The following is a 57,671-nucleotide window of genomic DNA, read 5'->3' as shown; positions in this document are numbered from 1 at the left end:
CGATGTGTCTGACGGCACTTGCCCTCGGGCAGCCCCGCAGGCCATCAGTGAGAGCGTGAAAAACAGCATGTATCTGGCAGCGTAAGCGGACATGGCAGCACCCTACCTGAGTCTGGAAAAGACTGATCGGAGAGACAGCCGACACTCTCGCACCCCACTCTAGAATGGGGTCCGAAAGGCGTCTACTGTCAGACTTGACAGGGTGTCTTGCTATCCGGCACGTCAGTGTTTCTGGAAATAATGACGTCTGTGGGAGCGAGCAAGCTCGCTCCCACAGGTCTGCGCACGGTTTCCGAAATCAGCTCAGGCTCTCATCGATCACCAACACCAGCTTCCCGGACACCTGGTTGGTCGCCAGTTCCGCGAACGCTGCTTCGGCGTCCTTGATGGCGAAGGTCTTGGCCAGTTGCGGGCTCAGGCGTTTGTCGGCAAACAGCGGCCACACCTGTTGACCCAGTTCGCTGATCAGGTCGGCCTTGAACTGCTCGTCACGGCTGCGCAAGGTCGAGCCAAGCAATTGGATGCGCTTGCCCAGCACCTGCGCCAGATCGAGCTCGGTCGAGCGCCCGCCCATCAGCCCGATCAACACCCAGCGGCCGTCAACTGACAAAAGTTTCACGTTGAGTTTGGCGTAGCTGCCGCCCACCGGATCGAGGATCACGTCGAACGGACCGAGATCGTTCAAACTCTCCAGGCCATCGGTGCGTACCACGCCGCCCTGGGCGCCCAGTGCCTCGCAATAGGCCAGCCGCTCGGTCGAGCCGACACTGACCCAACATGGGTTGCCGAACGCCTTGCACAGCTGGATCGCGGCCGAGCCGACGCCACTGGCCCCGGCGTGCAACAGTACTTTTTCACCCGGCTTGAGCGCCGCCAGCTGGAACAGATTCAGCCACGCGGTGCTGTAGACCTCCGGCAGCGCGGCCGCTTCAGCCAATGACAAGCCCTCCGGCACTGGCAATACATGCCGGCCATCAACCACCACCTCCTCAGCCATCCCGCCGCCGGCCAGCAACGCGCAAACCCGGTCGCCCACCTGCCAGGACGAGCCCGGCCCGACCTCGCTGATGACTCCGGCGCACTCCAGCCCCAACACCTGGCTGGCGCCGGGTGGCGGCGGGTAAAGTCCGGCTTTTTGCAGCAAATCGGCCCGATTCAGGCCCGCGGCTGCCACACGAATACGAACTTGCCCGACATCACACGCCGGGCTCGGCTCATCTGCCCATACCACTTGGCCTTCAACGCCTTGCAATGCTTTCACGGTGCCTCCATAGTGAGTCTCGACTGGGCCCGCTGCTTCAACGCCGGGCTTTCTTGCATTATGCGCCCGGGCCACATGGAACCGGCGACTTCAAAGACGGCCTAATATGCGTTATCAATTGTCCCTGCGTCGAATCAGCATGAAGCATCTGTTCCCCAGTACCGCCCTCGCGCTAGTCATTGGCCTCGGCCTGTTACCGTTGTCGAACGATACGTTCGCAGCCAACAGCTGGGACAAGCTTCAGCCCGATCGTGACGAGGTGATTGCCAGCCTTAACGTCGTCGAGTTGCTCAAGCGCCATCACTACAGCAAGCCGCCACTCGATGATGCGCGCTCGGTCATCATCTACGACAGCTACCTGAAGCTGCTAGATCCGTCGCGCAGTTATTTCCTGGCCAGCGATATCGCTGAATTCGACAAGTGGAAAACCCAGTTCGACGACTTCCTCAAGAGCGGCGACCTGAACGCCGGGTTCACCATCTACAAGCGCTACCTGGACCGCGTGAAGGCGCGTCTGGACTACGCCATTGCCGAGCTGAACAAAGGCGTCGACAAAATCGATTTCAATACCAAGGAAACCTTGCTGGTCGACCGCAAGGACGCCCCTTGGCTCAAAAGCACAGCCGAACTCGACGACCTGTGGCGCAAGCGCGTCAAGGACGAAGTGCTGCGCATGAAGATCGCTGGCAAGGATCCCAAGCAGATCCAGGAAACCCTGACCAAGCGCTACAAGAACCAATTGGTCCGCCTGGACCAGACCCGCGCCGAGGACATTTTCCAGGCGTACATCAACACCTTCGCCATGTCCTACGACCCGCACACCAATTATCTGTCGCCGGATAACGCGGAAAACTTCGACATCAACATGAGCCTGTCCCTGGAAGGCATCGGTGCGGTGCTGCAGAGCGACAACGACCAAGTGAAAATCGTGCGCCTCGTCCCGGCGGGCCCTGCGGACAAGACCAAGCAGGTCAGCCCGGCGGACAAGATCATCGGCGTGGCCCAAGGCAACAAGGAAATGGTCGACGTGGTCGGCTGGCGCCTGGACGAAGTGGTCAAGCTGATCCGTGGTCCGAAAGGCTCGGTGGTGCGCCTGGAAGTCATCCCGGCCAGCAATGCGCCGAACGACCAGACCAGCAAGATCGTGTCCATCACCCGTGAAGCGGTGAAGCTGGAAGAACAGGCAGCGAAGAAATCGATCCTCAACCTCAAGCAGGACGGCCAGGACTACAAGCTCGGCATCATTGAGATCCCGGCCTTCTACCTGGACTTCAAGGCCTTCCGCGCTGGGGACCCGGACTACAAGAGCACTACGCGTGACGTCAAGAAGCTGCTGACCGAGCTGCAGAAGGAAAAGGTCGACGGCGTTGTCATCGACTTGCGCAACAACGGCGGCGGCTCCCTGCAGGAAGCCACCGAGCTGACCAGCCTGTTCATCGACAAGGGCCCGACCGTACTCGTGCGTAACGCCGATGGTCGAGTGGATGTGCTGGAAGACGAAAACCCCGGTGCGTTCTACAAGGGGCCAATGGCCTTGCTGGTCAATCGCCTGTCCGCGTCGGCCTCGGAGATCTTCGCCGGCGCCATGCAGGACTATCACCGTGCGCTGATCATCGGCGGCCAGACCTTCGGCAAAGGCACCGTGCAGACCATCCAGCCGCTCAACCATGGCGAACTGAAACTGACCCTGGCCAAGTTCTACCGGGTTTCCGGCCAGAGCACCCAGCACCAGGGCGTGTTGCCTGACATCGATTACCCGTCGATCATCGACACCAAGGAAATCGGTGAAAGCGCCCTGCCCGAAGCCATGCCGTGGGACACCATCCGGCCTGCGATCAAACCGGCCGTGGACCCGTTCAAGCCGTTCCTGGCCCAGCTCAAGTCCGAGCATGACACCCGCACGGCCCAGGATGCAGAGTTTGTCTTCATCCGCGACAAGCTGGCCCTGGCGCAGAAGTTGATGATGGAAAAAACCGTCACCCTCAACGAAGCCGATCGTCGCGCGCAGCATGCCGACATCGAGGCCAAGCAACTGACCATGGAAAACCTGCGTCGCAAGGCCAAGGGCGAAGAGCCGCTCAAAGAGCTGAAGAAAGAGGACGAAGACCTGATCACCGAGCCGGAGAAAACCAAGCCGGAAGACGATGCCTACCTGAGCGAGACCGGGCGGATCCTGCTGGATTACCTGAAACTCAACACGGCGATCGCCAAGCACTAAGATGATGGCCATTTAATGGTGATGCTCGTCGGAGTGTCATCAAACTGACATCAGTCTGTCGTGAAATACAGGACTGGGTGCCGCGCACCTGGTCCTTTTTTTATCGCCAGAGATTGCCATGACCACGACAGAACAGCTGAGTGCCTTGAGTTCGATCCTGGCTCAAAGCGGTTTGCACAGCCTGTTCCAACCGATCATCTGCCTTTCCGAACGGCGCATCGTGGGTTATGAAGCCTTGACCCGCGGCCCCTCCAACAGCCCGTTGCACTCCCCCATCGCGCTGCTTTCCGTGGCACGCCAGGCCGGCCGCCTCAGCGAACTGGAGTTGGCCTGCCGCCGCAGCGCCTGCCAGCGCTTCAATGAGCAAAAGCTGCCGGGCAAGCTGTTTCTCAACGTCTCGCCTGAGTCGCTGCTGGAATCCGCACACCAGACAGGGCGCACACTGCAGCTGCTGCAGGACTTCGGCATTGCCCCCAGCCAGGTCGTGATAGAACTGACTGAACAAACACCCATCGATGACTTCCAGCTCCTGCAAACCGCGCTGCATCATTATCGCGCGATGGGTTTCTCGATTGCCCTGGACGACCTTGGCGCCGGTTATTCGAGCCTGCGGCTGTGGTCTGAACTGCGGCCCGATTATGTGAAGATCGACCGGCATTTCATCGACGGCATCCACCAGGACGCCCTCAAGCGCGAGTTCGTGGGCTCGATCCTGAAAATCGCCCGGGCCTCCCGCGCCCAAGTGATTGCCGAGGGCATCGAACTGCCGGAAGAACTGGCGGTGCTGATCGAAATGGGCGTCGACCTGGTCCAGGGCTATCTGCTGGCCCGGCCTCAGGAACAACCGTCACGCGACGCCAGGGCGCTGATGCCCAAGCAGGACAGCGGCGTGGCGGCGTTGAGCGATGAGGTCAACGACCTCAGTGCGCTGCTCAACGAACAACCGGCAGTGGCCCACAACACACCGACAGCCACCGTGCTGGAAGCGTTTCGTCGCCAGGCCAACCTCAACTCCCTGGCAGTGCTGGATGATCAAGGCCAGCCCTGCGGCATCGTTCACCGCCATTCGCTCTCGGACGCCTTGCTCAAACCTTTCGCCACCGACCTGTTCGCCCGCAAACCCATCAGTCGCCTGATGAGCGACGACTTTCTCGCGGTAGAGTTGAACCAGTCACTGCAACAAGTCAGCCGCCTGATCACCAGCCGCGCCCGACAACGCATCGAAGAAGACTTCATCATTACCCTCAACGGCGGCTACCTGGGCCTGGGCCGGGTGATCGATGTGCTCAAGCTCATCACCGAACTGAAAATCCAACAGGCCCGCTACGCCAACCCCCTGACCCTGCTGCCGGGCAACGTCCCGATCCAGCAATGTCTCACGCGCTTGCTGCAACAACGGCAGGAATCGGTGATCTGCTACGTGGACATCGACAGTTTCAAACCCTTCAACGACATCTACGGCTACGGTCGCGGCGACGAAGTCCTGCTGTGCCTGGCCCAATGCCTGAACGAACGCATCGACCCCAGCCGCGACTTCGTCGGCCACATCGGCGGCGACGACTTCCTGCTGGTCCTCGGCCCGGAAGAGTGGCGCAGACGCCTGGACCAGCTCCTCAGCGACTTCCAGACCCACTGCCGCCGCTTCTACCGCCCCGAACACCTGGAGGCGGGATGTTTTACGGCGTTGAATCGACAGGGCGTTCGGCAGGAGTTCGCGTTGTTGTCGCTATCGATTGGGGTGGTGCATCTGCGTACCGAGGCCTGCGAAGAGATGGATGCCAGTCAGTTGGCTGAGCTGGCTTCGCAGGCCAAGCATCATGCCAAGGAGATTCTGGGGGGGAGTGTGTATTTGGTGGATGGTTTGGCGGAGCGGGAGCCTGTGGTGGCGTTGGGGTTGTCGGTGTGAAGCATCTGGCGCGGCCCCGTGGCGAGGGGGCTTTGTAGGAGCTGGCGAAGCCTGCGATCTTTTGATCGATCGTTCCCACGCTCCAGCGTGGGAATGTCGCCAGGGACGCTCCGCGTTCTGCTTCTGAATGTGACGGATAGCGTTACGGGATGCATTCCCACGCAGCAGGTAACGATTAAATATTCTTTCTAATTAAGTTATGAGTTTTCGGCCACCTCTGACTGATAGCGTTTGAGGCAGCTCAGCAAAACTCTCATAAAGTGACGCTGATCCTTAACATCATCATCGAAATATGTGGTTATCCTCGAAAATATCTCATCAAAATTCGCCCCCTCTTCCAGATAGAAGAAAATTCTTTCAATAAACCATTCGCGCTCATGAGATTGAAATATTAAAAAATCGGATTTAAGTAAGGAATCAAACAACTCCACCAATTCGGAGTCGGCGTTGATATCCTTCGAGACAATAACCTCCTCCCTTGCCTCATCTATCGTATTCTCTATATCAAATACAAATAAGAGACTTCTTAGCACAACCATATCAGACGACTTCGTCATCACTCAAATTCCGTATAGCTGGTTATCGGAAGGCCTTTATCATTCAGTATCACCACAGCCTTTGTTTGCTCGCCATATTCCAACCCTTCCTTTTTATATCCTTCTCCGACTTTTCTTCCAAACTCAATAGGCTCACGAGATTGTTGCAGACCACTCTCTTTGAAAACGAGCCGCGCTCTATTTATCGCATAAAGTTGATCTCGATGACTTATGAAGTGTGTTGCCGCAGTAGGAATTTTAGGTTCTCCCTTTTTTTTACCTTTGGTATAACGTTCAATTTCACCCGTTGTAGGGTTTTTACCAGATTGCAGCCGTTCCATTTGCGATTGCAAGGTGGTCTGCGCACCGTGTTTTTCCAGAAAGTGAGCGCCATCAATAGAACCTTCCATTTCCCTTAACTCCTCATAAGCTTTTGCCTCCGCTAGTTCATGCTCCTGTGCCCGCTGCTCCGCCGTCATCGGCAGCCGCGGCTCCCCCTCATCCACCCCAACCTTAGCCGCCGGATCCTGCTCCCCAACCGCCGGCCTACACCCACCCTTCCCCGGACAATCCACCAACCCCAACGGATCCACCCACCCCGTCGGGTTCAGGGTGTACCGGTACCCATTGAGCCCTCCCGCCAGTTTGCTCGGGTCAGGCGTCAGATAGCGGCCAGTCTCAGGATTGTAGTAGCGGTGACGGTTGTAGTGCAGGCCGCTTTCCGGGTCGAAGTATTGGCCCTGGAAGCGCAAAGGTTGCTCAAGCTGTTCGCCGCCGCCGTGCTGGAGTTCAGTGAGTTGGCCGTAGCCGTTGTAGCGCGCCGACCAGACGATCTGGCCGCTAAAGCTGGTCAGTTCCTGGGGCGTGCCCAGGTGGTCGAGGTGGTAGTAGAACGGGCAGGCCTTGAGGCCTTCGCCGTCGAGCATCGCCAGCGGGCGGTAGGTGCCGGGTTCGTAGACGTAGCTGCGGTGGTGGCGCGGGCTGTTTTCGGCGACGACCTGGTCGCCCTGCCAGAAAAACTCCGTGGTCAGCCCGTCCACCGTTTTGCTGATGCGTCGGCCAAAGGCGTCGTAGCGGTAGGACGTTTCGCGCCCGTCCGCCGTGGTGACGCCGATCAGGCGGTGCTGGCTGTCGTAGCGGTAGGCGCTGACCAGGGCCTGGCCGCGGCGTTCGCGGAGCAGGTTGCCGAAGGCGTCGTAGTCGTAGTGGCGGTCGCCCTCCTTCAGCAGGCGGTTGCCCTTGAGGGTGGTCGGGCCGGGGCGGTCCTGCATCAGCAGGTTGCCGGCCGGGTCGTGGCAGAAGTGTTCCGGCGGCTCGCTGTGGGAAAAGTCGACGCGGGTCAGGCGATCCAGCGGGTCGTACTGGTAGCTGCGGCGGTTTCGGTTGTCGGAAAGGGTTTGCAGGTTGCCCTTGGCGCTGTAGGCATAATCGCGCCAGAACAGTTGCTGCTGTCGACTCTGCCACACGGTCTGGGCCTTGAGACGGCCCTGTTCATCGTAGTCGTAGTCACTGAGCAGCCGGCCTTGCTGGCGTTGCCGTTCGCGCCCGCCGTCAAAGCGGTGTTCGGTCAGGCGCGAGCCGTTGAGGTCGATGGCGGTCAGTGCGCCACCCGGGGCATGGTGGTAGTCGAGCTGGCTGTCGTCCGGCAGGCGCAGGTGATTGAGGCGCCCGCAAGCGTCGTAGCGATAACGCAGGGTGCCCCAGCCCTGGTGCTCGCAGACCAAGCGGTCCTGGGCGTCGTATTCGAAGGCCAACGGATGATCGCTGCCGTCGTCGACGTGGACCAATCGGCCCAGCTCGTCGTAGCGGTATTCGATGGCCTGGCCGTCGGGCAAGGTCTTGACCCGCAGCCGCCCGGCCGCGTCGCGCTGGTACTGGGTGAGCCGTTGTGAACCGTCCTCGCCGTGCTCGGTTTTTTCCAGCAGGTGGCCGTTGAGGCCGTAGGCGTAGGCAGTGCGTTGGCCGTCGAAGCCGACTTGCTGTCGGATCAAGCCGTTGGGCGTGTAGTCCAGCTGATATTTTTCGCCGGATTCGTTTTCGATTTCGGTCAGCAACAGCCGCGCCGAGTCGTAGCGGTACTTCAGCTCGCTGCCGTCGGGGTTCAGGCGGCGGCTGACCAGGTGCAGGTCGTCGGCGTATTCGTAGCGGGTGACCCGCCCTTGTTCATCGCACTCGGCGGTGACCTTGCCGTAGGCGTTGTAGCGCCAGGTCCGGGTGGCACCGTTGGGCAAGGTCACCTGTAGCAGTCGGCCGACGGCGTCCCATTGGTAGTGCGTGAGCGCGCCGTGTTCGTCCTGGCGGCTGAGTAAACGCCCCAGGGCGTCGTAGGAAAAACACCGGCGACCGCCGTCGGGCAGGATCTCTTCGGTCAGTTGGCCCAGGCGACTCCAGGTGAAGCGATGTTCGCCACCGTCCGGGGCATACGTCGCCAGCAGTTGCCCATGGGCGTCGTAGGCATATTCCGTGCGCCGGCCATCCGGGTCGATGAGGACGATCACGTCGCCGCGGGCATTGCGCCGGTAGGTCCACACGGCCTTGCCGCGTGAACGGGCGTGCAGGAAACCGTTGCGGTATTCGTAGGACGTCGGCGCCTCATCCGGGGGAAGCAGCGCCACCAGCCGTCCGACCTCGTCGTAGCGGTATTCGCTGACCGCCCCCAACGGGTCCTGCTCAGCAATCAGCCGGCCCTGTTCGTCGTAGGCCTTGAGGTGCTCGCCGCCGTCGGGCTCGACCTTGCGCACCAGCCGCGCCCGCTCGTCGTGGACATACACCTCCTGGCTGCCATCCAGGTGCTGGACCGTGACGCTGCCGTCTTCGCCCCAGGTGTAGCGGCTGTCCATCTGCGCAAACGAAGCCCAATGCCGTACGCAGCGGGACGCCGGCCCGACGCCTTGCCACTCCCAGTAGAAACTTGCCCCACCGGCCAGTTGTCGCTGGAGGATGACGTGCCGGTCGTCGTAGTCGTAGCGCTCGCTTTCACCGGCAGCATTGGTCGCTTCGATCAGTCGGAAACGTCCGTCGTAGCGGTAGGACACCAGCGTCTGCTCGGTCCGCCAGGCTTCGTCGAGGGTGATGGCGGGATGGAAGCTCTGGTAGTCGACGGCAATCAGGTGGCGCTGTTCGTAACGCAGGCGCAAGGCGCGCCCGGCGCCGTTGTCCAGGCGGCTGATGTCGCCATGGATGTTGCGCAGGATGGTCAGGCGGTTGTCGTAGCGGTCGCTGAGGGCGCTCAGGTGGCCGTCGCGAAAGTGCAGGAATGGAGCGTTTTCGCCGGGTTGGGCGACGATCAGTTCGTCCGGCTCGGAGCCCAGGTAGATCGCTGCGCGGGCCAGGCTGTTGTGGATCGCCGGACGCTGGGCGCTGGGCAGCGGAAAGGTCGTGCGGCGGTTTTCCTGGTCGACCCAGGTGACCTGCTCACCGTCGAGTTCCAAGCGATGGGCCAGGGCATGGCTCCAACCGCGCCCGAGGCCGACGTCCAGGTCGGCGGCGCTGGTGCGGTACAAACGGGTGAAGACGAACGGCAAGCGACCATCGAGGGTGCCGTCGTCGAGGGTCAGCAGTTCTTCGCCGGTGACCATCGACACCGGGCAGCCGCTGGTCTGGGTCTGGGCCGCAGTGTCGGCGCTGTCGCCGTTGGGGTTTTTCGACTGGGCCGGGGCGTCGTCGTGATGTTCGTGTTTTTTCAGCGTGGTGTTGCGCTGCGCATCCCAGCGCAGTTGCATCCGGCCCTTTTTCACCCCGGCCGCGATACCGCGCGCCGCCACGGATTTGTAGCGGTCCACGTAGGTCATGAAGCCATTGACCACCGCGAAGATCGCCCCGATGAAACGCTGCATGGCACCCAGCAGGCGCACGCCCACATTCCCCAGGCGCATCGACAGATAAGCGATACCGGCACCCGCACCGGTGAAGGTCAGGACGACACCAATCAACAGGTCGATCAACAACTGCACTGTCACCCTCGACAGGGCTTCGGCCGTTTCCCCGGCAACCTCACTGGGCGGCAACATCTCCAACCAGAGACTGGCGGTGCGCACCAACAGGCACAGCGCCGCTTCGTCGCTGGCCAGCAGTTGCAGCTTGGCCATCACCAGCGGTGTTTTTTCCGCCAGGTCCTCCAGTTGCTTGGCGCTTTCGCCCAACCGATCAACAAACTGACCAGGGTCCTTAAGAATGTCCGAGAGCAAGCTGATGCTGTCCCAAACACTTTCAATCGCCGCCCAACTACCGGCGAGCAGCCCGTTCCCCACCGCCGCCGCCGAAGTCGACAGCGATTGTTGTGCCCATCGCGGCTTGAAACCCTGCCACTCACCGCGCAACCAGTCCGTCAGATCGGTGGTCAGGCCATCGTAGGAAGAAAACAGATTCGCGATTTGCTTGGCGGACACCTCGCCCTGGACATGAACCCGATAGGACTTGCCTGCCTCACCCAGGAAGGTCCCCAGGCCCTGGGCATCCAGGGCGACCGGCGTGACCTCGCCGCTGGCCACGTCCACCACATCCACCGCGATGTCGCCCAGCGGGATGTCGTACACCGACTCGAACTTGCTCTCGATCGTCATCGGCCCGCCCTTGGGGCACTGGACGACCGTGGAGAGGAAGTCATCGTCACCGATGCTGACAGCGGTGGTGCTGTCGCCAAAGCGGATCAGCCGCTCCATGCCCATCAGCGACGGCAGGTCAGCGACATGACTGGCCCGGTCCGCTGCTCGGCTGTACCAGCGCTCGAGCTGCTCGCGGTAGGCCGAAAGGGTGCCTTTGAAGCTGTCGAGTTCCTGCTCGATTCGGCTCACCTGATCCATCAGGACAGGGCTCGCTCAAGGGCCGGCAGGAAAAAACGGTCGAACATGGGCAGACGTCTCGCAGTACTCAGGGAGCGCGAGACTTTGCCGGGGATGACAGGGGAATTAAGTCAGGGGAAGGAGACAGAGTACGTAGGGCGATTCGCTAAATTCGTCTGACCTGCACAACGAATCGCCTGTGGATAACCCTAGATATCGCGAGCTTCAAGTGATTTGAGCTTGATTTCGGCCAGCGGATGCCCGGCTTTCGCCGCCAAGGTCCACCAACGCGCCGCTTCAACCGGGTCCGGCGCCTTGCTGGCTGTGCCGGCCAGGCTGATCACGCCAACTTGGTAGGCGGCCTTGCCATCACCGGCCAATGCCGCCAGCCGCAGCAGGCGAATGCCTTCTTCACGGGCACCCAGCCCTTGGCCGCGAAACGTGAGGATGTGCCCATAGAAGCTCTGCGCACCGACGTCGCCCAAGTTCGCCATGCGGGAGAACTGCCCCTCGAGCCAGGCCCAGCCACGCGGCTGGCGGACGAACCAGGACCAATGAAACAACCGACGCGCCAGCCAGTAACCGGCCCGCGCCTTGAGTCGCCAGAGCACTCAGGCCTCCGCCGACTCGGGGTACTCGTATTCAAATACCCGAACCACTTCTGAAGCGTGCCAGGAAGCAGCGGCCACGCCATCGGATGGCCCGGAAAAGCGGCCCAGGCGTTCTACGCACTCGAAGAAACCCGTGCGCGGCAACCGACTGGCGCCCTGGCTGATCACCAATGAACTGCGCAGCGGCTGCTCCGCCCGGGCGTCCAGCGCCGCCAGGTGCTCAAGGGCCGCAGTCAAGGTCTGCATGGCCGGGCTGGGCAGTTGCAGACGCTCCAACAAGGCGCGGTAAGTCAATAAATGGCGCTGGCGGCGCGCCTGGTCCAACTCACCCAACAACCCATCCCAATGCTGCCGACTGATGCGTACGCTCACGATTCTTCCCTCCAACCCGGAACCGTCAACTCCCAGGCCAGACTGCGCCGAATCGCGGCATCGGGCTGACGCTCGCCGCTCTCGATCAAGGCCAGATAAGACGGGCTGATACCTACCGTGCGGGCCAGCGCCTCGATGGCGATGCCCTTCCCTTCGCGTAAACTGCGTAATTGATCCAGTCCAGGGAGAACCTGGCCCGGTGCCGCCGTGTGACGGACTGTCGCTTCGCGCGGCGGAGCTTGATCGATGCCTGCTGCCTTCAACAACGACTGGTACTGATCCCACGGCAAAACCGCGTATTCGGGCTCTCCGTCACGTGTGATTATTTGAATATCCATGTCTACCCCGTAGGACAACAACACTTAGCGAGTCAGCCTTTTTTCTTGGAAGTGTAATCCTAAATGCTGGCTAAGGTCGCGGGGTGATGAATTCTCAGGGGGTCAGGGCTTTTTCTGGCCTTGGAGTTGAAGTTGTTCCGGGGTATCGGGAAGCCTTTCGACCCGGGCAAGCTTCTCGGGCGATTGCCGATAACGCCAGGCACGGAAAGCCTCGAGTTCAACGTCGAGGGTTTTCATGACCCAGGCCAGCACGGCGATATCGTCGATCATGCCAAACATTGGCAAGATATCTGGAATCGCATCCAGGGGGCTGAGGAAATACATGAGCCCTGCCACCACCGACAGCATCGACTTGGCGCTGACAGCGCGGTATTCGCCCCGCCAGTAGGCCAGGCACAAGGCCTGCAACAACCGCAGGTCCTCCTTGAGCTTGCCCAGCCGTCCGCCCTCCCGGGCACCTTTGCTGGCGACGGCGAACAGCAACGTCGGCAATCGACCGCGGGCCAGCAGGCGGCCTGCCAAGGGCAGAAATCGCGCAAAATTCCACGGGGCCTTCATTTTTTCTCCCACTGAAATGTTATCCACACAAATTGTGGATAACCTTGTGAACAGAGCTGCATTTCACCGCTGAAGCCCCCGTTTCATAAGGGCCCGGCTTAGATCGGGCGTTTTTTACTCACATTAAAAACCCAATATTTCATTGACTTGACCGGCTGACTGCGTCTAGCACAGCGCCTGTATTGCCTATGACTATACCCTGCATCGCGCGTTCGTTTTTTTTTGCCATTTTGCCGCGGCCCAGATGCGACAACGCCCCGCATAAGCGAGGCGTTGTCGTTATAGCAGACGCGATTACTTGGCTGCGTCTTCTTTTGCCGGATCCTTGATCGCCAGCAGTTCCAGGTCGAACACCAGGACCGAGTTGGCCGGGATGGCCGGGCTCGGGCTCTGGGCGCCATAGGCCAGGTCGCTCGGGATGTACAGCTTGTACTTCTCGCCGACGTGCATCAGTTGCAGGCCTTCGACCCAACCCGGGATCACGCCGCTGACCGGCAGGTCGATCGGGCTGCCACGTTCAACGGAGCTGTCGAACACGGTGCCGTTGGTCAGCTTGCCGGTGTAGTGAACAGTCACTACGTCGGTCGGCTTAGGCTGTGGACCGTCGGCTTTCTTGACCACTTCGTACTGCAGGCCGGAAGCAGTGGTGGTGACGCCGGCTTTCTTGCCGTTTTCTTCGAGGAACTTCTTGCCGGCGGCTGCCGACTCTTCGCTCATCTTGGCCATGCGCTCTTCTGCACGCTTTTGCAGCGCGGCAAAGGCTTCGACCAGTTCTTCGTCTTTCAGCTTCTGTTCTTTCTTGCCGACGGCATCTTCGATGCCCTGGGCGACCGCTTTGGAGTCCAGGTCATCCATGCCTTCCTGAGCCAGGCTCTTGCCCATGTTCAGGCCAATACCGTAGGAAGCTTTCTGCGCCGGGGTCTTCAGCTCTACGCTGGTCTGCGAGTCGCAACCCGCGAGTACCAGGCCTACCAGGGCCACCGCCGCTGCCAACCGATGCTGTTTCATGCTATTTCCTTGTTCATGCGCCTAAAGGGCAATCGAATAAAGCCGCGAGCTTATCAGGCGGCCACGACCAATGGCTACCGGCATGTGAGCCACAAAGTAATGATAAGTTCAGGTCCGCAAACGCTTTTTAAGCCTGTACGAATGAAGCATCTGTCATCTGTTACGTACAGGGACAAATTGCCGCTCCCCTACAGGCCAGGGGTAATGGCCACTTGCCCGCCGCGCAGCACTGAGGCATAAGGGCTTATCAAAAAAACAAGGACGTTACCGTGCGCCTTCTCTCTCGCATCTTCTTGCTGCTCCTCGCGCTGCTGATTATTGTCGTGGCCGTGGTGGTTTATTACGTCGCCAATCCTCGCCTGCCGTTCTACACGCCCGTCGAACAGGTGAATTACCTCGACCAATGGACTGCCGCCGAGCGCCAGACGTATTACTTCACGCCCCAGGGCACCCAGGTCAAAGGCCTGCGCTACGACTGGTTCACTGCCCTCGAATTACCGTTTTCGCAACAACGCTTCGCTTCGCCTGAGTACCTGGCGCGCTTTGGGTTCCTGGTCGATCCGGCGCAGAAAGCCTCGTCGGCCAATCCCGGCAACTTGCCGGTGGGCTTCGCCCGGCACCAGAACCCGGGCAGCACCGAACAGTTCCTGGATATCACCTGCGCTGCCTGCCATACCGGCGAATTGCGCTTCAAGGGCCAGGCGATACGGATCGACGGCGGCTCGGCTCAACACGTGCTGCCTTCCAGTGTTCCTACATTACGCGGTGGCAGTTTCGGACAAGCATTGGTCGCCAGTCTGGCGTCTACCTACTACAACCCTTGGAAGTTCGAGCGCTTCGCCCGCCAAGTGCTGGGCAAGGACTACGACGCCCGCCACGAGGAATTGCGCAAGGCCTTCAAAATCTCCCTGGACACGTTCCTGCGGGTGGCCTGGAACGACACCCATCGCGGCCTCTACCCCACCGAAGAAGGGCCTGGCCGTACCGACGCCTTCGGTCGCATCGCCAATGCCAGCTTCGGCGACGCCATTTCGCCGCAAAACTACCGGGTGGCCAACGCCCCCGTGGACTACCCGCAGTTGTGGGATATATGGACGTTCGACTGGGTGCAGTGGAACGGATCGGCCCAGCAACCGATGGCCCGCAACGTCGGTGAAGCACTGGGGGTCGGCGCCACGCTGAATTTCTTCGACACCCAAGGCAAACCGCTGCAGGGCGATGCGCGTTACCCCTCCAGCGTGCGTGTGCGCGACTTGAACAAGATCGAAGAGACCCTGCAACTGCTCAAGCCGCCTGTGTGGCCCGAAGCGCTGCTCGGTTCAATCGACAAACCGCTGGCGGCCAAGGGCCGGGCCCTGTTCACTGAAAACTGCGCCGGCTGCCATGTACCCAAGGTAGTCCAAGGGCCCGACAGGCCGGTCCAGCAATTGCACATGCTGCCCGTGCAAGTGATCGGCACCGACCCGGGCACCGCCAACAACATCGCCGATCACCGCTACGACCTGACCAGCCTGCAGTGGGATCCGGCCGAGTTGGCGAAGCTGGAAGTGCAACTGCACCCGACCCCGACGGAACCGCTGGACCTGAGCCAACTCTCGGTCGCCAAAGGCCTGGCCTACGTCACGGCGTTCGTCGAAAACCGCGCTTACCGCGACGCCGGTGTCACCCCCGCCGAGCGCCCTGCCCTGGACGGTTTTGGCCTGCCCATCGGCGTACGTGAACTGCGCGCCTACAAAGCCCGGCCGCTGGCGGGCGTCTGGGCCACGCCACCGTTCCTGCACAACGGCTCGGTGCCGACGATCTATCAATTGCTGTCCCCCCAGGACGAGCGCGCGACCACGTTCTATAAAGGCAACTTCGAATACGACCCGCGCCACCTGGGCTATCGCACCGAAGCCTTTACCAACGGTTTTCTCTTCGATACCCGCATTACCGGCAACCACAACAGCGGCCATGAATTCCGCGCGGGCGAGCGAGGTAATGGCGTCATTGGCCGCTTGCTGCAACCGCAGGAACGCTGGGCCTTGCTGGAGTATTTAAAGGTGCTGGGCGGGCCACTGGAGTCGCAACTGTAATGATGAACCCCACAGGTAAAAGGAAGTTTGAATGTTGATCACGCTCTGGCTGCGCCTCGGTGCCTTTTTGGGCAAGACGCTCCTGTGGCTGCTGGGCATCGGGTTGCTCGGCTGGGCACTGTCCACAGCCTGGTTTGCCTGGCAACACAAGGGACCGGTCCCGGACAAGGAACAGGTGGCGCCCGGCGAAGCGGCCATGACCCAGGACATCATCCAGACCGCTATTCGCATCGTCGATCAGCACCGCGAAAGTACGCGTTACCTGCGCGATGCCCATGCCAAGGCCCACGGCTGTGTCATGGCCGAAGTCCAGGTGCCGAGCGACCTGCCGGCACCGTTGCGCCAAGGTGTATTCGCCGAGCCGGGGAAGGTCTGGCAGGCGACGATTCGCCTGTCCAACGGCAACGCCTATCCGCAGTTCGACAGCCTGCGCGATGCCCGCGGGATGGCGATCAAGCTGATGAACGTACCGGGCAAGCAACTGCTCGCTGACCGGCAATCACAGGGTGAGCAGGATTTCGTGATGTTCAACCATCCGAACTTCTTCGTCAGCGATGTCGCTGAATATCGTCAGAATGTGGCCGCCCAGGCTGACGGGAAGAAGGCGATGGCTTTCTTTCCAAGCCTAGACCCGCGCAGCTGGCAGATCCGGCATTTATTCACCGCCCTGGCGACCCTCTCACCGCCCCCGGCCAGCCCGACCCAGACCACGTATTTCTCGGTATCGCCTTACAAATTCGGCGAAGCCAACGCCAAGTTTCGCGTCGCACCGGACCCGGACAGTTGCCCGAGCTATACCCTGCCTCCCCAGAATCAGGACCTGCCGAACTTCTTGCGTAGCGCATTGAATCAGCAGTTATCCACGGACCGGGTGCCGGCGTGTTTTGTCTTGCAGATCCAGCGTCAGGATCCGAGCAAGTACATGCCCATTGAAGACACCAGTATTGAGTGGCAGGAAAGTGATGCGCCGTTCGAGACCGTGGCGCGGATCAAGGTTCCGGCTCAGGATTTTGATACGCCCAAGTTGAATCTGGCTTGTGATAATCAGTCGTTCAATCCTTGGTTCGGCATTGAGGCGCATCGGCCTATTGGTGGGATCAATCGCTTGCGTAAGGCGGTGTATGAGGCGGTCAGCGATTATCGTCATCGGCGGAATGCTGAGCTGTAGACGATGGGTTGGTGTGTATATCCGTTATTTCGGTAACGGCTGCTGACGGTTCCGCTCTGACTGGGCCGGCTCCCGGGCTCTTCAAAAGTGACCCGCCGTAATTAGATGGACTCGCCCACGCCGAGGCGTCAATGCGCCGCGGTGGCAGTCTAAGAAGCCAACGACAGCGAGGGCGAGTCCATGAAAAAGAATACGACGCTTAAACAGTCCCTGTCTTCAACCGATCTGTCGACCTGTACGACAGTGGCAGTCGATCTAGCCAAGCAGGTATTTCAGGTCGTAGGCGAAGATGCTCTTGGCCAGGTGCTTTATGAAGAACGCATCAAGTCGCGTGAGTCCTTCCACGCATTCTTGCGCAAGCTGCCGGCAAACATCGTTGTACTGATGGAAACCGGCCCCGGCGCTCAAGCATGGGCACGACAGCTGCAGGCGCAGGGTAATCTGGCGCGAGTTCTTCCGGCGCAGCTGGTGGCCGACCACCGCAGTGGCGCAAAAAATGATCGCAACGATGCGCTGGCCATTTTACGGGCGGGACGGGACACCAAAATCACAGCGGTGCCCATCAAAAGTGCTGCAGCACTGGCCATGCAGGCATTACACCGTGCCCGGCAGGGTTATGTGCGTCGGCGTACAGCTACGAGTAACCAGATGCGCGGGCTATTGATGGAACACGGTGTTGCCTTGGCACAAGGTGATGTTGCTATCAGTCAAACCCTACCTCGGATACTGGAGGATGCCACCCAACCATTGCCAGACATATTGCGCGAACTCATCGACGAGCTGCTGGGCGAATGGCGCCAGTTAGGCGAGCGGATCAACGTATTGACCGGTCGCCTGGAGATCGCTGCGAACCAGGATCAAACCGCCAGACGGTTAATGACGGTACGCGGTGTCGGTCCGATCATCGCCACAGCGATGCTAGCCAAGCAGACCGAACCCGAACGTTTTGCCGATGCACGCCAGTTCGCCGCCTACTTTGGCATGGTGCCCGATCAGAACAGCAGTGGGCAGAAGGTTCGCCTGGGCAAGATGAGCAAACGAGGCGATGGTTACATACGTAGCCTGATGGTTCAGGGTGCTCACGCCGTATTGAGGCACCTACGTCCTGATTCTGAGCAGCCCGACGATCGTCGCTTGCAACGTTGGCTGAGTCGGCTAGGACGTAAGGAAGCGGCGGTACGACTAGCGAATCGCAACCTACGAATCATCTGGGTGCTGCTACAGAATGACCAGACTTATCACAGCCAACCGGCCTAAGGCCGGCCGGCTGCGACAAGTTACAGATCACCAGAGTTCTGCCACCGGGGCGTAAAGCGCTCCAGCCCCTGCTAGAAAACATTGACCCCAGGTCAGACCGTCGCGGAACGATGCCTGCGCCCTTACCGGCCTTCGAGGCCTGAACGTAATCGGCATACCGCGAGCTCAACCAATGTTGGCCAGAAGCCAAAGATGGGCTTCCTCGAATAGGCCTTATACATAGATGCAGCCGGGTAGCAGTGTTGAAAAGCGGGTAGACAGTGGAGGCGAGTCCATACATAAGGGCGGAACCATGTAGCCGTAACCGCAGCGACGGATATACACACAAAAAAGAGAGCCAAAAAAAAACGACGCTTTTCCCTCGTAAAGGAAAAGCGTCGTTTCTAGTAGCCACCTGGCGTTCAGCATTCCAGATAACCAAATATGGCGCAGCGGACGGGACTCGAACCCGCGACCCCCGGCGTGACAGGCCGGTATTCTAACCGACTGAACTACCGCTGCGCGTAACACTGAAAGTTTGGTGGGTGATGACGGGATCGAACCGCCGACATTCTGCTTGTAAGGCAGACGCTCTCCCAGCTGAGCTAATCACCCTTCACTTTCGATGCGGGGCGCATTCTCTCACAGTTTTTTATAACGTGCTGATTTAATTAGCAAATTCAGCAAAAAAAACATGAGCAACGCACACCACAGGAACTGCAAACAGCAAAAAGCCCGCGTTAGCGGGCTTTCCGTGGTGACCTGGCGTTCAGTGTTCCAGGTAACCGAATATGGCGCAGCGGACGGGACTCGAACCCGCGACCCCCGGCGTGACAGGCCGGTATTCTAACCGACTGAACTACCGCTGCGCGTAACACGTTGAACGAATGGTGGGTGATGACGGGATCGAACCGCCGACATTCTGCTTGTAAGGCAGACGCTCTCCCAGCTGAGCTAATCACCCTTCGCTTTCGGTGTGGCGCGCATTCTACGGAGCACTCTTTAAGCTGGCAAGCACTTTTTAAATTAATTTTTTCAGGCCTTCCAAAGGCTTAGCGAAGGGTTGGCCTATGGCGCTGCGAAGAGAATAATGCCCCCCTTTGTATAAAGGAGAGACTCACCCCATGTGGTTCAAAAACCTGCTTATCTATCGCCTGACCCAAGATCTGCCTTTTGATGCCGAGGCGTTGGAAACTGCACTGGCCAGCAAACTGGCGCGTCCATGTGCAAGCCAGGAGTTGACCACTTACGGTTTCGTCGCACCGTTTGGCAAAGGCGAAGACGCACCGCTGGTGCACGTCAGCCAGGACTTCCTGCTGATCGCCGCGCGCAAGGAAGAACGCATCTTGCCGGGTAGCGTCGTACGCGATGCCCTGAAGGAAAAGGTCGAAGAGATCGAAGCCGAGCAAATGCGCAAGGTCTATAAAAAGGAACGGGACCAGCTCAAGGATGAAATCATCCAGGCGTTCCTGCCGCGTGCGTTCATCCGTCGTTCGTCCACTTTTGCCGCCATCGCGCCGAAACAGGGCCTGATCCTGGTGAACTCGGCCAGCCCGAAACGCGCTGAAGACCTGCTGTCTACCCTGCGCGAAGTCATCGGCTCGCTGCCGGTACGTCCACTGACGGTAAAAATGGCCCCGACCGCTACCATGACTGACTGGGTCAAGACCCAGAAAGCCGCGGACGATTTCTTCGTGCTCGATGAATGCGAACTGCGCGACACCCACGAAGACGGCGGCATCGTGCGCTGCAAGCGCCAGGACCTGACCAGCGACGAAATCCAGCTGCACCTGAACACCGGCAAGGTCGTCACGCAACTGTCCCTGGCCTGGCAGGACAAGCTGTCCTTCATGCTCGACGACAAGATGGTGGTCAAGCGCCTGAAGTTCGAAGACCTGCTGCAGGACCAGGCAGAGCAGGACGGTGGCGACGAAGCCCTCGGCCAACTGGACGCCAGCTTCACGCTGATGATGTTGACGTTCGGCGAGTTCCTGCCGGCGCTGGTTGAAGCGTTGGGTGGGGAAGAGATTCCGCAGGGGATCTAAACCCCGCCCCCCTGTGGGAGCGAGCTTGCTCGCGATAGCGGCATGACGGCCACCGAGATGCTGACTGACACTCCGCTTTCGCGAGCAAGCCCGCTCCCACATTGGGTTTTGTGGTGTTCTTAATAATAAGGATCAGGTCATGCGCGCATTGGCTGCATTGAGTCGCTTTGTCGGCAATACCTTCGCTTACTGGGTACTGATTTTCGCGGTGGTGGCGTTTCTGCAGCCAGCTTGGTTCATCGGTCTAAAAATCGCCATCGTGCCGCTGCTGGGCCTGGTGATGTTCGGCATGGGCCTGGCACTCAAGCTGGAAGACTTCGCCGAAGTGGCCCGTCATCCAGGGCGCGTCGCCTTGGGGGTGGTTGCCCAATTCGTGATCATGCCCGGTACGGCGTGGCTGCTTTGCCAAGTGTTCAGTCTGCCGCCGGAGATCGCCGTCGGCGTGATCCTGGTGGGCTGCTGCCCGAGCGGCACATCGTCCAATGTCATGACCTGGCTGGCTCGCGGTGACCTGGCCCTGGCCGTGGCGATTTCCGCCCTCACGACCCTGCTTGCCCCTCTGCTGACCCCGGCGCTGATCTGGCTGCTGGCCTCGGCCTGGTTGCCGGTGTCGTTCTCGGCGCTGTTCTGGTCGATCCTGCAAATCGTCCTGTTGCCGATCGCACTGGGCATCATTGCCCAACGCCTGCTGGGTGCCCGGGTTCGTCATGCGGTAGAAGTGCTGCCACTGATATCGGTGGTGAGCATCGTGATCATCGTCGCGGCGGTGGTTGCAGCCAGTCAGGCGAAAATCGCCGAATCCGGCCTGCTGATCATGGCCATCGTGATGCTGCACAACAGCTTCGGTTATCTGCTGGGGTACTTCACCGGGCGTTTGTTCGGCTTGCCGTTGGCCCAGCGCAAAACCCTGTCATTGGAAGTCGGCATGCAGAACTCCGGCCTGGGTGCAGCGCTGGCGAGTGCACACTTTTCGCCACTGGCGGCGGTACCCAGCGCGCTGTTCAGCGTCTGGCACAACATTTCCGGCGCCCTGCTCTCGACGTACTTCCGGCGCATGAGCGAAAAACAGGACCGTGAACTGCAGGCCCGTCAAGCGACGGACTGAAGGCGAATCTTGACCGAATCGTCAGCATTGGGCATTCTTGCGCCCAATGCGGGGACGACCCCGCAACGCCATAGCAACCGTTATCCGGGGACGACCCCATCCATCGATGAGGTGTGTGATGTCCTGGATCATTCTGTTTTTTGCCGGCCTGTTCGAAGTCGGCTGGGCTGTCGGCCTGAAATACACCGACGGCTTCAGCCGCCCTCTCCCCACTGCACTGACAATCGCCGCCATGGCGATCAGCCTTGGCCTGCTCGGCCTTGCAATGAAGGAACTGCCGCTGGGTACAGCCTATGCGATCTGGACCGGGGTCGGTGCCGCGGGCACGGTGATCGCCGGGATCATTTTGTTTGGTGAGTCGATGGCGCTGGTTCGTCTGGCCAGCGTGGCGTTGATCGTTGCAGGGTTGATCGGGCTCAAGGTCAGCGCTTAAGCCCTCCTGTAGGAGCAAGACCTTCTAGGAGCTGTGGAACTTGTGGAGTAAAACCTGTGGGGAGCAGGGTCTGTGGGAGCAAGGCTTGCCCGCGATAGCGATCGCAAGGACGCCATCGTGAGCAAGCTTTGCTCCCACAGGTTTTAATCCCACAGGTCTTCTCCTTCAGTTTTTCGTTCTAGCGGACGGTCCCACGCAACTCCCCTACCAACGCCTGCAACTTCGCCGGCTCAGCCACTTCCACCGCGACCGCCGACCCCGCCACCAGCGTCACCCGCGACCAGAATCGACGAAACAGCCCTTTGGCCGGGTCGCGACTGAAAAAACTGCCCCACAACCCCTGCAACGCCAGGGGAATCACCGGCACCGGGGTCTCCTGGAGGATGCGTGTCAGTCCGCTCTTGAACTCATTGATCTCACCGTCACCGGTCAGCTTTCCTTCAGGGAAGATGCAGACCAACTCACCGTCCTTCAGGTATTGGGCGATTCGCTTGAAGGCTTTTTCGTAGATGTGAATGTCTTCCTGGCGCCCGGCAATCGGGATCGTCCCAGCGGTACGGAAGATGAAATTCAACACCGGCAGGTTGTAGATCTTGTAGTACATCACGAAGCGAATCGGCCGACGCACCGCGCCGCCAATCAGCAAGGCATCGACGAAGGAGACGTGGTTGCAGACCAACAGCGCAGCCCCTTCATCCGGGATCGCCTCCAAATTGCGGTGCTCCACGCGGTACATGGAATGGCTCAGCAGCCAGATCATGAAACGCATGCTGAACTCGGGAACGATCTTGAAGATGTAGGCGTTGACGCCAATGTTGAGCAACGACACCACCAGGAACAGTTGCGGAATCGACAGTTTGGCCAGGCTCAGCAGCACGATGGAGACGATGGCCGAGACCACCATGAACAACGCGTTGAGAATGTTGTTGGCAGCAATCACCCGCGCCCGCTCGTTCTCCACCGTGCGCGACTGGATCAACGCGTACAGCGGCACGATATAGAAACCGCCAAAGACACCCAGGCCCAGGATGTCGATCAGCACCAGCCAGGCGTGACCGAAACCGAGCACTTCAAGCCAACCGTGCCCCTCGACGCTGTCGGGGATTCCACCGGAATGCCACCACAACAGCAGGCCGAACACCGTCAGCCCGAACGAGCCGAACGGCACCAGGCCGATCTCGACTTTGCGCCCGGAAAGCTTTTCGCAGAGCATCGAACCCAAGGCGATCCCCACCGAGAACACCGTCAGGATCAAGGTCACCACGGTTTCGTCACCGTGCATCCACTCCTTGGCATAGGCCGGGATCTGCGTCAGGTAGATCGCCCCGACGAACCAGAACCAGGAGTTGCCGACAATCGAACGGGACACCGCCGGGGTTTGCCCCAACCCCAGTTTCAGGGTGGCCCAGGATTGGCTGAAGATGTTCCAGTTCAGGCGCATCTGCGGCGAGGCCGCCGCTGCGCGCGGAATGCTGCGGCTGGCCAGGTAACCGAGCACGGCAACACCGATGATCGCAGTGGACACCACGGGTGCGTAATGCGCCGAGGACATCATGATCCCGGCGCCGATGGTGCCGGCCAGGATCGCCAGGAAGGTACCCATCTCCACCAGGCCGTTGCCGCCGACCAACTCTTCCTCACGCAAGGCCTGGGGCAGGATCGAGTACTTCACCGGGCCGAACAACGCCGAATGCGTGCCCATGGCGAACAGCGCCACCAGCATCAGCGATAAGTGATCGAACAGAAACCCTACTGCGCCGACCGCCATGATGGCGATTTCGCCGAGCTTGATCAGACGAATCAGCGCGTCCTTGGCGAATTTTTCGCCGAACTGCCCTGCCAGAGCCGAGAACAGAAAAAACGGCAGGATAAACAGCAGCGCGCAGAGGTTGACCCAGATCGAGCGGTCGCCCTCGATGGTCAATTTGTAGAGGATGGCGAGGATCAGCGACTGCTTGAAAATGTTGTCGTTGAACGCGCCCAAGGACTGCGTGATGAAGAACGGCAGGAAACGCCGCGTGCGAAGCAAGGTGAACTGCGAAGGGTGACTCATCTTCCATGTTCCTGAGTGACGTGGACGCTTATTGGAATGACGCTTTTTGATCCAGGCCACACATTACCTGTCTTTAGCGATTATTTCGCCAGCCCTGCAATACAGGGCGACACAAACAACTCACCGTGCCAGGCACCGAGGACCGTACGCCGCCCGACGATCAGCCACATCACCACCAGCATCGCCACCAGCACAGCCCCGAACACGCTGAAAAAAACCAGGCCCAGCAGGTCCGCAAGCTTCAGCGTGGTCAACGCGTACACGCCCAGGGGAAAGGTAAAGCCCCACCAGCCGAGGTTGAAGGGAATGCCTGCGCGCAGGTAGCGCGCGGTGATCAGAAGCGCCATCAACATCCACCACAACCCCAGCCCCCACAGCGTGATACCGGCCACCAGACCCAACCCGACGGCGATTTCACCCACGCCGGACAGGCCATTGGCGGCAAAAATCAGCGGGGCATCGTTGCCCAATAGCAACATGCCCAGGGCGCCGGTGCCGATCGGGCCGAGGGCCAGCCAGCTCGAGGCGGCCATGTTCTCGTGAGGCAGTTTGTGCAGCGCCATGCGCAACAGCAAAATCGTCAGGATGCTGAACGCCACCGGCAGGGAAAAGGCCCAGAGCACGTAGCTGGTCACCAGCATGACCAGTTGCCCATGAGCGTCGGCCAGATGCGGCGCCAACAGCCCGCCACTGGCCGCCGCGACTTCGGCGGCCACCACCGGCAAGAGCCACACGGCGGTCATCTGGTCGATGCGGTGTTCCTGGCGGGTGAACATCAAGAATGGGATCAGCACACCACAGGCCAACGACATGGCCACGTCGATCCACCATAACGCCTCAGCCACCGCCACCACACCGCTCCCCCAGCGCGGCAGCCCAAATGCCAAAAAGCCGTTGATGATGGTCGCCAGCCCCATGGGAATGGTGCCGAAAAACATCGAGACCGTTGAATGACCGAAAATCCGTCGTGCTTCGTCGAAGAACAGTACCCAACGGGCCGTGTACATGAGGGCGAATACCACGAACAACAGCGTGTTGAACAACCACAAGCCTTCACCCAAAAGGCGCAGGCCCGGCACATTCCCAGGCCATTGCGCCAAGGCCAGCGCCAACACTCCGGTGCCCATGACCACGGCAAACCAGTTAGGCGTGAATTGGCGAATGGCCTCCTGCGGCCTGGGCAAATGGCTCAATGGACGCAAGCGGTTTTTTGCAGCGCAGCATGTCATGGCGAACTCCTGTCCTCGGATAAGGTGGAGCCATGCTAGAGCCGAATCGAATATCTATATAACGGGTAATCTCTCTATATGTTATCGGTTTAGCAGATAACCATCAGACGCTGCCTTCGGTCTCGATCACCAGGATTCTCGCTTCGCCCAAGGGCCTGGCCACATGTTCGGTGCCCACCGAGGCGTAGAAAATGTCCCCGGCCTCCAGCAAGGTTTCCTTTTCGACACCCTCTTCCCGATAGCACATCCGCACTTGCCCATCGAGCACCACGAAGACTTCCTCGCCGTCATTGACGTGCCATTTGTACGGCTGATCGGTCCAGTGCAGGCGCGTGGTGATGCCATTCATGTTGGCGATATCCAGCGCCGCCCAGGCGCGGTCCCCGGTGAAGGACTTGCTGCGAATGATTTTCAAGGGATCGTCCGGAAAAAAGACTGAGGCGCCAAGACTAACCTACTGCCAGCGACGCCTGCACCCTTGGTTTCAAGGCCGCGCGCCATCGCTGACCGGTCTCATGGATTGACGTAACCCCAACAACGCAACGACACACAGCACAATCAACACCGCGCCATAGCCATCGGTGGTCGGGATCAATCCGAACACCCGCGTCAGGTTCCCCGCCAGCAGCGACGGCAGGCTGAAGGCCAGGTAACTGAGGACATAGAACGCCGACATCAAACCGGCCCGTTCGTGGGGCAACGCCAGCGGCATGATGCTGCGCAGCGCCCCCAGGAATCCCGCGCCAAAACCGCTGCCGGTGACCAGCGTGCCAATGAAGAACAATGGCAAGCTGGCGCCATGCACCGCCGCCAGCACCAATGCAAGACCGACCACCAGCAAGCTCGCGGAGAGGCGCAACATCTTGTCGGCCTCCTGGTTGCGCAGCAGGTAGATGGATAACGCGCCGCTGAGGGTCAACACCGCCACCAGCGCGCCACCGATCAGGTTGGAGGTCGATCCGGTTGCCGCTCGCACCAGGGACGGTGCCAGTGACAAGTAGAAACCGCCCACGGCCCAGGCCGCCAGGTCCAGTGGCAGGACCCGCCACAAGGCTTGCCGCGCCTGGGACGGCACATGCAGGGTTGACCGCAGGGACTGCCAGGCACCGGGTTGCGGGCTGACGCTTTCCGCCAGGCGCCAGAGGTAAACGGCCTGGGCCAGGAACAAGCCCAACAGAAGCCAGTACGTCAGTTGCAAGGGCAACGGCGCGAATTCAGCCAGCAGGCCACAGCCCAGCGCCCCGCATGCCATGCCCAACAGCGGCGCGACACTGGTGATCAGCGGGCCCTGGCGACGGTCGAAATCCAGCAAGGCAGCCCCCAGCACACTGGTGGCCATGCCGGTGGCAAATCCCTGGATCAAGCGGGCACTGATCAACCAGGCAACGCTTTCGGCGCTGATAAACAGCAGCATCGCCAGCATGTTGAGCAACAGCGCCACGAAGATCACCGGTTTACGGCCCAAGTAATCCGACAACGACCCCACCGTCAGCAAGGCCGCCAGCAGACTGAAGGCGTACACACCGAAAATCAGCGTCAGGACGGCCGGGGAAAATTGCAATTGTTCCTGGTAGAGATGATACAACGGCGTCGGCGCGCTGGACGCGGCGAGAAAACCGAGCAAGGTGAGCGCCAGGAATATCAGGCTGGCGCGGGTCGAAGCTGGACGGGACATGGGCACGCTCCACAGGAGTATTCGCAAAAGCTAATTTTTTGCTTTTGTGGAGTGTGCTACCAGCATGCGCTTAAAGCAAATTCTTTGTGTTAAGGTCTGACGCATGGCGATTAAAGAAGGTTTACGCCCCGGCGGTCGAAGCGCCCGGGTCCAAGAGTCGATTCATTCGGCGGTCCGCGACCTGCTGCAAGAGCAGGACCGCGCGACCCTGACCGTGCCGCAAATCGCTGCGCGCGCCGGGGTGACGCCGTCCACCATCTACCGACGCTGGGGTGATCTGCCGGCGCTGCTGGCCGATGTCGCCATCGCCCGCTTGCGCCCCGACAGCGAACCCGCCAACACCGGCAGCCTGCGCGGCGACCTGCTCGCCTGGGCCGAACAGTACCTGGACGAAATGAGTTCCGAGCCCGGTCGCAACATGATGCGCGACATCCAGGCCTGCGCCACCCCGGGGTATTGCGTGGGGATCATCAGCCGTCAGTTGCAGATCATCCTGGACCGCTATCCCGATGAGCCCAATCCAGGCGTCGAACGGCTGATCAATGTGGTGGTGGCGCCGACGGTGTTTCGTATCCTCTTTGCTACCGCGCCGTTAGCGGTTGAGGAGTTGTATCGGCTGGTGGATATTGCGTTGGCTCAGTAAGGCCGCCATCGCGAGCAAGCTCGCTCCCACATTTGATCTGCTGTGAATACAAAATTTATGCTCGCCCAAGACTCGGTGTGCGAGCTTGCTCGCGATGAGGCCAGCAAAAACCCTGCATAACCCAAGAATTCCCCCTACCTGCGACACCCCACCGCGCCTCGACCTTGGTCGACACTGACGAACCCGAGCGGGCATGCGAGACTGTCCTGCCGGGCTCAAGTCCCGGTGTCTTTGTCCGGGAGTTTCCATGTCGCTGTCCAGCGGGCTGATTGCCGTTGTCGCCCTGGCCTATATGGCCATCATGTTCGCCATCGCCTTCTACGGCGACCGGCGCAGCACTCCGCTGCCGCCACGGGTGCGGGCTTGGGTCTACAGTCTGTCGCTGGCGGTGTACTGCACCAGTTGGACGTTCTTTGGCGCCGTAGGCCAGGCCGCCGAACAGCTCTGGGCATTCCTGCCGATCTATCTCGGGCCGATCCTGCTGCTGGTGCTGGCGCCGTGGGTCCTGCAGAAAATGGTGATGATCAGCAAACAGGAGAACATCACCTCCATCGCCGACTTCATCGCCGCCCGCTATGGCAAGTCCCAATCCCTGGCGGTAGTGGTCGCGCTGATCTGCCTGGTCGGCGTGCTGCCGTACATCGCCTTGCAGCTCAAGGGCATCGTGCTCGGGGTGAACCTGTTGATCGGTGCCGGCGCCGATGCCATGGGCACCCGCGCCCAGGACACCGCGCTGATCGTCTCGCTGATCCTGGCGCTGTTCACCATCGTGTTCGGTACCCGCAACCTGGACGCCACCGAACACCACCGTGGCATGGTGCTGGCGATTGCCTTCGAATCCCTGGTCAAGCTGTTCGCCTTCCTGGCGGTCGGAGCGTTCGTGACGTACGGCCTGTACGACGGCTTCGACGACCTGTTCAACCAGGCCATGCTCGCCCCACGGCTGGAGCAGTACTGGAAAGAAACCATCAACTGGCCATCCATGGTGGTGCAGACCGGGGTGGCGATGATGGCGATCATCTGCTTGCCGCGGCAGTTCCACGTGACCGTGGTGGAGAACATCGAACCCCAGGACCTGCGCCTGGCCAAGTGGGTATTCCCCGCCTACCTGGCCCTGGCCGCACTGTTCGTGGTGCCCATCGCCCTCGCCGGGCAAATGATGCTGCCCAGCTCCGTATTGCCGGACTCCTTCGTCATCAGCCTGCCGCTGGCCCAGGCCCATCCGGCCCTGGCATTGCTGGCGTTCATTGGTGGCGCCTCGGCGGCTACCGGCATGGTGATCGTGGCCAGCGTGGCGCTGTCCACCATGGTCTCCAACGACATGCTGTTGCCGTGGCTGCTGCGCCGCAACAACGCCGAGCGGCCCTTCGAAGTGTTCCGCCAGTGGATGCTGTCGGTGCGTCGGGTGAGCATCGTCGTGATCCTGTTGCTGGCCTACGTCAGCTACCGCCTGCTGGGTTCGACGGCGAGCCTGGCGACCATCGGCCAGATCGCCTTCGCCGCCGTGACCCAACTGGCCCCGGCCATGCTCGGCGCGCTGTACTGGAAACAGGCCAACCGCCGCGGTGTGTTCGCTGGCCTCGCCATGGGGATTTTCCTGTGGTTCTACACCCTGGTGTTGCCGATCGCCGCGCACAGCCTGGGCTGGTCGCTCAGTAGCTTCCCGGGCCTGGCCTGGCTGCACGGCAATCCATTGAACCTGCCGATTACTCCCCTGACCCAAGGGGTGGTCCTGTCCCTGGCCGGTAACTTCACGTTGTTCGCCTGGGTGTCCGTGCTGTCGCGCACACGCGTCTCGGAACACTGGCAGGCCGGACGCTTCATCGGCCAGGAAATCAGCGCCCGCCCCAACCCCCGCTCAATGCTGGCGGTGCACATCGAAGACCTGTTGCAACTGGCCGCCCGTTTCGTCGGCGAGGAGCGGGCACGGCAGAGTTTCATTCGCTTTGCCTACCGCCAGGGCAAAGGCTTCAACCCGACCCAGAACGCCGACAGCGAATGGATCGCCCACACCGAACGCCTGCTGGCCGGTGTACTCGGGGCCTCTTCGACCAGGGCTGTGGTTAAGGCCGCCATTGAAGGTCGGGAGATGCAGCTCGAAGACGTCGTGCGGATCGCAGACGAAGCCTCGGAAGTTTTGCAGTTCAACCGCGCGCTGTTGCAAGGCGCCATCGAGAACATCAGCCAGGGCATCAGCGTGGTCGACCAGTCCCTCAGGCTGGTGGCCTGGAATCGTCGCTATCTGGAGCTGTTCAAGTATCCGGACGGCTTGATCAGTGTTGGCCGGCCCATTGCCGATATCATCCGCTACAACGCCGAGCGTGGTCTCTGCGGCCCAGGCGAAGCCGAAGTTCACGTCGCCCGACGCCTGCACTGGATGCGCCAGGGTCGTGCCCATACCTCTGAACGACTGTTCCCCAACGGCCGGGTGATCGAGCTGATCGGCAACCCGATGCCCGGTGGCGGTTTCGTCATGAGTTTCACTGACATCACCGCGTTCCGTGAGGCCGCGCAAGCGCTGACCGAAGCCAACGAGGGGCTGGAGCAACGGGTGGCCGAACGCACCCGGGAATTATCGCAACTGAACCTGGCCCTGACCGAAGCCAAGAGCACCGCCGAAGCGGCCTATCAATCCAAGACCCGATTCCTGGCTGCGGTCAGCCACGACCTGATGCAACCGCTCAACGCCGCGCGGCTATTCTCTGCCGCGCTGTCCCACCAGCACGAGGGTTTGCCGAGCGAGGCCCGGCAATTGGTGCAGCATCTGGACAGTTCGCTGCGTTCCGCTGAAGACCTGATCACCGACCTGCTGGACATCTCCCGCCTGGAAAACGGCAAGATCAATCCCGACCGCAAGCCGTTCGTCCTCAACGAATTGTTCGACACCTTGGGCGCCGAGTTCACGGCGCTGGCCCAGGAACAAGGCCTGAAATTCCGAATGCGAGGCTCGCGACTGCGGGTCGACAGCGACATCAAGTTGTTGCGGCGGGTTCTGCAGAACTTCCTCACCAACGCCTTCCGCTATGCCAAGGGCCCGGTGCTGTTGGGGGTACGCCGGCGCAACGGCGAGTTGTGCCTGGAGGTCTGGGATCGCGGGCCGGGAATTGCCGAGGATAAGCTGCAGGTCATTTTCGAAGAGTTCAAACGCCTGGACAGCCACCAGACCCGCGCCGAAAAAGGCCTGGGCCTGGGCCTGGCCATCGCCGACGGGCTATGCCGCGTGCTGGGCCATACCTTGCGCGTGCGCTCCTGGCCGGGGCGTGGCAGCGTGTTCAGCGTCAGCGTGCCCTTGGCCCATACACAGGTCGTCGCACCGAGCCCCGCGGCCGAACCCAACGGTCATTTGCCAAGCGGCGCCCAGGTGCTGTGCGTCGATAACGAAGACAGCATCCTGATCGGCATGAACAGCCTGCTGACACGCTGGGGTTGCCAGGTGTGGACGGCGCGCAACCGGGAAGAATGCGAGCGTTGGCTGGCCCAGGGCGGCCGACCGCAACTGGCGCTGGTGGATTTTCATCTGGACGACGGCGAGACCGGTACCGAGCTGATGGCCTGGTTGCGCACGCGCATGGGCGAACCGATTCCCGGTGTGGTGATCAGCGCCGACGGCCGACCTGAGATGATAGCCCAGGTGCATGCCGCAGGCCTGGATTACCTGGCCAAGCCGGTGAAGCCGGCGGCGTTGCGGGCGTTGTTGAGTCGGCATTTGCCGTTGTAATGGGCAGAGGGACACGCTGTTCCCCTGTGGCGATGGAAAATCTTGTGGGGAGCAAGGCTTGCCCGCGAAGGCGGTCTCAAGGATGCCATCGCGAGCAAGCTTTGCTCCCACAAGATGACCTTGCCACAAGCTTCTGCTTCAGCCTTGGGTTTGTGTTTCAGCCCTGGGTTTTCTCGCTGGCCTCTTCCGGCAACTCAGGCAGCCCATCCGCATCGGTCATCGCCCGTTCGAGCAATTCGCTGGGCAAGCTCTTGCTGGCCCGGGCGCCGAGCAGCTTGAGCTGTTCGCTGCGACTGATCAGGTTGCCGCGCCCTTCCGTCAGCTTGTTGCGCGCCGCGCTGTAGGCTTTGTCCAACTGCTGCAAGCGACTGCCGATCTCATCCAGGTCCTGGATGAACAAGACGAACTTGTCATACAGCCACCCGGCCCGCTCGGCGATTTCCCGGGCGTTCTGGCTCTGGCGTTCCTGCTTCCACAAGCTGTCGATCACCCGAAGGGTCGCCAGCAACGTGGTCGGGCTGACGATCACGATGTTGCGGTCGAAGGCTTCCTGGAACAGGTTCGGCTCGGCTTGCAAGGCGGCGGAAAACGCCGCTTCGATCGGCACGAACAACAACACGAAATCCAGGCTGTGCAAACCGTCCAGGCGTTTGTAGTCCTTGCCGGCCAAGCCTTTGACGTGGGCTCGCAACGACACCACATGTTGCTTGAGGGCCAGTTGGCCAATGGCGTCATCTTCGGCGGCCACGTACTGCTGATAGGCCGTGAGGCTGACCTTGGAGTCGACCACTACTTGTTTGTCGCCAGGCAGATAAATCAACACGTCCGGCTGGAAACGCTCGCCGTCCGGGCCCTTGAGGCTGACCTGGGTCTGATACTCGCGGCCCTTCTCCAGGCCAGCATGTTCGAGCACCCGCTCCAGAATCAACTCGCCCCAGTTGCCCTGGGTCTTCTGGCCCTTGAGTGCCCGAGTGAGGTTGGTGGCCTCGTCGCTCAAGCGCAGGTTCAGCTGTTGCAAGCGCTCCAGCTCCTTGCCCAGGGAGAAACGTTCCCGGGCCTCGGCCTGATAACTTTCTTCGACGCGTTTTTCGAAGGACTGGATGCGCTCCTTCAGCGGATCGAGCAACTGGCCCAGGCGCTGTTGGCTGGTTTCGGCGAAACGCTGCTCACGCTCATCGAAGATTTTTCCGGCGAGCTCGGCGAATTGTGCCCGCAACTCGTCGCGCGAACCTTGCAGATCATCCAGGCGTTGCTGATGGCTTTCCTGCTGCTCGCGCAGTTCGGCATGCAACGACGCCGCCTGGGCATCGAGCCGCCGCAATTCTGCTTCCTTGTTGGCGCGCTCGAGGTTCCAGGCGTGGGCCGCATCCCGGGCGTTGTCCCGCTCGATTTGCAACAACTCGACTTCACGACAGGCTGCGGCAAGCTCGGCTTGCTTGGCGGCGTTGGCCTGGCTCAGGTCGCTGATCTCATCGCGGCAGGCATCGAGCTGGGCATTGAGGCCGTCGTGGGCCATGTGCGCGGTGGCCAGGCGTTCTTCCAGCAGGGCCTGTTCGGTCTGCGCAGCGCCGGCCTGGCGTTGCAGGTGCCAGGCCAGTGCCAGCAATGGCACCGCAGCGCCCGCCAGGCCAAACAACAGGCTGGTCAAATCCATAGCCATGACAATTCCTGCCGATCAAATAAAGCCCGAAGGTTAACCAAGCGGCCGGGGGTTGCCCAGCTCGGTCTTCGTTTTCAGCCTTCGATTTCACCGAGGGCCCGGCGGGCTCGATCATCGCCGGCCCGCGCGGCCTGGCGCAGCAGGTCCTGGCCGATGCGGCGATCCCGGGCGTTGCCGCATTCACGGCACATCAATTGTCCGAGGCGACTTTGCGCGGCCACCACGCCTTCACGGGCCGGTTGCTTGAGTAAACGGCCGGCCAAGTGCTTGACGCTGGGGCTATCTCCCAGTCTCGGGCTGTCGAGTAGCCACTCGGCCACCCGCATCGAAATACGCTTGGGTGGGGTAACACCATGGGGTGTGGAGGTAACAGGATTTGATACGGAGCGAAACTTCATAAAACACTGTGGGCTAGATCGGAAGGCGCGCCACTCTACTCCTTTTTTCGTACGGGTAAAGCCGAAAAAAACCAGCACGCCCGTGCTAGAGCAAGCGCTTGGGACAATCCACAGAAGCTGTGGATAACTCAGTGGACAACCCACCCTGAACTCGCGCAAAGCCCTGTGGAACGGGGCCTGCGCTCAAACTGACGATTTTTTCACCAGTAAAAAAAAGCGATGTTTTTCATTGACTTAAATTTTGGATACAGGCACCCACCCCGAATTGTTTCGACATGACAGTACAGTGACAAGTGGTGCAGCGAGTGTGCACAAGTAACAGCCGAATGGGTTATAACGCTGCGCTTTTTTGGCGCATCTGGCGGTAAAACCTGGGGATAAACCTCGGGCCTTGCGCGCGGCGTGGGTGGCATGGACACACCCGAGTACAGTTGGGTCCTGTGCTACGCGTCCGATCCCGACATCGACGCATGGCCCTGCTTGAATATTTTTTAACCAACGCCCTTCCCTTCACGAGGTCGATCCGTTAGTATCCGCAGCGTTAGTACCAAGCTGAAAGTCAATTCCGGGTCGAACACATCTCCACGGTCAGCCATCCTTCAAAGGACACCTCACCGAAAAAAGGAGACCGGCCCCCTCGATGGTTTCCAGGTAAACCTTGCGTCAACACAGCCTTTGATCGAATGCAAAGGGTGTTGCCAGGCTCATTACTCTGACCGAACCAACCTGCAAAATTGATCAGGATCTTCACCCCGGGCCCAGAACCTTTGCCCTTGATGTGTTGCCTGCCCTCCTAAGTACCTACCTGCCAGCCCAAGCGCGCACTTTATATAGCGCTCAAACTGGCTGCTTTGTTCCAGTCGGGTTCTTCGTTCGACCAATGGTGGTCGACGTTACTGGAACGTTTTAACGTTGCACGGTTCTTAACCGTGTCATTTGTAGGAACACCCATAACATGTCTACTCAAATCCACGCACAGGATGCTATCCGCACCCTCACCAACGCTTTTGCCCCGATGAACTGCCTGATCATGGCCGCTCGCAAAGGCTGCTTCAGCTTCACCCTGGTCAACGAACACGGCATCGCCCGTCACAGCGAACGCCTGTACCCCGATCAGTACTCCAGCGCCGAACCGCTGCAGGCCGTGATCGAGCGTACCCGCCAGGCACTGGTTGCCTGAGACGCCAGAAAGGCTGAAACTCCAAAGGCCCCGCCCAAAAAGCGGGGTTTTTTATTGCCTGGAATTTCTCGATCAAGCGAAACGGCGTAAGTACCAAGGGATATAACAGTTATAACCGTTCGTTGAAGATGTTTTAAAAACAGTCCTTTACAACGTAAATATGACACTACACTTCAAGTCAAGCGGCATGATCCGCTTCCGGCGGGGCCTGGACCGATCCACCGCTGCCAAGCCCACACTCTTCAGGCTCCGCCCATTTCACACTTCGAGGGTTTTATGGGTATCGCTGCCAGCGAACTGTGTCGATATGTGATCCGCCCGACGCTCCTCTACCTTGAGCGTCACAGCGCAACTGCGGAATCCTTGTTGCTGGGTATTGCCGCCAGCCAGTCCGCCCTGGGTTCAGCCCTGCATGATCGCCGCGGGCATGGCCTGTATCGCATTACCGAGCCCCGACACCAGGCACTCTGGGACCATTACCTGGCGCTGGACCCGGAACGAGCCAGCCTGGTACGCGGCCTGGCCAGCCAGCACGCCTTTCTCAGCGGCCCGCACCTGGAATTGACCGTCAACCTGCGCTATGCCACCGCCATTGCCTGGCTGCTGGTGGAGGAACAGAACACTCCGCTTCCTGAAGCCGATGACCTGCTTGGCATGGCCCGCATCTGGCGACAAACCTTTCACCCCCAAGGGCGCCTGCGAGATTTCACCTGCGCATGGCGAAGCTGTGTTTCACCCATGAATCAGGTCGCTTGCTGATGTGGAAATTTGGAAACTTCCTGCAACGGTCGCGAATCTGGTCGGATTGTCCTACAAAACCCCTCTAAATCAAGCGATACGGGCTATAGCGCTTGCACGAAAATGTTGGTAATTTTCGCCCCGGTGATCATCAGGAGTTCTAACAATGAAAAAAATCATGCTCAAAACCACCCTTGGCCTTGCCGTGACCTTGGCATCCACCCAACTTTTCGCCAGTGGCTTTGCCTTGAACGAACAAAGCATCAGTGGCATGGGCACTGGTTTCGCAGGTCGTTCTTCCGCTGCCGATGACGCCAGCACCGTGTTTGGCAACCCTGCCGGCATGTCGCGCCTCAAGCGCCAGCAAGTCACCGGTGGCTTCGCCGCCATTGATGCCTCCACCGATATCGACGATGCCAGCGGCACCAAGTCCGGCACTAACAAGGGCGACATGGTCCCGCTGACCGGCGTTCCGATGGGTTATTACGTCAAGCCTATCGATGATCAATGGGCATTCGGCCTGGGTGTCTACGCACCGTTTGGCTTGATCACCGATTATGAAAACGGCTTCCAGGGCGGCAACTTCGGTAGCAAGAGCGAAGTGAAGGTCGTCACGTTCCAGCCAACCGTCAGCTATGCCTTCAACGACAAGGTATCGATCGGTTTCGGCCCGACCATCAACCGTATTTCCGGCTCTCTGGAGTCGACGCTGAACACTCCGTTTTCAGCTAATGACGGCGACGTGAAGATCAAGGGCGACGACATTGGCTACGGCTACAACATTGGCGTGCTGGTCCAGGCGACCGACACCACTCGTGTCGGCCTGACCTACCACTCCAAGGTCAAGTACAAGCTTGAAGGCCACACTGAAGTGAGCCCTGGCGCCGGTACTCCTGCGGTACTTTTGAATAACGGGCGCTACGATGCCTCGCTGGACATCACCACACCTGAATCGGTGGACTTTTCGGTCACCCAAAAGCTCAATGATGCCTGGACCGTTTATGCGGGCAGCACCTGGACACGCTGGAGTCGCCTGAAAGAAATCACCGTGAATAACGAAGGGGTGACAACATCGGGTGGTGTGTTCGCTCCGGCCTTCCTCGGTACCATCACCGAAGAGCAAAACTGGCACGACACCTGGGCCTACGCCATCGGTACTTCCTACCAGTTGAACAAACAGTGGGTACTGCGTACCGGTCTGTCCTTCGACCAGGCACCGACCAACAACGCCGACCGCTCGCCACGCATCCCTACTGGCGACCGGACCATCTTCAGCCTCGGTGCCGGCTGGAGCCCGACCGACGACCTGACCATCGACGTGGCTTATTCCTACCTCAAGGAAGAAAAAGTCAACGTCAGCGGCAGCAACGCCCTCGGCCAGTCCTACAACGCCAAATATGAAAACAGCGCCAACGGTTTCGGTGTCGGTGCAACCTACCGCTTCTGATGTTTCACGGCGAACCTGAACCCCTCGCCACCTGAAGCGAAAAAAAAGCCCCGCACTCTGCAAAGAGGCGGGGCTTTTTTCGTGGCTGGCGATCAGGGTTTGGAAGCAATAGCCGCTTCCACCGCCTTGATGAAATCGGGATCGTCAGGCTTGATCCGGCTGGAAAAACTGCCTACGACATTGCCCTGCCGGTCCACCACATACTTGTAGAAATTCCATTTCGGCGCGCTGGATTGTTCAGCCAGGTGCCTGAACAACGGTATCGCATCCGCACCGCGCACCGGTTGAGGTTCGGTCATGGTGAAGGTCACGCCGTAATTGACGTAGCAGACCTTGGCGGTTTCAGCACCGTCCTTGGACTCCTGCTTGAAGTCATTGGACGGCACACCCAGCACTTGCAACCCTTGCTCCTTGTAGCGCTGGTTGAGCGCTTCGAGGCCTTTGAATTGCGGGGCGAACCCACAGAAGCTGGCAGTGTTGACCACCACCAGCGGCTTGCCGGCGAAGCGCTGGCACAAATCAATGGTTTCCTTGGCCCGCAGCTTGGGCAACGAACCTTCCAGCAACGGTGGGCAACCGGCGGCCCAGACTTGCCCGGTCACAGCCAGCAACAGGGCGGGAACAGCAAACCAACGCATCAACATGTCTATCTTCCTTAAAAGCACGTCAGACCACGACGTTACTCGCAGCGTCCGATGCCGTCCATTGTTCAGCAGTTGCCCATGCCCAGCTGCATCAAGGCCAACCCGCCCTGATGCCAACCCCACCAGGCGAACGCCAGCAGCAGGCCGGCACCGGCAGCGATCAACCACGGGCCGACACGACTCATGCTGCGCCGGCCTGGACTTGCAGGCGCGCCACCGGACGTTCACGTACTGGCCAGTTCAACGCCGCCGCCAACAGGCTGAGCAGGATCGACACCTGCCAGATCAAGTCATAGCTGCCGGTACGGTCGTACACCACCCCGCCCAACCAACCACCGAGGAACGAGCCCAACTGGTGGAACAGGAACACGATCCCACCCAACATAGAGAGATTTCGTACACCAAACAGGGTCGCCACCGTGCCGTTGGTCAACGGCACCGTCGACAGCCACAGAAAGCCCATCGCCATGCCGAACAGATACGCAGTGGTGGTGGTCACGGGCAGCCACAGGAACAAACCGATCACCACCGCCCGCACCAGGTACAACCCGGTCAGCAGGCGTGGCTTGGACATGCGCCCCCCCAGCCAGCCGGCGGTATAGGTGCCGAAGATATTGAACAACCCGACCAGGGCCAGCACGGTGGTGCCGACGCTGGCTGGCAGGTGTTGGTCCACCAGGTACGCCGGCAAATGCACGCCAATGAACACCACCTGGAACCCGCAAACGAAAAAGCCAATCGCCAGCAGCCAGAACCCGGAATGACTGCATGCCTCACGCAAGGCTTCGACCAGAGTTTGCTCATGGCCAGCGACCGGCAACGGCGCGTCCTTGAGCATGCTCACCAGCGGCACGATCAACGCCACCAGCAGCCCCAGCGCCAGCAACGCCGCCGACCAACCGAGCCAACCGATCAGCCCCAGCGTACCGGGCAGCATGGCGAACTGGCCGAAGGAACCGGCGGCACTGGCGATACCCATGCCCATGCTGCGTTTTTCCGGCGGCACGGCCCGTCCGACCACACCCAGAATCACCGAAAACGATGTGCCCGACAGACCGATACCAATCAAAAGGCCCGCGCTCAACGACAAGGACCATGGCGAATCGGCCATGCCCATGAACACCAGGCCCACTGCGTACAGCACACCGCCGATCAGCACCACTTTCGCCGCACCGAAGCGGTCGGCCAGCGCGCCGGTGAACGGCTGCGCCAGGCCCCAGATCAAGTTCTGCAAGGCAATGGCGAAGGCGAATACCTCACGGCCCCAGCCGAACTCGGCACTCATGGGCGCCAGGAACAGGCCGAAGCCATGCCGTACGCCCAGGGACAACGCCAGGATCAGCGCGCTGCCCACCAGGACCCAACCACAGGTACGCCACATCGATGTCATTCTTGTTCTCCGGTCGCGGGTATATACCCACTTATTATCGAACGAACCGGCTTCACGCCAGTTCATCCAGCAAGGCCAGCAAGGTCGCACGCTTTTCGGCGCCCAGCTTATCAATCAGTTTCTGCTGCGCCGCTTCCCAGGCCGGCAACGCCGCCGCCAGCCGGGCCTGCCCCGTTTCAGTGAGCACCACAATGCGGTTACGCAGGTCGTCACCCTCGGCCAGCGCCACCAGCCCTTCGCCTTCCAGCACCCGCAGGTTACGACCCAGGGTGCTGCGATCCAGGCCCATGGCCTCGGCCAGGGAAGAAATGCTCGGCTGGTCCAGGCGCGCCAGGTTGCTCAGCAAAGAATACTGGGCAACGTTGATCCCGAAGCCGTCGAGGGCGCCGTCGTAATACCTGCTGACGCCACGGGCGGCACGACGCAGGTTGATGCACAGACATTGGGAAGGAAGCATGATGCGTGTATATACCCGCGACTGAATGAATGCAAATTTAAATGAACGCTGCCCTGTCAGCAAGATCCGGATTCAACTCAACGCCAACGCTACCAGCACGGCCATTTCCAGCAGCTCCAGCAAGGCGCCCGCCGTATCCCCGGTGCATCCTTGCAGCCTGCGTAGCATCATCCGTTGCAACCCGATGAACACCAACGCGGCAACCACCAGCGTCCACAGCCCGGCCCAGCCCAACAGCAGCAGGCTCCCCGACGCACAGGCCGCCAACACCTGCCAGCCCGAGCGTCGCGGCAGGTGATCGGCGAGCGCCTGGCCTAACCCACCGGCACGCACGTAAGGCGTGGTCAGGAACAGGCCGAGCAACGCGGCACGCCCCAGCACCGGCACGATGACCAAGGCCAACGTTTGTCCCTGCTCGATCAACGCCAGCAGCGCGGTGAATTTGAGCAGCAACACCAGCACCAGGGTGATCACTGCGATCGGCCCACTGCGCGGGTCTTTCATGATCAGCAGCGTGCGCTCGCGATCACCAAAACCACCGAGCCAGGCATCGGCGCTGTCGGCCAGGCCATCGAGGTGCAGGCCGCCGCTGAGCAACACCCACGCGCTCAGCAACAATGCGGCGTGCAGTAGCAATGGCGTGCCCAGCAGCAGTGCATTGAGCAGCCACAGCAAAACACCGAACAACAGCCCCACCACCGGATAGAGCAACAGCGAACGGCCCAGCTGTTCAGGCTCGGGCATACCGGGCAGGCGTACCGGCAAGCTGCTGAGAAATTGCAAGGCGATCCAGAAAGGCAACATCGTCAATCCGCCTCTTTGAGCACAGGCCCTGCCGACACAGCCAGCGAAAACAGCGCGCCATGGCCGACTTCGACATTGAGCAATTGCTCCCGAGGCAGACCTCGGGCCTGGGCCAGCAGCAGGCGCATCACGCCACCATGGCTGACCAGCAAGACCCGCTGACCGGCATAGGCCGAGTGCAGGTGTTCGACCGCCGCCAGCACGCGGCTGGAAAACGCCAGCATCGGCTCGCCTTCGGGGGGTGTGAAGGCATAGGGATCGGCCCAGAACTGGCCCAGTGCCTCGGCGTCGGTGTCCATCAGCGCTGCTGCGCTACGGCCTTCCCAGGCGCCGAAATGCAGCTCTTGCAGATCTTTGTCCAGCTGCACCGGCACGCCGAGTCGGGCACCAAGTTGCTCGGCGAAACGGGCGCAACGTTGCAACGGTGAACTCACCAGGCAATCCCAGGGCCCGCCTTGCTCAACTGCCGTGTGCATCTGCTCCCAGCCCCTGGCCGTCAAGGCATCGTCGAGGCTGCCGCGCAAGCCACCGCCCAGCTCGGTTTCGCCGTGACGCAGCAGGTCCAGGCGCAAGGTCATGCCGGGCGATCCGCCACGGCCGCTTCGGCGAACGTCGCCATTTGTCCATGAAGGTCACAGGCCAGGCGCAACAGTGGCACCGCCAACGCCGCACCACTGCCCTCGCCCAGGCGCAGGCCGAGGTCCAGCAGCGGTTCGGCGCCGAGGGTTTCCAGCACGTGGCGATGGCCCGGCTCGGCGCCGCGATGGCCGAACAGCAACCAGGGCCGGCACGCGGGATTGAGGCGCACCGCCACCAGGGCCGCGACGCTGCAGATGAAACCATCCACCAGCACGGCGACGCCCTGCTGGGCACAGGCCAGGTACGCACCGACCAACGCGGCGATTTCAAAACCGCCGAGGTTGAACAGGGTCTGCAACGGGTCGCTGCCCTGAACAGTGTGCAGCGCCAGGGCCCGTTCGATCACCTGGGCCTTGCGGCTGACACCCGCCGCGTCCAACCCCGTGCCCGGCCCGACCAGATGCGCCACCGGGCATTCGAGCAAGGCGCAGGCCAGGGCGCTCGCGGCCGTGGTGTTGCCGATGCCCATCTCGCCGCCGATGAACAAGTGCGTCCCGGCCGCGACCGCCCGCGCCACGCTGTCGCGTCCGGCGTGCAAGGCCTGCTCGCCCTGGCTCACGGTCATTGCCGGGCCCTGGGCAAAATTCGCCGTGCCCGGCCCGACGTTCAGGTGCCGTACGCCGGGCAGGTCCAGCGAAGGCGTGACGGTGCCCAGGTCCACCACTTCCAGCGACGCGCCCAGTTGCCGCGCCAGGACGCTGATGGCCGCGCCGCCGCTGACGAAGTTGAGCAGCATCTGCCCGGTGACCTCCTGGGGATAGGCCGATACGCCCTCGGCGACCACACCATGGTCGCCGGCGAAAATCGCGATCCATAGCCGGTCGAGGCTCGGCTTGACCTGCCCTTGCAGGCCCGCCAGTTGCACCGCCACCGACTCCAGCCGCCCCAGGGAGCCCGCTGGTTTGGTCAGTTGTTGCTGACGGGCCGTAGCCTGCTCCAGGGCCTGGGTATCGACGGGCTTGCACGGGTCCAGCCACCAGCAGTGATTCATAACGCAGTACCTTTGAGAGTCAGGGGCAGGCCGGCGACGGTCAGCACGACGCGCTGACAACGTTCGGCCAAGGCTTGATGCAGCCAACCGGCTTCATCGACGTAACGGCGAGTCAGCTCGCCCAGCGGCACGACACCCATGCCGGTCTCGTTGCTGACAAAAATGATCTCCCCGGGCAGCGCGGCCAGGCAGTCCAGCAGTGCTTCGCGTTCGGCGTTCAGTTGCTCGGGGTCGTCGAGCATCAGCAGGTTGGTCAGCCACAGGGTCAGGCAATCCACCAGCAGGCATTGCCCGTGGGCGGCGTTTTCCCGCAGCACCCGCGCCAGGGCCAGGGGTTCTTCCACCAGCGCCCATTCGCTTGGGCGCCGCGCGCGGTGTTGCACGACTCGCGCGTTCATCTCGCCATCCAGGGGTTGGCTGGTGGCGATGTAGGTCACTGGCAATTGGGTGTCTGTGGCGAGTTTTTCCGCCAGGCGACTCTTGCCGGAGCGGGCGCCGCCGAGGATCAGTTGCAGCATGGGTCATTACCTTTTATTTGGCGCTGTGGCGACTGGCCTCTTCGCGAGCAAGCTCGCTCCCACAGGGGGAGTTATGGTGTGCACGAATTCTGTGGTCATCAGACATCCAATGTGGGAGCGAGCTCGCTCGCGAAGGGGCCGGCACAGCCACCTCAAATCCCACAGAGTTCACGCAGCAACCGAGTATCCAAATGCCGCTCCACCAGATCCGCCAGCCGCTCGATGTCCCGCTCGCGCAACCCGTGGTAATCCACCGCCTGCACATCCTGCAACCCGGCCCAGCGCAACAACGCGCTACTGGCCGCCGGCGACTCAAAGAGCCCATGCAGGTAGGTGCCGAACACCTGCCCGTCGAGACTCCGGGCACCGTCGCAACGACCGTCCTCCAGATGCACCGCGGGGTTTTCCAGGGCCGGGCCGGTGGTCACGCCCGCGTGGATCTCATAGCCGCTGACCTCAGCCTCTTCCAAGGCCAGTCGCCCGCGCACATTGCGCAATTGCTTCTCGTGTTCCAGCGTCGTGTCGAAATCCAGCAGGCCCAGCCCGGCACTGGAACCGGCCGCGCCTTCGAGCCCCGACGGGTCGTGGACCTGCTGGCCGAGCATCTGCAAACCGCCGCAGATACCCAGCAGCTTGCCACCGTAGCGCAGGTGACGGTTGATCGCCGTTGCCCAACCGTTGGCGCGTAGATAGGCCAGGTCGCTGCGCACGCTTTTCGAACCGGGCAGGATGATCAGGTCAGCCGGCGGGATGGGCTGGCCGGGGCCGATGAATTGCAAGTCGACCTGCGGGTGCAGGCGCAGTGGATCGAAATCGGTGTGATTGCTGATGCGCGGCAACACCGGCACCACCACCTTGAGCACCTGCTCAGCCTTGGCGGTTTGGCGCTGGTCGAGGCCGTCCTCGGCTTCCAGGTGCAGGTCCATCACGTAGGGCAGCACGCCGATCACCGGTTTGCCGGTGCGCGCTTCCAGCCAGTCCAGGCCCGGTTGCAGCAAGGCGATGTCGCCGCGAAAACGGTTGATGATGAAGCCCTTGACCCGCGCCTGTTCACTGGGCGAAAGCAGCTCCAGGGTGCCGACCAGATGAGCGAACACCCCGCCACGATTGATATCGGCGATCAGCAGCACCGGGCAATCCACCGCCTCGGCAAAGCCCATGTTGGCAATGTCACCAGCGCGCAGGTTGATCTCGGCCGGCGAGCCGGCGCCTTCCACCATCACCACCGGATAGGCCGCGCTCAAGCGCGCGTGGGAGGCCAGCACGGCTTGCATCGCGATGGCTTTGTAATCGTGATAGGCCACCGCAGTCATGGTGGTCACGGCACGGCCATGGATGATCACCTGGGCGCCGGTGTCGCTGTTGGGCTTGAGCAGCACCGGATTCATGTCGGTGTGCGGTTCCAACCCCGCCGCCTGGGCCTGCACGGCCTGGGCGCGGCCGATTTCGCCGCCGTCGGCCGTCACGGCACTGTTGAGGGCCATGTTCTGCGGCTTGAACGGCACCACGCTCACATCTTGGCGCCGGACCCAGCGGCACAAAGCCGTGACCAAGGTACTTTTGCCGGCATCGGACGTGGTGCCCTGCACCATCACTGTGGTCATTGGGTGTCCTTGGCGTAGGCCTCTAAGGCCTGTTCGAGGCGCAGGAATTCGCTGTCGTCGGCCGGCAGTCCGAAGCGCAGGCTGCTGGTGTTGGTAAACAAGCGCAGGAGAATGCCGCGATGGGCCATGAAATCGTGAAGTCCCAAGGCGCGCTCGGTGACCAGCCATTGGAACAATCCGCAGCCACCTTGCGGCTTGAAGCCGTGGCGTTCGAGCATCAGCGCCAGGCGTTGGCTGGTGGCTTCGCAGCGTTGGCGCTGGCGGGCGTGGGCGTCGGTGTCTAGCAGGCACGCCTGGCCCAGCACTCGGGTCGGCCCACTGACGACCCACGGCCCGACCTGTTCGGCGAGCAACTTGAGCAAGCGACGTTCGGCCAATACAAACCCCAGGCGAACCCCGGCCAGGCCAAAGAACTTGCCGAACGAGCGCAGCACGATCAACCCGACCAGATGGGTGTGCGCCGCCAGGCTCAACGCCGGCGTGACGTCCATGAAGGCTTCATCCACCACCAGCCAGCCACCGCGCTGGGCCAGGCGCGCATGCCAGTCCAGCAAGCGCTCGGGCGCAAGGCTCAGGCCCGTGGGATTGTTCGGATTGACCACCACCAGCACGTCGAGGCTGTCGAGAAAGAAATCCACCTCCGACTCCAGCACTTCGCGCACGATGTAGCCGCTGCGGCGCCAGGCTTCGGCGTGCTCGGCGTAACAGGGCGACAAGACACCGACCTTGCCGGCCCGGCGCAGGCGCGGCAACAGCTGGATGGCCATCTGCGAACCGGCCACTGGCAGCACATTCAGCGCGCCGTAATAATCGCAGGCCGCCTGCTCCAAGCCGTCATCGGTTTCCGGCAGGCGCGCCCAGGCGCGCAGGGGAATCGCCGGGACGTCGAACGGCCAAGGCGCGAGGCCGCTGGACAAGTCGAGCCAATCAGCCTCGGCAATGCCGTATTGCCGGATTGCGTTGCGCAAACGGCCACCGTGCTCAAGCATAAAACTCAGCTCCCAGGCAGAGAATCAGCAGCCATAACCATACGCCGCGCTGGACCAATTGCCAGCCGCGATCAATGGCGTCGGCACTCGCCGGCACGCCTTCGCCCAGCGCTGGACGCTGGTGCAGTTCGCCGTGATAAACCGCCGCCCCGCCCAGCTCGACACCCAACGCTCCGGCACCGGCGGCCATCACTGGTCCGGCGTTGGGACTGTCCCAGGTCGGACCCTGGGTGCGCCAGCACTTGAGCGCCAGGCGGGTTTTACCGAGCAGCGCGTAGGTCAATGCCACCAGGCGCGCCGGAATGTAGTTGAGCCCATCATCGATTTTTGCCGCCGCCCAGCCGAAGCGCTCGAAGCGTTCGTTGCGATAGCCCCACATAGCGTCGAGGGTATTGCTCAGGCGGTACAACACCACCCCGGGCGCACCGGCCACGGCGAACCAGAACAACGCGGCGAACACCGCATCGCTGCCATTTTCCAGCACCGATTCGGTGGCGGCGCGGGCCACGGCGGCTTCATCCAGTTCCGCCGTTTCGCGGCTGACCAGGTAGCCGACACGCTTGCGCGCCTCCTCCAGGTCGCCGCTGCGCAAGGCCCGCGCCACCGGCTCGACATGTTCACCGAGGCTGCGCAGGCCGAGGGCACAGTACAAGGCGAGGATCTCCACCAGCCAGCCGACCATCGGCGCCCAGGACAGGGCCGTGGCGAGCAAGGTCAACGGCACCACGGCGATGATCCACGCCGTCACCCCATGGCTGCGCCAACCGCGTCCGCCGGAATTGAAACGTTGTTCGATGCGATTGGCAAAGCCACCGAATGCCACCAGCGGATGCCAGCGCCGGGGCTCGCCCAGCAGCGCATCCAGCGCCACAGCGGCGGCACTGAGCAACGCCACACTCATGGGCTCACTCCCCAATGGTTTTCATATAGCAGTTCATTGAGCGGGCGCGGTTGCGCCCAACCTTCCAGGGCGAGCATCGGCGCCGGATAAAAACCCTCGACCGGGCCCAGGCAGAGGATCGCCAGCGGCTTGGCCCCGGCGGGCAGGCCCAGCAGGTCGGCCAGGGCCTGAGGCTCGAATAGCGACACCCAGCCCATCCCCAGCCCTTCTGCGCGGGAAGCCAGCCACAGGTTCTGGATCGCGCAGGACAGCGAGGCCAGGTCCATTTCCGGCAAGGTCCGACGACCGAAGATGTGCCGCTCACGATCTTCCATCAACGCCGCCACCAGCACTTCGGCACAGCCGTCGATACCTTCGACCTTGAGCGTCATGAATTCATCGCTGCGCTCACCCAGGGCCTCGGCGGTGCGAATGCGTTCCTGCTCCACCAGTTCGCGGATCTGCCCACGCAAGGCGCGGTCGCTGATGCGGATGAATCGCCACGGTTGCATCAGCCCGACGCTGGGGGCCTGGTGTGCGGCTTCCAGTAGACGGCGCAGCAAGGCCGGCTCAACCGTCCCGCCGCTGAAATGGCGCATGTCGCGGCGCTCGGCGATAGCGCGGTAGATGGCGTCGCGTTCGGCCTGGGAGAAAGCGGTGTCTGTCATGGCCTCTTCGCGAGCAAGCTCGCTCCCACATTGGCTAGCGTTGCACTTGAGATCACTGGGTCCCCTGTGGGAGCGAGCTTGCTCGCGATAGCGGTCTCAGGATCCGGCGCAAACAACGCAGCAATCGCCTTGGGATTGGACGGAAAATAAAAATGCACATAGGAAGCCGTCATGCGCCCCTGCCGGAACACCGCTTCCGCCCCGCGCCCGCCGTTGGGGCTATGGCCACGGGCAATCGGTTCAAGTTCGGTGCTGGTCAGCGAATGATGATAGGTATGCCCACGCAAGGTGCCTTCCGGCAAGTCCACCGATTGCAACGCCAGGGCCGCCAGGCGTTTTTGCATCTGCGCATCACCCGCCAGCAAACCCAGCAGTTCGGTGCGCACGCCTTCGACATCGGTCAATGAATCCAGCAGATACAACATGCCGCCGCATTCGGCGAGCAACGGTTTATCGGCTGCGTGATGGGCACGGATCGCCGCGAGCATCGGCGCGTTCCCGGCAAGCGCAACATGGTGCAGTTCCGGATAACCGCCAGGCAGATAAAGGCTGTCCGCCTCGGGCAGTTCGCTGTCATGAATCGGCGAAAAGAAGCTCAACTGCGCGCCCATGGCCCGCAGCAGATCAAGGCTGGCGCCATAGGTGAAGGCAAACGCTTCGTCACGGGCCACGGCGATGCATACCCCAGCGAGCCACGGCTCAACGGCAATCACCTCGGGCGCGGCGAACTCCACCGCTGGCGGCAGCGCCACTTCACAACTGCCGGCCAGGGCCTCGGCGGCCGCGTCGAGGCGCACGTCCAAGTCGTTCAACTCGCTGGCCTGGACCAAACCGAGGTGACGACTGGGTAATTCGATGCCGGTTTCCCGGGACAGCGCGCCGTACCAGCGCAAGCCTTCGGTCAGGCTGCCTTCAAGCAACTGCGCGTGGCGCAAGGTGCCGACCCGGTTGGCCAAGACCCCGGCGAACGGCAGGTCGGGTTGATAACGCGCCAGGCCCAGGGCCAGGGCGCCGAAAGTCTGGGCCATGGCCGTGCCGTCGATCACCGCCAGCACCGGCACGCCAAAATGCCGCGCCAGATCGGCGCTCGACGGGGTGCCGTCGAACAGCCCCATCACCCCTTCGATCAGGATCAGGTCCGCTTCGGCAGAGGCTTCCCACAACAGTCGGCGACTTTCCTGCTCGCCGACCATCCACATGTCCAATTGATAGACCGGCGCGCCACTGGCCCGCTCCAGGATCATCGGGTCGAGGAAGTCCGGGCCACATTTGAATACGCGCACCTTGCGTCCCTGGTTGCGATGCAACCGGGCCAGCGCCGCGGTGACGGTGGTCTTGCCCTGGCCCGAGGCCGGCGCTGCGATCAGCACCGCCGGACAGTGGCGGCTGGTCATGGCGGGATCGCTCACAGTTCGACGCCTTTCTGCGCCTTGATACCCGCCTGGAACGCGTGCTTGATCATGCCCATTTCAGTCACGGTGTCGGCCAGCTCGATCATCTCGGGCTTGGCGCCGCGACCGGTCACCACCACGTGCTGCATCGGTGGGCGGGCCTGCAGATCGCTCAGCACCTGATCGAGGTCGAGGTAGCCGTGCTTGAGGGCAATGTTCAACTCGTCAAGCACCACCAGGCCAATGGACGGATCGCTGAGCAACTGGCGCGATACGGCCCAGGCGGCTTCGGCGGCGGCGATGTCGCGCTGGCGATCCTGGGTTTCCCAGGTAAACCCCTCGCCCATGACATGAAAGCGCACCTGCTCCGGGAAGCGGCGGAAGAACAGTTCTTCACCAGTGCTGTTGCGCCCCTTGATGAACTGCACCACGCCGCATTGCATGCCGTGGCCCATGGACCGCGCAAGCATGCCGAACGCCGAGCTGCTCTTGCCCTTGCCGTTGCCCGTCAGCACCAGCAACAGGCCGCATTCATTCGGCGAGTTGGCGATGCGCTCGTCGATCACGGCTTTCTTGCGCAGCATGCGCGCCAGGTGGCGTTCGTTGCGATCAGACGTGTCGGTGAAGAGGGAGTCGGTCATGGGAAGCCTCCGTTGGGATTGGATAACGGCGGGCGGGCACAAAAAAAGACGGCAACAAGCCTGGCATCGCCCACCGTGATGCCGTTGGATGAATCAGGCCGGTCTCCGGGCTCATGAGCGGCGTGGTGCCGGTCTGTGCGCCTTCCCATGTCTGCGACACAGTGGCTTGAGCACAGCGTTGACTCATTTACCGTTGCGGGGGCAGCGCCGGGTTCGTATGCACTCACCGGCTTCCCTGTTTCACTCTGTCGACCGCAGCCACAGAGCACCTGAAACAAGCGGCGAAGGTTAGAGGGTTGGGGGTGGAGCGTCAATTAAAGCCGCCTGTCGGGACGATCATTGGCGCCGATCAATAAAATGACGCCAATCTTGTGGGATTCTGCGGCAAGTGATATCAAAGCGACATTACGACCCGATATCACAAGAACAAGAGGGCAAAAGCATGCAAGGGATGATCATCAGCAATCCAAAACTGGAGTTTCTGCGTCCAGTGCTGGAACGTTGGTTTGACTGTATCGACCGCTACAACGCGGTGCGTGGCGATAACGACACGCCCTACTGGTTCGATGAAAAAGCCAACCTCGGCTTGCTGTCGGCCGCAGCCTGGATGGCTGAGATGGTCACGCTGCAGAACGCCCCGACCCGCAAGCAGAATGAAGAAGGCGAACGCAACGTCAGCGCCGACCTCTTCATCGCCAGCACCGAGGAGCGCGCCTTCATCCAGGCCACCCAGCGCTGGCCCAAGGTCAACAACCTGAACCTGACCCAGCCGCTACTGGAAGCCACCAGCGATGCCAAGCGCATCAGCTATGCCAGCGACCTGAAGCTGGGCTGCCTGTTCGTCTCGCCGCAAAAAGCCCAGCAAAGCGCCACGCCCGAAGAATTGCAGGACATGATCGATGACCTGCAGAAGGAAAACACCTGCGCCGCGGCCTGGTACTTTCCTTACGCCTACCGCAAGTTGCGCAATGAAGCCGGTCATTACCATCCTGGCATTGCGGTGCTATTCAAACAGGCCCACGGCTGACTCATTCAACAAGGAACTGGGCAAGCAAGCTCCCAAAGGGAGCTTGCTTGCCTGGCTGACGGGGCCCACCCGCCGTTGAACCATCACGCGTCTACGCTCCTCTATGAATAACTACATGCATTCATAGGGAAGCCAGCATGCTCAAGCCACCCCACCTCCTGATCGTCATCCTTGCCGCCGGACTTGTCGCTTGTGGCGAGTCGTCCACCTTGCAAGTGTCCGACGGCACCGGCCCAGCGCCGAAACTGCCCGAACCAAACAAGACCCTGATGCCCACCGTCAACATCGCCGAAGCCGTCGGCTGGCCGCAAGGCGCCAAGCCGACCCCGGCCCAGGGCCTGCAAGTGGGTGCATTCGCTGAAGGACTGGACCATCCGCGCTGGCTCTATGTGCTGCCCAATGGTGATGTGCTGGTGGCCGAAACCAACGCCCCACCCAAGCCGGACGACGCCAAGGGCATCCGGGGTTGGGTGATGAAAAAAGTCATGGGCCGCGCCGGCGCCGGCGTGCCCAGCCCCAATCGCATCACCCTGTTGCGTGACGCCAATCACGACGGCATTGCCGAAACCCGCACGGTGCTCCTGGAAAACCTCAACTCACCGTTCGGCATGACCCTGGTCGGCAATGACCTCTACGTGGCCGATACCGACCAATTGATCCGTTTCCCCTACAAGGACGGTGACACGCAAATCAAGGCGCAGCCGACCAAGGTCGTCGATCTGCCCGGGGGGACACTCAACCATCACTGGACCAAGAACGTGATTGCCAGCCGTGACGGCAGCAAGTTGTATGTCACCACCGGCTCGAACAGTAACGTCGCGGAAAACGGCATGGAGGCCGAAGAAGGTCGCGCCGCCATCTGGGAAGTGGACCGTGCCAGCGGAAATCACCGTATCTTCGCCTCGGGCTTGCGCAACCCTAACGGCCTGGCCTGGGAACCCCGCAGCGGCGCGCTCTGGACAGCGGTGAACGAGCGGGATGAGATCGGCAGCGACCTGGTGCCGGACTACATCACGTCGGTCAAGGACGGGGCCTTCTATGGCTGGCCCTACAGCTACTATGGGCAGAATGTCGATGTCCGGGTCGAACCACAGAACCCGGCCCTGGTGGCCAAGGCCATCGCCCCGGACTACGCCGTCGGCCCTCACACCGCCTCATTGGGGCTGACCTTCGCCGAGGGCAGCACCTTGCCTGCACCGTTTACCGAAGGGGCTTTCGTTGGCCAGCACGGCTCCTGGAACCGCAAGCCCCACAGTGGTTATAAAGTGATTTTCGTACCGTTCAACGGCGGCAAGCCGATGGGACAACCGGTGGATGTGCTGACCGGTTTCCTGAACGCCGACGAAAAAGCCCAGGGCCGACCAGTGGGCGTGGTGATCGACAAGCAGGGTGGCTTGTTGGTGGCCGATGATGTGGGGAACAAGATCTGGCGCGTGTCAGGTAAATAAGGCCGACACACCCCTTGTGACGAGGGGATTTACTCCTGACCTGTGGGAGCAAGACTTGCCCGCGATGAAGGCGATGCGGTCTTTCAGAGATCGAGGTGCCTGTTTCGCGAGCAAGCTTTGCTCCCACAGATCAGGGCAACAACAACTCAGGGGTTACGCGCCAGATGCTCCGGCTGCAGCACACGCTTGGCGCCCAGGTAAGCCCTCTGCCAATAGGCCTTGGACAGGCTATCGAGCTTGACCGTGCCTCCCGTGGCCGGCGCATGGACGAAACGGCCCTCACCGACATAGATCCCGGCATGGCTGACCTGGGAGCCACCATTGGTGGCGAAGAAGATCAAATCGCCGCTCTGCAAGGCTTCCTTGCCGACATCCGGGGCACGCATGCCAATCATCTCGCGGGTGGAACGTGGCAGGGAAATGCCGGCGGCATCGCGGTAGACATAGCCAATCAGGCCACTGCAATCGAAACCCGAATCCGGTGTGTTACCGCCCCAGCGATAAGGTGTGCCCACCAGGCCAAGCGCCCGGAAGAGCACATCTTCGGCGGCCGGGGAAAAGGGTTGCGCGGGAGCAAAGACCACCGGAGCTCGCACTGGAGCAGGCGGCGGCGGAGTGCGGCTGGCGCACGCGCTGAGCAGCGCGGCAAAAAACATGAGGGCGAGGCGGGCCGACGTCGACATATGCAGAACAATCCTGATCTGGATGCGGCTTTTCTGCCGTGGGCATGAAAACAAATCCGCCTGCGGAGTACGCAGGCGGATTGCCATCAATCAATGATCTAGGATTCTAGCGGCTATACGGCAAACTTCAAGTAAGACTTTAAGTTTGCCTTACAAACTGTGTGCTTACTTGCGAGCAGTGACCACCGTCGGTGCCATGGCGAGGGCGCGCTTGGCTTCGATGAAGGTCTTGCTCCAGTAGCTGTCGCCCAGGCTGTCGATCCGCACACCACCGCTGCGGCGGCTGCTGGAATGGATGAACTGGTTGTCGCCCAGGTAGATACCGGCGTGGCTGACACGACCGCGACGACCGTTGGTGCTGAAGAACAGCAGGTCACCGGGTTCCAGTTGGTTGCGAGCCACCAGAGGGGCATTCACGTTGATCATTTCGCGAGTGGAACGCGGCAGGTTCATGCCGGCCTCTTCGCGGAACAGATAACCGATGAAACCGCTGCAATCGAAGCCGGCTTCAGAGGTACCGCCAAAACGGTAGCGGGTACCGATCAACGACATACCGCGTTCCAGGATGCTGTCGGCCAGTACTGGAAGCTGGTAAGGCTTGCTGCCGGCGAAGGCTGCGAGCTCTTTGTCGGAGGCCATTTCTTCCTGGAACGCAACGGAGGAAGACTGGGCGGTAACGGAGTTCTTGACCTGTGGTTGTTGCTCTTGCTGGGACACTGGGGAGTGGGCAGCGCAACCAAACAACAGGGTAACGAGTGCGAGAGGCACGAGGGGTGCGAAGCGATTTAGCATGGGCACGACCGTGGCTGAAGTAGTAAAGATGGCGAGACTATGCCTTCTATCAACCTCATTTGCAAATTCAATCGATGCAAATGTGACTTCTCGGTTTTACGTTTACATCTAAGCGCTTAAGCCCATTTTGAACGTCACGTGGCCTGCAGCCCAGCAGGACCGCGGGTTTCGCCGTGTCCAGAGCAGGCCAAGAGCCACTACCTGCAACGGTTCTACCAGCCCAGGGTTTCTTTCAAAAAAGGAATAGTCAGCTTGCGCTGGGCCTGGAGTGAGGCCTGATCGAGGCGTTCGAGCAGTTCGAACAACGCGCTCATGCTGCGGGTACCGCGGGTGAGGATGAAATGCCCGACTTCGTCGGTCAGGTGCAGGCCACGCCGGGACGCGCGCAGCTGCAAGGCACGAAGCTTGTCTTCGTCGGAAAGCGGGCGCATCTGGAAAATCAGCGCCAGGGTGAGACGGGACTTGAGGTCCGCCAGCTTCACCGGCAGCTCCCGTGGCGACGTCGAGGCGGCGATCAGCAAGCGCCGACCGCTATCACGCAACCGATTGAACAGGTGAAACAGCGCTTCTTCCCAGTCAGCCTTGCCGGCCACGGCCTGGAGATCGTCCAGGCAGACCAGTTCGTACTGCTCGAGGTTGTCGAGGATCTCGACGCCGCGATCGAGCAACTCGGCCAACGGCAGGTACACCGCAGGTTCGCCCAATTGCTCGAACCGCAGGCACGCGGCCTGCAACAGATGCGTGCGCCCTACCCCGTCCTTGCCCCACAGATAGATCAGGCTTTCGGTCCAGCCGGCGTCGGCTTCGCAAAGCCGCTCGACATAGCCGAGTGCAGCGGCATTGGCGCCTGGGTAGTAATTGATAAAGGTGGCGTCATCACGCAGACGCACACCTAGGGGCAGCTGAATCGGTTTCATGCTGACTGAACAGTTCCCAAGGAACCGTTAGTGGCCTCTGTGTAAAGTGCGCAAAGTTTATACCCGTGGCGCGGACCGCACAATGCGCCGGACCACGAGCAAAATCAAAGGTTTGCAGCGGCAAGACAGCGGAGCGACAGTTTCCCTGACGCTGCGCCCGACATTCGCCCTAAAGATCAGGGTCTTCGGCGCCGCTATAGATGTCCGAATCCTTGTACAAATCGTGCATATGACGCACCAGCACCATGATCACCGCCGCCACCGGCAGCGCCAGCAGGATCCCGGTGAAGCCGAACAACTCGCCCCCCGCCAGGATCGCGAAGATCACCGCCACCGGATGCAGGCCAATACGATCGCCCACCAGCAGCGGCGTCAGCACCATGCCCTCCAGGGCCTGACCGACCATGAACACCGCAACGATTCCCACCATCGGGTACAGATCGCCGCCGAACTGGAACAATCCGGCGATCAATGCCGCGCCAATACCAATCACAAAGCCCATGTACGGCACGATGGCGGCCAGGCCGGCGATCAGGCCGATCAACAGCCCCAGCTCCAGCCCCACCAGCATCAGCCCTGCAGCATAGATGAAGCCCAGGGCCACCATCACCAGCAGTTGCCCGCGCACGAACGCTCCCAGCACTTCGTGGCATTCGCCGGTCAGGGTCATGATGCGTTCTTCACGGTGACGCGGCAGCAGGCTGCGAATCTTCGCCATCATCAGGTCCCAGTCCCGCAGCAGATAGAAGGCTACGACTGGAATCAGCACCAGGTTCGCCAGCCAGCCGATCAACGCCAGGCCCGAGGCCGTGGCCTGGCTCAACACCACGCCAACGATGTCGGTGGTCTGCCCCATATGCTCGCTGATGGCCGCCTTGACCTTGTCGAACTTCCAGAAACCGTCCGCCAACCCCAGCTTCGACTGCACCCACGGCACCGCGCTGTGCTGCAACCAATCGAGCATCTGCGGCGCCAATTCGTACAGGCGCAGCAATTGCTTGGCGAGCATCGGGATCAGCACCAGCAACAGTGCGCCCACAATCAAGGTGAACAGCGCAAATACCGCCACCACGCCCCAGGTCCGCGACAGGCCGAGTTTTTCCAGGCGATCCACCACCGGGTCGAACAGATAGGCCAACAGCAGCGCAACCAGGAACGGCGTCAGGATCGGATGCAGCAAATAGATAAGCGCAATCAGCAGGGCAACCCCGCCCAACCAGAACCAACGCCGCGTATCGCCCATGAACCACTCCTAGCTATATAAAGAAAGAGAACCTACCAGCGGAACCGCAGATTGGCTGCCGGCGCCGGCACAGGTGCCGCAACCGGGGCCGAGCCATCGGCGGCGGGCGGTGCCACAGGCACTGGCGCGACGGCCTCGCCGGGCGGAATTTCCTGCAGTTTCGCCAGGGCCAGTTGCGCCTTCAACTGCTCGGCGCTGCCGTTGACCCGATAGACGATCCGATCACCCTCAACCTGCTGCAACTGCCCACCAAATGGCTCGAGCAAACGCCCAAGCGCCGCGTACCGCTCAAGGTTCATGCCCTGCACTTCCAGCAACTGTTCAGTGGCCACGCCCGGCTTGGCGACGAAGCGCGGCGCCAGGCGCTGGTTCACCGCCAACATCACCGCGTCAGCCAGTGCGGCCGGATCGGCACCCTGGGCTGTGCCCTGCTCACGCTGATCGCCCAGCCACAGGCGCCAGGCCCCATGCCACTGCCCGCCCTCTTCCTTGGCGTGGACCGCCAGCAAGGCGTCTGTCGCGTAGCGCTCAGAGGCAGCGCGCAGAGGCGCCGGGTCGCTGCCTTCCAGGTTCGGTGCGGTGGCAACGATCTGCTCGCTCAAATCCGCCAGCGGCAAGTGCAATGCCAGCCCCCGATGCTGGGCGGCACGCCGCAATGGCGTGGCGCTGGCCTGGCCATCGCCCACCAGGCTGGAGCCCTCGACCGAGTCGTTCAGCCACCAGCCCAGGATCGATGGCCGGTTCGCGCTCCACAGCGACAAGCCTGCCGAACGCAATGCCCGGTCGGTGCTCGCCGGGTCGAAGTCCACCTTGAGGCTTTCCGGCGGGCCGGCGTCGTAGCCATATTGAAGAATGATCTGTTGCGGGTCCTTGCGCAGCGCCGCCAACCCGGGATTCTGGGCAGCCTTGGCGTCGCCGGTCAGGCGCAGGACCAGCGTATCCAGGGCGCGCAGCGTCGCCTGATTGCGCTCCTCCGGTGTCTGGCTGACGACCGGTTCGAGCACCTGATAGAGGCCATTGACGGTTTCGGCATGGCTCGCCAGGCTGATCAGCGACAAGCAGCCCACGGACAAGAATTTGAACAAACGCATGGAAGATTCCCGGACATAACGGCTGGAACAGGCCGTGTGAAGAAGATTGAGCATGGCTGTGACCACAGCACCCGGCAAAACATTCACACACCCGATGGAAGTTTCGCACGGTCATCACCATAACCGGTTACCGCTACACCTTATACAGACGCGCTACGCAGTACCAATATAAGAAATATCGGTTTTTTTCCGTGGATATGTCCCTGCCCGTCGGCGCGAGGATGGCCGCTGCCCCTCAAGCCTGATAAAATCGCGCGCCTTCGCAGACCGGCAATGGCTGGGCTCCCGGAATAATTCGTACAACGGTTATTCAATGGCCCCGGCGTCGGTCGTTACCCAGAAATCCCCCCTAAAGGCCTGGATCATGAGCAAGCAACCCTCCCTGAGCTACAAGGACGCCGGTGTAGACATCGACGCCGGTGAAGCATTGGTCGAACGCATCAAGAGCGTCGCCAAGCGCACTGCGCGTCCGGAGGTCATGGGCGGCCTGGGCGGTTTCGGCGCCCTCTGCGAGATCCCGGCCGGCTACAAGCAACCGGTCCTGGTCTCGGGCACCGACGGCGTCGGCACCAAGCTGCGCCTGGCCCTGAACCTGAACAAGCATGACAGCATCGGCATCGACCTGGTGGCCATGTGCGTGAACGACCTGGTGGTCTGCGGTGCCGAGCCGCTGTTCTTCCTCGACTACTACGCCACCGGCAAGCTCAACGTTGACACCGCCGCCCAGGTCGTGACCGGCATCGGCGCGGGCTGTGAGCTGTCCGGCTGCTCCCTGGTCGGCGGCGAAACCGCTGAAATGCCCGGCATGTACGAAGGCGAAGACTACGACCTGGCCGGCTTCTGCGTCGGCGTCGTGGAAAAGGCCGAGATCATCGACGGCTCGAAAGTCGCCGCTGGCGATGCCCTGCTCGCCCTGCCGTCCTCCGGCCCGCACTCCAATGGCTACTCGCTGATCCGCAAGATCATCGAAGTCTCGGGTGCCGACATCGAAAACACCCAGCTCGACGGCAAGCCACTGGCCGACCTGCTGATGGCCCCGACCCGCATCTATGTCAAGCCGCTGCTCAAGCTGATCAAGGACACCGGCGCCGTCAAGGCCATGGCCCACATCACCGGTGGTGGCCTGCTGGACAACATCCCGCGCGTGCTGCCAAAAGGTGCCCAGGCCGTGGTCGACGTGGCGAGCTGGACCCGCCCGGCGGTGTTCGACTGGCTGCAAGAGAAAGGCAATGTCGATGAGACCGAAATGCACCGCGTGCTGAACTGCGGCGTGGGCATGGTCATCTGCGTGGCCCAGGAACACGTCGAGACCGCCCTGAATGTATTGCGTGAAGCCGGCGAGCAGCCTTGGGTCATCGGCCAGATCGCTACCGCGGCCGAAGGCGCTGCACAGGTCGAGCTGAAAAACCTTAAGGCGCACTGATGTCCGCAACCTGTGACGTGGTGGTGCTGCTGTCCGGCACCGGCAGTAACTTGCAGGCCTTGATCGACAGCACGCGGACCGGCGACAGCCCGGTCCGTATCCGCGCGGTGATTTCCAACCGCGCCGATGCCTACGGCCTGCAACGCGCCAAGGACGCGGGTATCGACACCCGCGTCCTGGATCACAAGGCGTTCGAGGGCCGCGAAGCCTTCGACGCCGCGCTGATCGAACAGATCGACACCTTCAATCCGCAACTGGTGGTCCTCGCTGGCTTCATGCGCATCCTCAGCGCTGGCTTCGTGCGTCACTACCAGGGCCGCCTGTTCAATATCCACCCCTCGCTGCTGCCCAAATACAAAGGGTTACACACTCACCAGCGCGCGCTGGAGGCCGGAGACACGGAGCACGGCTGCTCTGTGCACTTTGTCACCGAGGAACTCGATGGCGGACCACTGGTCGTACAGGCAGTAATACCGGTAGAGTTGCACGACACGCCGCAAAGCCTGGCGCAACGGGTTCACGCCCGCGAGCACCAGATCTACCCGATGGCCGTGCGTTGGTTTGCCGAAGGAAGGCTGACCCTCGACGATCGCGGAGCCTCACTGGACGGCCAGTTGCTCGCCGCCAGCGGCCATTTGATTCGATACTAGGAGATTTTATGCGTCGCGCCCTGCTCTTCGCTTGCGCTCTGCTTGCCCTGCCCCTGGCACAGGCTTCGGAACTACAACCGTTCTCCGCCAGCTACACCGCCGACTGGAAACAGTTGCCCATGAGCGGCACCGCCGAGCGCAGCCTGACCAAGGAAGCCAACGGCACCTGGAAGCTGAGCTTCAAGGCTTCGATGATGATCGCCAGCCTGACCGAAGAAAGCACCCTGACCCTGGACAAGGACACGCTGCTGCCACAGTCCTACCACTTCGAACGTGGTGGCTTGGGCAAGGCCAAGAAGGCCGACCTGGACTTCGACTGGAACACCAAGATGGTCACCGGCACCGATCGCGGCGACGCGGTCAAGCTGCCGCTCAACCGTGGCATGGTC

Annotated in this window: 51 protein-coding genes, 4 tRNA genes and 1 riboswitch (2 of these 56 cut by a window edge); of the genes, 18 read left to right on the top strand and 37 right to left on the bottom strand. The window is 61.4% G+C overall.

All coding sequences use genetic code 11. From position 1 onward, the window contains the following. On the bottom strand, positions 1-93 hold the beginning of the coding sequence (locus AB4O22_RS03980; RefSeq protein WP_013694046.1) for a hypothetical protein. The gene continues 510 nt to the left of window position 1, outside the view; 93 of the gene's 603 nt are visible here — the first part of the coding sequence; the start codon lies at positions 91-93; the stop codon falls past the left edge of the window. A gap of 205 nt (positions 94-298) precedes the next feature. Then, entirely contained in the window at positions 299-1,261 is a 963-nt protein-coding gene (locus AB4O22_RS03975) for a zinc-binding dehydrogenase (protein ID WP_003204563.1), read from the bottom strand. Positions 1,262-1,400: 139 nt separating this feature from the next. Between AB4O22_RS03975 and AB4O22_RS03970 the strand changes: the two genes are divergently transcribed. Together AB4O22_RS03970 and AB4O22_RS03965 are read left to right on the top strand one after the other, a co-directional pair. Then, entirely contained in the window at positions 1,401-3,479 is a 2,079-nt protein-coding gene (locus tag AB4O22_RS03970) for a carboxy terminal-processing peptidase (RefSeq protein WP_460097784.1), read from the top strand. 118 nt (positions 3,480-3,597) lie between these two features. After that, positions 3,598-5,385 (top strand): bifunctional diguanylate cyclase/phosphodiesterase, encoded by a 1,788-nt coding sequence (locus AB4O22_RS03965; protein ID WP_460105765.1) that lies wholly within the window; start codon positions 3,598-3,600, stop codon positions 5,383-5,385. 197 nt (positions 5,386-5,582) lie between these two features. On the opposite strand, the gene AB4O22_RS03960 is transcribed toward AB4O22_RS03965, so the two are convergent. From AB4O22_RS03960 to AB4O22_RS03930, 7 genes are all read right to left on the bottom strand, one after another. Then, positions 5,583-5,942, bottom strand: a complete 360-nt coding sequence (locus AB4O22_RS03960; RefSeq protein WP_027911533.1) for a hypothetical protein — start codon at positions 5,940-5,942, stop codon at positions 5,583-5,585. After that, positions 5,942-10,723, bottom strand: a complete 4,782-nt coding sequence (locus AB4O22_RS03955) for an RHS repeat-associated core domain-containing protein (RefSeq protein ID WP_460095886.1) — start codon at positions 10,721-10,723, stop codon at positions 5,942-5,944. Before AB4O22_RS03955 ends, AB4O22_RS03960 begins: the two co-directional genes overlap by 1 nt. A gap of 188 nt (positions 10,724-10,911) precedes the next feature. Next, a complete protein-coding gene (locus tag AB4O22_RS03950; RefSeq protein ID WP_003204573.1) occupies positions 10,912-11,313 on the bottom strand; it encodes an SEL1-like repeat protein in 402 nt (133 codons plus the stop codon). Continuing rightward, positions 11,314-11,685: a hypothetical protein gene (locus tag AB4O22_RS03945; RefSeq protein ID WP_003179080.1), complete on the bottom strand. Its 372-nt coding sequence runs from the start codon at positions 11,683-11,685 to the stop codon at positions 11,314-11,316. After that, positions 11,682-12,023 (bottom strand): helix-turn-helix domain-containing protein, encoded by a 342-nt coding sequence (locus AB4O22_RS03940; RefSeq protein ID WP_460095885.1) that lies wholly within the window; start codon positions 12,021-12,023, stop codon positions 11,682-11,684. Before AB4O22_RS03940 ends, AB4O22_RS03945 begins: the two co-directional genes overlap by 4 nt. Before the next feature lie 102 nt (positions 12,024-12,125). Next, positions 12,126-12,581 (bottom strand): YkvA family protein, encoded by a 456-nt coding sequence (locus AB4O22_RS03935; RefSeq protein ID WP_003204575.1) that lies wholly within the window; start codon positions 12,579-12,581, stop codon positions 12,126-12,128. A gap of 294 nt (positions 12,582-12,875) precedes the next feature. Then, a complete protein-coding gene (locus AB4O22_RS03930; protein ID WP_003204577.1) occupies positions 12,876-13,589 on the bottom strand; it encodes an FKBP-type peptidyl-prolyl cis-trans isomerase in 714 nt (237 codons plus the stop codon). Between the two features lie 269 nt (positions 13,590-13,858). On the opposite strand from AB4O22_RS03930, the gene AB4O22_RS03925 reads away from it, so the two are divergent. The 3 genes from AB4O22_RS03925 (at position 13,859) to AB4O22_RS03915 (ending at position 18,089) form a co-directional block, all read left to right on the top strand. Next, entirely contained in the window at positions 13,859-15,664 is a 1,806-nt protein-coding gene (locus tag AB4O22_RS03925; RefSeq protein WP_003204579.1) for a di-heme-cytochrome C peroxidase, read from the top strand. A gap of 31 nt (positions 15,665-15,695) precedes the next feature. Next, positions 15,696-16,832, top strand: a complete 1,137-nt coding sequence (locus AB4O22_RS03920) for a catalase family protein (RefSeq protein ID WP_053163128.1) — start codon at positions 15,696-15,698, stop codon at positions 16,830-16,832. A gap of 225 nt (positions 16,833-17,057) precedes the next feature. Continuing rightward, complete coding sequence (locus tag AB4O22_RS03915) at positions 17,058-18,089, top strand: IS110 family RNA-guided transposase (protein WP_124356368.1); 1,032 nt, start codon at positions 17,058-17,060, stop codon at positions 18,087-18,089. A gap of 424 nt (positions 18,090-18,513) precedes the next feature. Here the strand turns inward: AB4O22_RS03915 and AB4O22_RS03910 are convergent. The 4 genes from AB4O22_RS03910 to AB4O22_RS03895 form a co-directional block, all read right to left on the bottom strand. Then, positions 18,514-18,590, bottom strand: a tRNA-Asp gene (locus AB4O22_RS03910). Between the two features lie 17 nt (positions 18,591-18,607). Beyond that, positions 18,608-18,683, bottom strand: a tRNA-Val gene (locus AB4O22_RS03905). Between the two features lie 177 nt (positions 18,684-18,860). Then, positions 18,861-18,937, bottom strand: a tRNA-Asp gene (locus tag AB4O22_RS03900). Between the two features lie 19 nt (positions 18,938-18,956). Then, positions 18,957-19,032: transfer RNA gene (locus tag AB4O22_RS03895), tRNA-Val, on the bottom strand. A gap of 160 nt (positions 19,033-19,192) precedes the next feature. On the opposite strand from AB4O22_RS03895, the gene rdgC reads away from it, so the two are divergent. The 3 genes from rdgC to sugE all read left to right on the top strand — a co-directional run bounded on the left by rdgC (position 19,193) and on the right by sugE (position 21,651). Continuing rightward, positions 19,193-20,113, top strand: coding sequence for a recombination-associated protein RdgC (rdgC, locus tag AB4O22_RS03890; protein ID WP_003204583.1), 921 nt, complete (start codon positions 19,193-19,195; stop codon positions 20,111-20,113). Between the two features lie 139 nt (positions 20,114-20,252). Then, positions 20,253-21,218, top strand: a complete 966-nt coding sequence (locus AB4O22_RS03885) for a bile acid:sodium symporter family protein (RefSeq protein ID WP_003204585.1) — start codon at positions 20,253-20,255, stop codon at positions 21,216-21,218. A gap of 118 nt (positions 21,219-21,336) precedes the next feature. Further along, positions 21,337-21,651 (top strand): quaternary ammonium compound efflux SMR transporter SugE, encoded by a 315-nt coding sequence (gene sugE, locus AB4O22_RS03880; RefSeq protein WP_460095884.1) that lies wholly within the window; start codon positions 21,337-21,339, stop codon positions 21,649-21,651. Between the two features lie 178 nt (positions 21,652-21,829). Here sugE and AB4O22_RS03875 read toward each other — a convergent pair whose 3' ends face one another. The 4 genes from AB4O22_RS03875 to AB4O22_RS03860 form a co-directional block, all read right to left on the bottom strand. Continuing rightward, complete coding sequence (locus AB4O22_RS03875) at positions 21,830-23,704, bottom strand: MFS transporter (protein WP_003204590.1); 1,875 nt, start codon at positions 23,702-23,704, stop codon at positions 21,830-21,832. 80 nt (positions 23,705-23,784) lie between these two features. Continuing rightward, a complete protein-coding gene (locus tag AB4O22_RS03870; protein ID WP_223471843.1) occupies positions 23,785-24,933 on the bottom strand; it encodes a TDT family transporter in 1,149 nt (382 codons plus the stop codon). Between the two features lie 103 nt (positions 24,934-25,036). Continuing rightward, positions 25,037-25,348 carry a cupin domain-containing protein gene (locus AB4O22_RS03865; protein ID WP_018604299.1) on the bottom strand — a complete coding sequence of 104 codons (312 nt, stop codon included), beginning with the start codon at positions 25,346-25,348 and terminating at the stop codon, positions 25,037-25,039. A gap of 69 nt (positions 25,349-25,417) precedes the next feature. Then, positions 25,418-26,608: an MFS transporter gene (locus AB4O22_RS03860; RefSeq protein WP_460095883.1), complete on the bottom strand. Its 1,191-nt coding sequence runs from the start codon at positions 26,606-26,608 to the stop codon at positions 25,418-25,420. Between the two features lie 103 nt (positions 26,609-26,711). Here AB4O22_RS03860 and AB4O22_RS03855 point away from each other — a divergent pair, with 103 nt between their 5' ends. Together AB4O22_RS03855 and AB4O22_RS03850 are read left to right on the top strand one after the other, a co-directional pair. Continuing rightward, positions 26,712-27,251 (top strand): TetR/AcrR family transcriptional regulator, encoded by a 540-nt coding sequence (locus AB4O22_RS03855; RefSeq protein ID WP_223471845.1) that lies wholly within the window; start codon positions 26,712-26,714, stop codon positions 27,249-27,251. Between the two features lie 247 nt (positions 27,252-27,498). Continuing rightward, entirely contained in the window at positions 27,499-30,969 is a 3,471-nt protein-coding gene (locus AB4O22_RS03850) for a hybrid sensor histidine kinase/response regulator (RefSeq protein WP_003204600.1), read from the top strand. A 157-nt stretch (positions 30,970-31,126) separates the two neighbouring features. On the opposite strand, the gene AB4O22_RS03845 is transcribed toward AB4O22_RS03850, so the two are convergent. Continuing rightward, positions 31,127-32,515: a DNA recombination protein RmuC gene (locus AB4O22_RS03845; RefSeq protein WP_161796658.1), complete on the bottom strand. Its 1,389-nt coding sequence runs from the start codon at positions 32,513-32,515 to the stop codon at positions 31,127-31,129. 188 nt (positions 32,516-32,703) lie between these two features. Further along, positions 32,704-33,027 carry an SEL1-like repeat protein gene (locus AB4O22_RS03840; RefSeq protein WP_080766509.1) on the bottom strand — a complete coding sequence of 108 codons (324 nt, stop codon included), beginning with the start codon at positions 33,025-33,027 and terminating at the stop codon, positions 32,704-32,706. Positions 33,028-33,982: 955 nt separating this feature from the next. On the opposite strand from AB4O22_RS03840, the gene AB4O22_RS03835 reads away from it, so the two are divergent. From AB4O22_RS03835 to AB4O22_RS03825, 3 genes are all read left to right on the top strand, one after another. Then, positions 33,983-34,207: a hypothetical protein gene (locus tag AB4O22_RS03835; protein WP_003204606.1), complete on the top strand. Its 225-nt coding sequence runs from the start codon at positions 33,983-33,985 to the stop codon at positions 34,205-34,207. Between the two features lie 276 nt (positions 34,208-34,483). Further along, complete coding sequence (locus AB4O22_RS03830) at positions 34,484-34,966, top strand: hypothetical protein (RefSeq protein ID WP_013694058.1); 483 nt, start codon at positions 34,484-34,486, stop codon at positions 34,964-34,966. 145 nt (positions 34,967-35,111) lie between these two features. Beyond that, positions 35,112-36,392, top strand: coding sequence for an OmpP1/FadL family transporter (locus AB4O22_RS03825; RefSeq protein WP_003204610.1), 1,281 nt, complete (start codon positions 35,112-35,114; stop codon positions 36,390-36,392). A 92-nt stretch (positions 36,393-36,484) separates the two neighbouring features. On the opposite strand, the gene AB4O22_RS03820 is transcribed toward AB4O22_RS03825, so the two are convergent. From AB4O22_RS03820 to cobO, 13 genes are all read right to left on the bottom strand, one after another. Beyond that, positions 36,485-37,036 carry a glutathione peroxidase gene (locus AB4O22_RS03820; protein ID WP_460095882.1) on the bottom strand — a complete coding sequence of 184 codons (552 nt, stop codon included), beginning with the start codon at positions 37,034-37,036 and terminating at the stop codon, positions 36,485-36,487. Positions 37,037-37,217: 181 nt separating this feature from the next. After that, on the bottom strand, positions 37,218-38,426 hold the full coding sequence (locus tag AB4O22_RS03815; RefSeq protein WP_003204616.1) for an MFS transporter: 1,209 nt from the start codon (positions 38,424-38,426) through the stop codon (positions 37,218-37,220). A 52-nt stretch (positions 38,427-38,478) separates the two neighbouring features. After that, positions 38,479-38,883, bottom strand: a complete 405-nt coding sequence (locus tag AB4O22_RS03810; protein ID WP_003204618.1) for a MarR family winged helix-turn-helix transcriptional regulator — start codon at positions 38,881-38,883, stop codon at positions 38,479-38,481. Between the two features lie 72 nt (positions 38,884-38,955). Beyond that, the gene (locus AB4O22_RS03805) at positions 38,956-39,687 is read right to left on the bottom strand and encodes an adenosylcobinamide-GDP ribazoletransferase (protein WP_460095881.1); all 732 of its coding nucleotides are present in this window, start codon (positions 39,685-39,687) and stop codon (positions 38,956-38,958) included. A 2-nt stretch (positions 39,688-39,689) separates the two neighbouring features. Beyond that, complete coding sequence (gene cobC, locus AB4O22_RS03800; protein ID WP_003204623.1) at positions 39,690-40,265, bottom strand: alpha-ribazole phosphatase family protein; 576 nt, start codon at positions 40,263-40,265, stop codon at positions 39,690-39,692. Continuing rightward, positions 40,262-41,317: a nicotinate-nucleotide--dimethylbenzimidazole phosphoribosyltransferase gene (cobT, locus tag AB4O22_RS03795; protein ID WP_460095880.1), complete on the bottom strand. Its 1,056-nt coding sequence runs from the start codon at positions 41,315-41,317 to the stop codon at positions 40,262-40,264. Before cobT ends, cobC begins: the two co-directional genes overlap by 4 nt. Further along, on the bottom strand, positions 41,314-41,835 hold the full coding sequence (gene cobU / locus AB4O22_RS03790) for a bifunctional adenosylcobinamide kinase/adenosylcobinamide-phosphate guanylyltransferase (RefSeq protein ID WP_460095879.1): 522 nt from the start codon (positions 41,833-41,835) through the stop codon (positions 41,314-41,316). The genes cobT and cobU overlap by 4 nt, the downstream gene beginning before the upstream one ends. Positions 41,836-41,987: 152 nt before the next feature. Next, positions 41,988-43,439: a cobyric acid synthase gene (locus AB4O22_RS03785; RefSeq protein WP_460095878.1), complete on the bottom strand. Its 1,452-nt coding sequence runs from the start codon at positions 43,437-43,439 to the stop codon at positions 41,988-41,990. After that, the gene (gene cobD / locus AB4O22_RS03780; protein ID WP_028237380.1) at positions 43,436-44,428 is read right to left on the bottom strand and encodes a threonine-phosphate decarboxylase CobD; all 993 of its coding nucleotides are present in this window, start codon (positions 44,426-44,428) and stop codon (positions 43,436-43,438) included. Before cobD ends, AB4O22_RS03785 begins: the two co-directional genes overlap by 4 nt. Further along, positions 44,421-45,329 (bottom strand): adenosylcobinamide-phosphate synthase CbiB, encoded by a 909-nt coding sequence (gene cbiB / locus AB4O22_RS03775; protein ID WP_013694063.1) that lies wholly within the window; start codon positions 45,327-45,329, stop codon positions 44,421-44,423. The genes cobD and cbiB overlap by 8 nt, the downstream gene beginning before the upstream one ends. Next, complete coding sequence (gene bluB / locus AB4O22_RS03770; RefSeq protein ID WP_460095877.1) at positions 45,326-45,976, bottom strand: 5,6-dimethylbenzimidazole synthase; 651 nt, start codon at positions 45,974-45,976, stop codon at positions 45,326-45,328. The genes cbiB and bluB overlap by 4 nt, the downstream gene beginning before the upstream one ends. Continuing rightward, positions 45,973-47,370, bottom strand: coding sequence for a cobyrinate a,c-diamide synthase (locus AB4O22_RS03765; protein ID WP_460097782.1), 1,398 nt, complete (start codon positions 47,368-47,370; stop codon positions 45,973-45,975). Before AB4O22_RS03765 ends, bluB begins: the two co-directional genes overlap by 4 nt. A gap of 11 nt (positions 47,371-47,381) precedes the next feature. Beyond that, positions 47,382-48,008 (bottom strand): cob(I)yrinic acid a,c-diamide adenosyltransferase, encoded by a 627-nt coding sequence (cobO, locus tag AB4O22_RS03760; RefSeq protein ID WP_003204642.1) that lies wholly within the window; start codon positions 48,006-48,008, stop codon positions 47,382-47,384. Positions 48,009-48,087: 79 nt separating this feature from the next. Next, a riboswitch (cobalamin riboswitch) is annotated at positions 48,088-48,296 on the bottom strand. A 154-nt stretch (positions 48,297-48,450) separates the two neighbouring features. Here cobO and AB4O22_RS03755 point away from each other — a divergent pair. Further along, positions 48,451-49,035, top strand: a complete 585-nt coding sequence (locus AB4O22_RS03755) for a hypothetical protein (RefSeq protein WP_013694065.1) — start codon at positions 48,451-48,453, stop codon at positions 49,033-49,035. Between the two features lie 137 nt (positions 49,036-49,172). Further along, entirely contained in the window at positions 49,173-50,483 is a 1,311-nt protein-coding gene (locus AB4O22_RS03750; protein WP_460095876.1) for a PQQ-dependent sugar dehydrogenase, read from the top strand. Between the two features lie 146 nt (positions 50,484-50,629). Here the strand turns inward: AB4O22_RS03750 and AB4O22_RS03745 are convergent, their stop codons facing one another. From AB4O22_RS03745 to AB4O22_RS03725, 5 genes are all read right to left on the bottom strand, one after another. After that, positions 50,630-51,166 carry a C40 family peptidase gene (locus tag AB4O22_RS03745; protein ID WP_003204647.1) on the bottom strand — a complete coding sequence of 179 codons (537 nt, stop codon included), beginning with the start codon at positions 51,164-51,166 and terminating at the stop codon, positions 50,630-50,632. 165 nt (positions 51,167-51,331) lie between these two features. After that, complete coding sequence (locus AB4O22_RS03740; protein WP_003204649.1) at positions 51,332-51,958, bottom strand: C40 family peptidase; 627 nt, start codon at positions 51,956-51,958, stop codon at positions 51,332-51,334. A 212-nt stretch (positions 51,959-52,170) separates the two neighbouring features. Next, a complete protein-coding gene (gene hda, locus AB4O22_RS03735; RefSeq protein WP_003178999.1) occupies positions 52,171-52,875 on the bottom strand; it encodes a DnaA regulatory inactivator Hda in 705 nt (234 codons plus the stop codon). A 169-nt stretch (positions 52,876-53,044) separates the two neighbouring features. Continuing rightward, complete coding sequence (locus AB4O22_RS03730) at positions 53,045-54,118, bottom strand: AI-2E family transporter (protein WP_003204655.1); 1,074 nt, start codon at positions 54,116-54,118, stop codon at positions 53,045-53,047. Between the two features lie 32 nt (positions 54,119-54,150). Continuing rightward, positions 54,151-55,209 (bottom strand): DUF2066 domain-containing protein, encoded by a 1,059-nt coding sequence (locus AB4O22_RS03725; RefSeq protein ID WP_003204656.1) that lies wholly within the window; start codon positions 55,207-55,209, stop codon positions 54,151-54,153. 364 nt (positions 55,210-55,573) lie between these two features. Between AB4O22_RS03725 and purM the strand changes: the two genes are divergently transcribed. The 3 genes in view from purM to AB4O22_RS03710 are tightly spaced (at most 8 nt apart) and all read left to right on the top strand, a layout consistent with a single transcriptional unit that may run on beyond the window. After that, on the top strand, positions 55,574-56,632 hold the full coding sequence (gene purM, locus AB4O22_RS03720) for a phosphoribosylformylglycinamidine cyclo-ligase (protein WP_003204658.1): 1,059 nt from the start codon (positions 55,574-55,576) through the stop codon (positions 56,630-56,632). Next, on the top strand, positions 56,632-57,282 hold the full coding sequence (gene purN / locus AB4O22_RS03715; protein ID WP_003204660.1) for a phosphoribosylglycinamide formyltransferase: 651 nt from the start codon (positions 56,632-56,634) through the stop codon (positions 57,280-57,282). Before purM ends, purN begins: the two co-directional genes overlap by 1 nt. 8 nt (positions 57,283-57,290) lie before the next feature. Next, positions 57,291-57,671 carry the 5' portion of a DUF3108 domain-containing protein gene (locus tag AB4O22_RS03710; protein WP_223471855.1) on the top strand. Its footprint extends 333 nt past the window's final position, so 381 of the gene's 714 nt are visible here — the first part of the coding sequence; the start codon lies at positions 57,291-57,293; its stop codon lies off the right edge, out of view.

The organism is Pseudomonas sp. S3_B11, assembly GCF_054667715.1.
Note: the sequence above shows the minus strand (reverse complement) of the source record. Positions and strands in the feature narration are given on the sequence as shown.

Bases quoted from the DNA above. Each gene is read 5' to 3' on its own strand.
- AB4O22_RS03750 (WP_460095876.1), top strand. From the start codon at position 49,173: ATGCTCAAGCCACCCCACCTCCTGATCGTCATCCTTGCCGCCGGACTT.
- AB4O22_RS03835 (WP_003204606.1), top strand. From the start codon at position 33,983: ATGTCTACTCAAATCCACGCACAGGATGCTATCCGCACCCTCACCAAC.
- AB4O22_RS03785 (WP_460095878.1), bottom strand. From the start codon at position 43,439: ATGACCACAGTGATGGTGCAGGGCACCACGTCCGATGCCGGCAAAAGT.
- AB4O22_RS03970 (WP_460097784.1), top strand. From the start codon at position 1,401: ATGAAGCATCTGTTCCCCAGTACCGCCCTCGCGCTAGTCATTGGCCTC.
- purM (WP_003204658.1), top strand. From the start codon at position 55,574: ATGAGCAAGCAACCCTCCCTGAGCTACAAGGACGCCGGTGTAGACATC.
- AB4O22_RS03810 (WP_003204618.1), bottom strand. From the start codon at position 38,883: ATGCTTCCTTCCCAATGTCTGTGCATCAACCTGCGTCGTGCCGCCCGT.
- cobO (WP_003204642.1), bottom strand. From the start codon at position 48,008: ATGACCGACTCCCTCTTCACCGACACGTCTGATCGCAACGAACGCCAC.
- purN (WP_003204660.1), top strand. From the start codon at position 56,632: ATGTCCGCAACCTGTGACGTGGTGGTGCTGCTGTCCGGCACCGGCAGT.
- AB4O22_RS03815 (WP_003204616.1), bottom strand. From the start codon at position 38,426: ATGACATCGATGTGGCGTACCTGTGGTTGGGTCCTGGTGGGCAGCGCG.
- AB4O22_RS03965 (WP_460105765.1), top strand. From the start codon at position 3,598: ATGACCACGACAGAACAGCTGAGTGCCTTGAGTTCGATCCTGGCTCAA.
- bluB (WP_460095877.1), bottom strand. From the start codon at position 45,976: ATGACAGACACCGCTTTCTCCCAGGCCGAACGCGACGCCATCTACCGC.
- AB4O22_RS03730 (WP_003204655.1), bottom strand. From the start codon at position 54,118: ATGGGCGATACGCGGCGTTGGTTCTGGTTGGGCGGGGTTGCCCTGCTG.
- AB4O22_RS03830 (WP_013694058.1), top strand. From the start codon at position 34,484: ATGGGTATCGCTGCCAGCGAACTGTGTCGATATGTGATCCGCCCGACG.
- cobU (WP_460095879.1), bottom strand. From the start codon at position 41,835: ATGCTGCAACTGATCCTCGGCGGCGCCCGCTCCGGCAAGAGTCGCCTG.
- rdgC (WP_003204583.1), top strand. From the start codon at position 19,193: ATGTGGTTCAAAAACCTGCTTATCTATCGCCTGACCCAAGATCTGCCT.
- AB4O22_RS03725 (WP_003204656.1), bottom strand. From the start codon at position 55,209: ATGCGTTTGTTCAAATTCTTGTCCGTGGGCTGCTTGTCGCTGATCAGC.
- AB4O22_RS03765 (WP_460097782.1), bottom strand. From the start codon at position 47,370: ATGACCAGCCGCCACTGTCCGGCGGTGCTGATCGCAGCGCCGGCCTCG.
- AB4O22_RS03930 (WP_003204577.1), bottom strand. From the start codon at position 13,589: ATGAAACAGCATCGGTTGGCAGCGGCGGTGGCCCTGGTAGGCCTGGTA.
- AB4O22_RS03885 (WP_003204585.1), top strand. From the start codon at position 20,253: ATGCGCGCATTGGCTGCATTGAGTCGCTTTGTCGGCAATACCTTCGCT.
- AB4O22_RS03755 (WP_013694065.1), top strand. From the start codon at position 48,451: ATGCAAGGGATGATCATCAGCAATCCAAAACTGGAGTTTCTGCGTCCA.
- AB4O22_RS03870 (WP_223471843.1), bottom strand. From the start codon at position 24,933: ATGACATGCTGCGCTGCAAAAAACCGCTTGCGTCCATTGAGCCATTTG.
- AB4O22_RS03960 (WP_027911533.1), bottom strand. From the start codon at position 5,942: ATGACGAAGTCGTCTGATATGGTTGTGCTAAGAAGTCTCTTATTTGTA.
- cbiB (WP_013694063.1), bottom strand. From the start codon at position 45,329: ATGAGTGTGGCGTTGCTCAGTGCCGCCGCTGTGGCGCTGGATGCGCTG.
- AB4O22_RS03860 (WP_460095883.1), bottom strand. From the start codon at position 26,608: ATGTCCCGTCCAGCTTCGACCCGCGCCAGCCTGATATTCCTGGCGCTC.
- AB4O22_RS03850 (WP_003204600.1), top strand. From the start codon at position 27,499: ATGTCGCTGTCCAGCGGGCTGATTGCCGTTGTCGCCCTGGCCTATATG.
- AB4O22_RS03940 (WP_460095885.1), bottom strand. From the start codon at position 12,023: ATGGATATTCAAATAATCACACGTGACGGAGAGCCCGAATACGCGGTT.
- hda (WP_003178999.1), bottom strand. From the start codon at position 52,875: ATGAAACCGATTCAGCTGCCCCTAGGTGTGCGTCTGCGTGATGACGCC.
- AB4O22_RS03920 (WP_053163128.1), top strand. From the start codon at position 15,696: ATGTTGATCACGCTCTGGCTGCGCCTCGGTGCCTTTTTGGGCAAGACG.
- AB4O22_RS03740 (WP_003204649.1), bottom strand. From the start codon at position 51,958: ATGCTAAATCGCTTCGCACCCCTCGTGCCTCTCGCACTCGTTACCCTG.
- cobC (WP_003204623.1), bottom strand. From the start codon at position 40,265: ATGACCTTGCGCCTGGACCTGCTGCGTCACGGCGAAACCGAGCTGGGC.
- AB4O22_RS03840 (WP_080766509.1), bottom strand. From the start codon at position 33,027: ATGAAGTTTCGCTCCGTATCAAATCCTGTTACCTCCACACCCCATGGT.
- AB4O22_RS03875 (WP_003204590.1), bottom strand. From the start codon at position 23,704: ATGAGTCACCCTTCGCAGTTCACCTTGCTTCGCACGCGGCGTTTCCTG.
- AB4O22_RS03820 (WP_460095882.1), bottom strand. From the start codon at position 37,036: ATGTTGATGCGTTGGTTTGCTGTTCCCGCCCTGTTGCTGGCTGTGACC.
- AB4O22_RS03745 (WP_003204647.1), bottom strand. From the start codon at position 51,166: ATGTCGACGTCGGCCCGCCTCGCCCTCATGTTTTTTGCCGCGCTGCTC.
- AB4O22_RS03825 (WP_003204610.1), top strand. From the start codon at position 35,112: ATGAAAAAAATCATGCTCAAAACCACCCTTGGCCTTGCCGTGACCTTG.
- cobT (WP_460095880.1), bottom strand. From the start codon at position 41,317: ATGAATCACTGCTGGTGGCTGGACCCGTGCAAGCCCGTCGATACCCAG.
- cobD (WP_028237380.1), bottom strand. From the start codon at position 44,428: ATGCTTGAGCACGGTGGCCGTTTGCGCAACGCAATCCGGCAATACGGC.
- AB4O22_RS03855 (WP_223471845.1), top strand. From the start codon at position 26,712: ATGGCGATTAAAGAAGGTTTACGCCCCGGCGGTCGAAGCGCCCGGGTC.
- AB4O22_RS03955 (WP_460095886.1), bottom strand. From the start codon at position 10,723: ATGGATCAGGTGAGCCGAATCGAGCAGGAACTCGACAGCTTCAAAGGC.
- sugE (WP_460095884.1), top strand. From the start codon at position 21,337: ATGTCCTGGATCATTCTGTTTTTTGCCGGCCTGTTCGAAGTCGGCTGG.
- AB4O22_RS03805 (WP_460095881.1), bottom strand. From the start codon at position 39,687: ATGTTGCCTTTCTGGATCGCCTTGCAATTTCTCAGCAGCTTGCCGGTA.
- AB4O22_RS03935 (WP_003204575.1), bottom strand. From the start codon at position 12,581: ATGAAGGCCCCGTGGAATTTTGCGCGATTTCTGCCCTTGGCAGGCCGC.